The sequence below is a fragment of the Piscibacillus sp. B03 genome, from assembly GCF_052246295.1.
In the GTDB taxonomy this organism is placed as follows: Bacteria; Bacillota; Bacilli; order Bacillales; family Alkalibacillaceae; genus Piscibacillus.
Genome location: NZ_JBQQCO010000022.1, coordinates 1 through 53,386, shown reverse-complemented (window position 1 = coordinate 53,386; position 53,386 = coordinate 1). Strand labels below are relative to the sequence as shown.

Annotated in this window: 50 protein-coding genes and 2 pseudogenes; 9 read left to right on the top strand and 43 right to left on the bottom strand. The window is 35.6% G+C overall.

Annotated features, from left to right (window positions below):
- Positions 1-155: 155 nt before the first annotated feature.
- The 10 genes and pseudogenes from ACTWQB_RS13870 to ACTWQB_RS13825 all read right to left on the bottom strand — a co-directional run bounded on the left by ACTWQB_RS13870 (position 156) and on the right by ACTWQB_RS13825 (position 8,802).
- Complete coding sequence (locus ACTWQB_RS13870; RefSeq protein ID WP_443139794.1) at positions 156-917, bottom strand: M15 family metallopeptidase; 762 nt, start codon at positions 915-917, stop codon at positions 156-158.
- A gap of 125 nt (positions 918-1,042) precedes the next feature.
- Positions 1,043-1,279, bottom strand: coding sequence for an IDEAL domain-containing protein (locus ACTWQB_RS13865; RefSeq protein ID WP_443139793.1), 237 nt, complete (start codon positions 1,277-1,279; stop codon positions 1,043-1,045).
- Between the two features lie 210 nt (positions 1,280-1,489).
- Positions 1,490-2,551 carry a hypothetical protein gene (locus ACTWQB_RS13860; protein ID WP_443139792.1) on the bottom strand — a complete coding sequence of 354 codons (1,062 nt, stop codon included), beginning with the start codon at positions 2,549-2,551 and terminating at the stop codon, positions 1,490-1,492.
- Between the two features lie 140 nt (positions 2,552-2,691).
- Positions 2,692-3,288 (bottom strand): annotated as a pseudogene (wrbA, locus tag ACTWQB_RS13855) (NAD(P)H:quinone oxidoreductase).
- Positions 3,289-3,384: 96 nt separating this feature from the next.
- The gene (locus ACTWQB_RS13850; RefSeq protein ID WP_443139791.1) at positions 3,385-3,930 is read right to left on the bottom strand and encodes a GNAT family N-acetyltransferase; all 546 of its coding nucleotides are present in this window, start codon (positions 3,928-3,930) and stop codon (positions 3,385-3,387) included.
- 16 nt (positions 3,931-3,946) lie between these two features.
- Positions 3,947-4,240 carry an AzlD domain-containing protein gene (locus ACTWQB_RS13845; protein WP_443139790.1) on the bottom strand — a complete coding sequence of 98 codons (294 nt, stop codon included), beginning with the start codon at positions 4,238-4,240 and terminating at the stop codon, positions 3,947-3,949.
- Positions 4,237-4,977 (bottom strand): AzlC family ABC transporter permease, encoded by a 741-nt coding sequence (locus ACTWQB_RS13840; protein ID WP_443139789.1) that lies wholly within the window; start codon positions 4,975-4,977, stop codon positions 4,237-4,239. The genes ACTWQB_RS13845 and ACTWQB_RS13840 overlap by 4 nt, the downstream gene beginning before the upstream one ends.
- A 20-nt stretch (positions 4,978-4,997) precedes the next feature.
- Positions 4,998-5,777 carry a cobalamin-binding protein gene (locus tag ACTWQB_RS13835; protein ID WP_443139788.1) on the bottom strand — a complete coding sequence of 260 codons (780 nt, stop codon included), beginning with the start codon at positions 5,775-5,777 and terminating at the stop codon, positions 4,998-5,000.
- Between the two features lie 12 nt (positions 5,778-5,789).
- On the bottom strand, positions 5,790-6,968 hold the full coding sequence (gene chrA / locus ACTWQB_RS13830; RefSeq protein WP_443139787.1) for a chromate efflux transporter: 1,179 nt from the start codon (positions 6,966-6,968) through the stop codon (positions 5,790-5,792).
- A 70-nt stretch (positions 6,969-7,038) separates the two neighbouring features.
- Positions 7,039-8,802, bottom strand: a complete 1,764-nt coding sequence (locus ACTWQB_RS13825) for a methyl-accepting chemotaxis protein (RefSeq protein WP_443139786.1) — start codon at positions 8,800-8,802, stop codon at positions 7,039-7,041.
- A gap of 192 nt (positions 8,803-8,994) precedes the next feature.
- Between ACTWQB_RS13825 and ACTWQB_RS13820 the strand changes: the two genes are divergently transcribed.
- Entirely contained in the window at positions 8,995-9,219 is a 225-nt protein-coding gene (locus ACTWQB_RS13820) for an aspartyl-phosphate phosphatase Spo0E family protein (protein ID WP_443139785.1), read from the top strand.
- A gap of 68 nt (positions 9,220-9,287) precedes the next feature.
- On the opposite strand, the gene ACTWQB_RS13815 is transcribed toward ACTWQB_RS13820, so the two are convergent.
- The 6 genes and pseudogenes from ACTWQB_RS13815 to ACTWQB_RS13790 all read right to left on the bottom strand — a co-directional run bounded on the left by ACTWQB_RS13815 (position 9,288) and on the right by ACTWQB_RS13790 (position 11,783).
- Positions 9,288-9,806: an AAA family ATPase gene (locus ACTWQB_RS13815; protein ID WP_443139784.1), complete on the bottom strand. Its 519-nt coding sequence runs from the start codon at positions 9,804-9,806 to the stop codon at positions 9,288-9,290.
- Positions 9,803-9,946, bottom strand: a complete 144-nt coding sequence (locus ACTWQB_RS13810) for a hypothetical protein (RefSeq protein WP_443139783.1) — start codon at positions 9,944-9,946, stop codon at positions 9,803-9,805. Before ACTWQB_RS13810 ends, ACTWQB_RS13815 begins: the two co-directional genes overlap by 4 nt.
- Positions 9,947-9,958: 12 nt before the next feature.
- Positions 9,959-10,427: pseudogene (locus ACTWQB_RS13805) on the bottom strand (DinB family protein).
- A gap of 16 nt (positions 10,428-10,443) precedes the next feature.
- Positions 10,444-10,872, bottom strand: a complete 429-nt coding sequence (locus ACTWQB_RS13800) for a GNAT family N-acetyltransferase (RefSeq protein WP_443139782.1) — start codon at positions 10,870-10,872, stop codon at positions 10,444-10,446.
- On the bottom strand, positions 10,869-11,630 hold the full coding sequence (locus ACTWQB_RS13795; protein ID WP_443139781.1) for an aminoglycoside phosphotransferase family protein: 762 nt from the start codon (positions 11,628-11,630) through the stop codon (positions 10,869-10,871). The genes ACTWQB_RS13800 and ACTWQB_RS13795 overlap by 4 nt, the downstream gene beginning before the upstream one ends.
- Positions 11,631-11,648: 18 nt before the next feature.
- Positions 11,649-11,783, bottom strand: a complete 135-nt coding sequence (locus ACTWQB_RS13790) for a hypothetical protein (RefSeq protein WP_443139780.1) — start codon at positions 11,781-11,783, stop codon at positions 11,649-11,651.
- A gap of 154 nt (positions 11,784-11,937) precedes the next feature.
- Here ACTWQB_RS13790 and ACTWQB_RS13785 point away from each other — a divergent pair, with 154 nt between their 5' ends.
- Positions 11,938-12,327 carry an LAGLIDADG family homing endonuclease gene (locus ACTWQB_RS13785; RefSeq protein ID WP_443139779.1) on the top strand — a complete coding sequence of 130 codons (390 nt, stop codon included), beginning with the start codon at positions 11,938-11,940 and terminating at the stop codon, positions 12,325-12,327.
- On the opposite strand, the gene ACTWQB_RS13780 is transcribed toward ACTWQB_RS13785, so the two are convergent.
- The 14 genes from ACTWQB_RS13780 to ACTWQB_RS13715 all read right to left on the bottom strand — a co-directional run bounded on the left by ACTWQB_RS13780 (position 12,313) and on the right by ACTWQB_RS13715 (position 28,867).
- The gene (locus tag ACTWQB_RS13780; protein ID WP_443139778.1) at positions 12,313-13,302 is read right to left on the bottom strand and encodes a SpoVR family protein; all 990 of its coding nucleotides are present in this window, start codon (positions 13,300-13,302) and stop codon (positions 12,313-12,315) included. The two genes, ACTWQB_RS13785 and ACTWQB_RS13780, sit on opposite strands and share 15 nt — an antisense overlap.
- 92 nt (positions 13,303-13,394) lie before the next feature.
- Positions 13,395-14,021, bottom strand: a complete 627-nt coding sequence (locus ACTWQB_RS13775; RefSeq protein ID WP_443139777.1) for a YhcN/YlaJ family sporulation lipoprotein — start codon at positions 14,019-14,021, stop codon at positions 13,395-13,397.
- A gap of 86 nt (positions 14,022-14,107) precedes the next feature.
- Entirely contained in the window at positions 14,108-14,752 is a 645-nt protein-coding gene (locus tag ACTWQB_RS13770) for a response regulator (protein WP_443139776.1), read from the bottom strand.
- 10 nt (positions 14,753-14,762) lie between these two features.
- A complete protein-coding gene (locus ACTWQB_RS13765; protein WP_443139775.1) occupies positions 14,763-16,193 on the bottom strand; it encodes a GAF domain-containing sensor histidine kinase in 1,431 nt (476 codons plus the stop codon).
- A 5-nt stretch (positions 16,194-16,198) separates the two neighbouring features.
- Positions 16,199-16,897, bottom strand: a complete 699-nt coding sequence (locus ACTWQB_RS13760) for an ABC transporter ATP-binding protein (protein WP_443139774.1) — start codon at positions 16,895-16,897, stop codon at positions 16,199-16,201.
- 10 nt (positions 16,898-16,907) lie between these two features.
- Positions 16,908-17,912 carry an ABC transporter permease gene (locus ACTWQB_RS13755; protein WP_443139773.1) on the bottom strand — a complete coding sequence of 335 codons (1,005 nt, stop codon included), beginning with the start codon at positions 17,910-17,912 and terminating at the stop codon, positions 16,908-16,910.
- Positions 17,909-19,084, bottom strand: coding sequence for an ABC transporter permease (locus ACTWQB_RS13750; protein ID WP_443139772.1), 1,176 nt, complete (start codon positions 19,082-19,084; stop codon positions 17,909-17,911). The genes ACTWQB_RS13755 and ACTWQB_RS13750 overlap by 4 nt, the downstream gene beginning before the upstream one ends.
- A gap of 84 nt (positions 19,085-19,168) precedes the next feature.
- Positions 19,169-20,566, bottom strand: coding sequence for a hypothetical protein (locus tag ACTWQB_RS13745; protein ID WP_443139771.1), 1,398 nt, complete (start codon positions 20,564-20,566; stop codon positions 19,169-19,171).
- Positions 20,567-20,722: 156 nt separating this feature from the next.
- Positions 20,723-21,955: an anti-sigma-I factor RsgI family protein gene (locus ACTWQB_RS13740; protein WP_443139770.1), complete on the bottom strand. Its 1,233-nt coding sequence runs from the start codon at positions 21,953-21,955 to the stop codon at positions 20,723-20,725.
- Between the two features lie 2 nt (positions 21,956-21,957).
- Entirely contained in the window at positions 21,958-22,689 is a 732-nt protein-coding gene (gene sigI / locus ACTWQB_RS13735; protein ID WP_443139769.1) for an RNA polymerase sigma-I factor, read from the bottom strand.
- Between the two features lie 63 nt (positions 22,690-22,752).
- Positions 22,753-23,556, bottom strand: a complete 804-nt coding sequence (locus tag ACTWQB_RS13730; RefSeq protein WP_443139768.1) for a S1C family serine protease — start codon at positions 23,554-23,556, stop codon at positions 22,753-22,755.
- A gap of 13 nt (positions 23,557-23,569) precedes the next feature.
- Positions 23,570-25,591: an ABC transporter ATP-binding protein gene (locus tag ACTWQB_RS13725; RefSeq protein WP_443139767.1), complete on the bottom strand. Its 2,022-nt coding sequence runs from the start codon at positions 25,589-25,591 to the stop codon at positions 23,570-23,572.
- 1 nt (position 25,592) lies between these two features.
- Positions 25,593-27,335, bottom strand: a complete 1,743-nt coding sequence (locus ACTWQB_RS13720) for an ABC transporter ATP-binding protein (RefSeq protein ID WP_443139766.1) — start codon at positions 27,333-27,335, stop codon at positions 25,593-25,595.
- Between the two features lie 509 nt (positions 27,336-27,844).
- Complete coding sequence (locus ACTWQB_RS13715; RefSeq protein WP_443139765.1) at positions 27,845-28,867, bottom strand: TIGR00341 family protein; 1,023 nt, start codon at positions 28,865-28,867, stop codon at positions 27,845-27,847.
- 103 nt (positions 28,868-28,970) lie between these two features.
- Between ACTWQB_RS13715 and ACTWQB_RS13710 the strand changes: the two genes are divergently transcribed.
- From ACTWQB_RS13710 to ACTWQB_RS13700, 3 genes are read left to right on the top strand one after another with little or no spacing between them, the layout of a single operon-like run.
- On the top strand, positions 28,971-30,485 hold the full coding sequence (locus tag ACTWQB_RS13710) for a spore germination protein (RefSeq protein ID WP_443139764.1): 1,515 nt from the start codon (positions 28,971-28,973) through the stop codon (positions 30,483-30,485).
- Between the two features lie 13 nt (positions 30,486-30,498).
- Positions 30,499-31,599 (top strand): GerAB/ArcD/ProY family transporter, encoded by a 1,101-nt coding sequence (locus ACTWQB_RS13705; RefSeq protein WP_443139763.1) that lies wholly within the window; start codon positions 30,499-30,501, stop codon positions 31,597-31,599.
- Positions 31,596-32,738, top strand: coding sequence for a Ger(x)C family spore germination protein (locus ACTWQB_RS13700; protein WP_443139762.1), 1,143 nt, complete (start codon positions 31,596-31,598; stop codon positions 32,736-32,738). Before ACTWQB_RS13705 ends, ACTWQB_RS13700 begins: the two co-directional genes overlap by 4 nt.
- Positions 32,739-33,131: 393 nt before the next feature.
- Here ACTWQB_RS13700 and ACTWQB_RS13695 read toward each other — a convergent pair whose 3' ends face one another.
- On the bottom strand, positions 33,132-34,202 hold the full coding sequence (locus tag ACTWQB_RS13695) for an undecaprenyldiphospho-muramoylpentapeptide beta-N-acetylglucosaminyltransferase (protein ID WP_443139761.1): 1,071 nt from the start codon (positions 34,200-34,202) through the stop codon (positions 33,132-33,134).
- 92 nt (positions 34,203-34,294) lie between these two features.
- On the opposite strand from ACTWQB_RS13695, the gene ACTWQB_RS13690 reads away from it, so the two are divergent.
- The 3 genes from ACTWQB_RS13690 to ACTWQB_RS13680 all read left to right on the top strand — a co-directional run bounded on the left by ACTWQB_RS13690 (position 34,295) and on the right by ACTWQB_RS13680 (position 36,246).
- A complete protein-coding gene (locus ACTWQB_RS13690; RefSeq protein ID WP_443139760.1) occupies positions 34,295-35,638 on the top strand; it encodes an MATE family efflux transporter in 1,344 nt (447 codons plus the stop codon).
- 76 nt (positions 35,639-35,714) lie between these two features.
- A complete protein-coding gene (locus ACTWQB_RS13685) occupies positions 35,715-35,933 on the top strand; it encodes a hypothetical protein (RefSeq protein WP_443139759.1) in 219 nt (72 codons plus the stop codon).
- Complete coding sequence (locus ACTWQB_RS13680; protein WP_443139758.1) at positions 35,893-36,246, top strand: hypothetical protein; 354 nt, start codon at positions 35,893-35,895, stop codon at positions 36,244-36,246. The genes ACTWQB_RS13685 and ACTWQB_RS13680 overlap by 41 nt, the downstream gene beginning before the upstream one ends.
- 155 nt (positions 36,247-36,401) lie before the next feature.
- On the opposite strand, the gene ACTWQB_RS13675 is transcribed toward ACTWQB_RS13680, so the two are convergent.
- From ACTWQB_RS13675 to ACTWQB_RS13620, 12 genes are all read right to left on the bottom strand, one after another.
- Positions 36,402-37,157, bottom strand: coding sequence for an SAM-dependent methyltransferase (locus tag ACTWQB_RS13675; protein ID WP_443139757.1), 756 nt, complete (start codon positions 37,155-37,157; stop codon positions 36,402-36,404).
- A gap of 271 nt (positions 37,158-37,428) precedes the next feature.
- Complete coding sequence (locus ACTWQB_RS13670) at positions 37,429-38,850, bottom strand: aldehyde dehydrogenase family protein (RefSeq protein ID WP_443139756.1); 1,422 nt, start codon at positions 38,848-38,850, stop codon at positions 37,429-37,431.
- Positions 38,851-38,951: 101 nt separating this feature from the next.
- Entirely contained in the window at positions 38,952-40,142 is a 1,191-nt protein-coding gene (locus ACTWQB_RS13665; protein WP_443139795.1) for a NupC/NupG family nucleoside CNT transporter, read from the bottom strand.
- Between the two features lie 188 nt (positions 40,143-40,330).
- Positions 40,331-40,927, bottom strand: a complete 597-nt coding sequence (locus tag ACTWQB_RS13660; RefSeq protein WP_443139755.1) for a hypothetical protein — start codon at positions 40,925-40,927, stop codon at positions 40,331-40,333.
- Between the two features lie 105 nt (positions 40,928-41,032).
- A complete protein-coding gene (gene odhB, locus ACTWQB_RS13655; protein WP_443139754.1) occupies positions 41,033-42,313 on the bottom strand; it encodes a 2-oxoglutarate dehydrogenase complex dihydrolipoyllysine-residue succinyltransferase in 1,281 nt (426 codons plus the stop codon).
- Between the two features lie 15 nt (positions 42,314-42,328).
- The gene (locus ACTWQB_RS13650) at positions 42,329-45,160 is read right to left on the bottom strand and encodes a 2-oxoglutarate dehydrogenase E1 component (RefSeq protein ID WP_443139753.1); all 2,832 of its coding nucleotides are present in this window, start codon (positions 45,158-45,160) and stop codon (positions 42,329-42,331) included.
- A gap of 223 nt (positions 45,161-45,383) precedes the next feature.
- Positions 45,384-47,018, bottom strand: a complete 1,635-nt coding sequence (locus ACTWQB_RS13645; protein WP_443139752.1) for a hypothetical protein — start codon at positions 47,016-47,018, stop codon at positions 45,384-45,386.
- Between the two features lie 484 nt (positions 47,019-47,502).
- The gene (gene trmL, locus ACTWQB_RS13640; RefSeq protein WP_443139751.1) at positions 47,503-47,976 is read right to left on the bottom strand and encodes a tRNA (uridine(34)/cytosine(34)/5-carboxymethylaminomethyluridine(34)-2'-O)-methyltransferase TrmL; all 474 of its coding nucleotides are present in this window, start codon (positions 47,974-47,976) and stop codon (positions 47,503-47,505) included.
- Positions 47,977-48,025: 49 nt separating this feature from the next.
- Complete coding sequence (locus tag ACTWQB_RS13635) at positions 48,026-48,556, bottom strand: methylated-DNA--[protein]-cysteine S-methyltransferase (RefSeq protein WP_443139750.1); 531 nt, start codon at positions 48,554-48,556, stop codon at positions 48,026-48,028.
- 8 nt (positions 48,557-48,564) lie between these two features.
- Positions 48,565-49,704 (bottom strand): tRNA epoxyqueuosine(34) reductase QueG, encoded by a 1,140-nt coding sequence (gene queG, locus ACTWQB_RS13630; protein WP_443139749.1) that lies wholly within the window; start codon positions 49,702-49,704, stop codon positions 48,565-48,567.
- A 52-nt stretch (positions 49,705-49,756) separates the two neighbouring features.
- Complete coding sequence (locus tag ACTWQB_RS13625; RefSeq protein WP_443139748.1) at positions 49,757-51,454, bottom strand: ABC-ATPase domain-containing protein; 1,698 nt, start codon at positions 51,452-51,454, stop codon at positions 49,757-49,759.
- Complete coding sequence (locus ACTWQB_RS13620) at positions 51,455-52,126, bottom strand: TVP38/TMEM64 family protein (RefSeq protein ID WP_443139747.1); 672 nt, start codon at positions 52,124-52,126, stop codon at positions 51,455-51,457.
- Positions 52,127-52,253: 127 nt separating this feature from the next.
- Between ACTWQB_RS13620 and ACTWQB_RS13615 the strand changes: the two genes are divergently transcribed.
- Positions 52,254-53,165 (top strand): DUF4349 domain-containing protein, encoded by a 912-nt coding sequence (locus tag ACTWQB_RS13615; protein WP_443139746.1) that lies wholly within the window; start codon positions 52,254-52,256, stop codon positions 53,163-53,165.
- The last annotated feature ends 221 nt before the right edge of the window (positions 53,166-53,386 follow it).

Below are 53,386 nucleotides of genomic sequence, written 5' to 3'. Positions count from 1 at the left end.
GATTTGCCTAGAGCTTCCTTCAGATTCCGCGTCACCACGGACACCCTTGCCTTCAGCTATGTGCTTACCGCTACTTGGTCACACTCGGGACTTTCACCCGTTAGAGCTCACCCATGACGGGCAAACAAAAAAAGATGTAGCATAGAAACTACATCTTAATCTACGTACCCAAAATACTCTTCGACGGTTAAGCCTGATTCATAAATATTTGTCGCTAATTCAACGCCAAAATATCTTAAATGCCATGGTTCGTAATTATAGCCAGTAATATCGCTTTTCCCTTCTGGGTATCTTATGACAAACCCAAATTCATGAGCATGATCTGCAACCCATTGGCCCGGCTCAGTTTCACCTAGAGCTTCTTCTAAGCCTAAGAAACCACCTGTTTCTAGAGGTATTGTAATATCCATCGCGAGACCTGTATTATGCTCACTATGTCCAGGTGCTGCAGAATATTGATCCGTCCACTCCTGACCTTTAGTTGCTATATTATTATTGTAAATAACAGATTGTCTTTCAACGGACCTATATCCTGATTGAGCAACTAATGTATAACCCGCGTCTTCTGCTGCTTCAAATAGCTCTTCTAAAGCTTTTGCAGCTTCTTCTCTCATTTGTCGTTTTTGATCTCCAGCTGGAGCATTAATAGGAACATTTGGTTCAACTAAATTTTTCGGTTCATAACCTTCAGGCAAACGTCGCTCTTTATTCACTACAACATCAATCGCATGAGGGTTATTCACAATCACTTTACCATCCTCTGTTACTTCTTCTTCTTTAAGTTCTAATGGTGCTTTTGTTTGAATACCAAATTCAACACCTTTAGAATTTTTTGCATGTAAAGATTCAGTCTCTTGTTCCTGAGTACAACCTGCCAATATTAAAATAGCCAATACAATCAATAATACTTTTCTCATATTATCCCCTATCTTATCTTGTTGTCTTATATTATATTAACACGACACATTCTATTTCGACAAAAGAGTTTTTTATGACAAAACAAAAAAAGCCACCTCCCTTATGAGGCAGCTTATTGCTCATATTATAAATACTTAGCATATTTTTTACTTAGTTCATCAAAAGCACGTTGATCGTTTTGATCAATGGCCATGTTAATTTGCTCCTCTAGAGCATTCTTATTCCACATAAAAACTAATTCGTCTAAAACTAATCGTGCAGCCAGTTTGATTTCGTATGGAACTTCTCGTTTAGCTTTTATGGCTACCCGTTTTGGAAATTGGTATCTAATGAGCACATAAGAGGTCACTTGTTTTTTCATCTTTTCTCCCCCTTACTCCCTTTTTTCTATTATAATAAAAAACACCGAAAAATTGCAACAATATTCAGAAAATATGTGTTTTTTTTAATGATTGGGCTAACCTAATGAACCTAAAAAAAATCCCTGACCATATGTCAGGGAAAAGCCTCTGTTGGGAGAGAGGTGTATATATGAACCTCGCTAATTAGCGAAGAGTTCAACAAAAATTAATTAGTTATTTGGGCCTTTGCCATTACCTTTGCCCTTGTTCTTATCTTTAGGTCCTTTATCATTTGACTTGCCTTTATTTCCTTTTGGACCTTTATCCTTAGCTTTTTCTTTACCAGCTTTTGCTTTGTCTTTGTTTGACTTAGCTTTTGATTTTTTATCTGAAGATTTAACATCAAAGTTTTCGTCACGATCTTCTTCAACCTTAACTTCCTCAACTTCCTCAACTTCTTCTACCTCTTCAGAAGTTTCTTCTGTTTCTTCTTGAGATTCTTCAGTCTCTTCTACTGATTCCTCAGTTTCCTCTGTAGAATCTTCTTCAGTTGACTCCTCATCAGTTGTATCTTCTTCAACAAATTCATCAGTAATATCATTTAAACGCTCGTAAAGAGCTGCTAATACATCTTCATCATATTTTGCTTCTAAACGATCTAATGATCTTTCAATATTACGTTTCAATGCAGATTGAGCTACTGGATTCTTCACTTTTTCCATAGCTGACGCTAAAGAAATAACGTTTTGACCAATAACTTTTTCTTCATTTTCTTCTTCTTCATCCTCTGCAGATTCTTCTTCGTTAGTTTCATCCTCTTCTGCAGAATCTTCCTCGTTAGTTTCATCTTCTTCTGTATTTTCTTCTTCATTATTTTCATCTTGCTCTTGCTCTTCTTGCTGCTCTTCATCTTCTGAGGATTCTTCTTCATCTTCTGATTCAGCTTTCTCTAGTATGTATAGAGCTTCCTCTAGAAGAATTGTAGCCTCTTCTTCATTTCCTTCTTCATATAATAGTTCTGCTTCTTCAATTTGTTGTAATGACCAATCTAAAATAAGACCAAGGCGCTCATTATCCTCATCTTCCAAAGCCAATGACAACTGGTTTGTAACTTTACCATAATAACTAAATAGCGATTCTTCTAAAGTTACATCTTCTTTAACAACAATTCCTTGATCCTTGTCCTCATCTGTTCCCTCATGATTATCTGCTGAAATGCTTAGTGGTGCTAGTATCATTGATGCTGTTAATGTTGCTGCAGATAATGAATGAATCATTTTGCGATGTTTCATGTGATCACCTCTTCTGTTATTTTCTATCATAACTTACGAAAAAGAGGTTAGTATTTTTGGGGGTTATATAAAATTTTTTTGATAATTAAGTATAAATAAATAACACCAACCCTATTAAGGTCGGTGTTTTAAAATGTATTCTATCCAGATATTTTTTGGGTAATATCGTACGTTCGTTTAGCTTGGTGTTCAACTGCTTTTTGAATGTCGTCCTGAAGATTCCCTTCACCGTCAACAGTTGCACTTGTACCGTATGGATTACCACCAGTACTAAAGATAACTTCGTCTGTGTAACCAGGGCCAGCGATAATAACTCCCCAATGGAACATTGATACATAAAAACTTGTTAATGTCTATTCTTGTCCACCATGTGGATTTTGTGCTGAAGTCATCGCGCTACATACTTTGTTAACTAGTTTACCTTCAGCCCAAAGGCCACCACATAGATCCATGAACTGTTTAACTTGTGATGGAACATTCCCAAATCTAGTTGGAATACTAAATATAAATCCGTCTGCCCAATCTAGATCTTCAGGGGAAGCTTCTGGAACATTCTTTGTTGCTTCATAGTGCTTTAGCCAGGCAGGGTTTTGTGAGATTGCACTTTCTGGTGCTGTTTCAGGTATTTTTAATAATTTAACTTCTGCTCCAGATTCTTTAAGTGCCGATTCAGCCCACTGTGCCATTTGGTAGTTGGCACCAGTAGAACTATAATAAAATATAGCCATTTTAGTCATCCAATCACTCCTCAAAAGTTTATACATATTAAAGTTTCCCCTTGAGAAGTAAAAATATGAATATAAGAAAAGCGCTGATTGAATCAGCGCTTAAACCTACAATGAAGTTTCCATTAATTCAAGTTCTAATTTTTTTAAGTCTTCCCAACCAAAAGCCGTCTCTTCATATGTACCGGAACCAATGGTTGTATTTTCCGCTTCAACTTTTTTCGCACCGTAACGAACATAAAACCGACCATAAGGATTGGCTGTTAAAATCCACACGGAAAGTGAATGATAACCCTCTTCTAAACATTTCTGCACAAAATGTTTTAATAGTTCATGCCCTACCCTTTGACCTTGTGCTTCTTGTAATACATAGATATCATATATTTCTGCATCAAATTTAATTTGTGCTGCTCTTTGTCTTCCACCAGAGATAAAACCTAAAAGTTTACCATCTTTTTCAGCCACATAAACATATTGTTGTACTTTTTTTGATGCTAAAGTTGTTTCCCACATTATTTTTCTACGTTCAAAAGACATAACTTGCTTTAAATCTTCATCCGCAATGATTGGTCCATATGTTAACTTCCACGTTTCATCGTGAATCTTAGCGATTTGCTCTGCATCATTTGGTCTTGCTTCTCTAACGGTTAACACAGTTACCCCTACTTTCCTACATAGTTAATAAAAAGACCGTAACAATCGCACCAATTACTGCAAATATAACATTCACGTTAAATAATGCAATGATTGCAGCAATCACACCACCGGCAATTCCAACAAGTGGACGATCTTCTATTACAGTCATAATACCTGGGAAAATCAATGCCCCCAAAGCAGCAAAAGGAATTGCATTTAACCAACGATTAACCCAAGGCTTAAATGTCGTTTGACCAACAAAAAAAGCAGGTATAAACCTTGGAACAGCTGTAACAATAGCCATCCCAATAATCGTCATCATAATCATGAGGCATCATCCTCCTTCAATAAAAACACACCTAAGAAGCTTCCTATAACTGTTGCTAAAACTATGGACCAACCACTTGAGATCGATAAGATAACATTAAAAACATAGTTTAATCCCATACTAAAGACAGCTATTAAACCAATTCGCCATTCTTTTTTTATGGAAGGAACTAATAGTCCAATGAACATAGCGTATAATGCAATACCCATACTGGTACTCAAGGTTTGAGGTAGTATATCACCCAACAAAGCTCCACCCAAACTTCCGAATACCCATCCAAAGTAAGCTACAATAATCAAACTCGCATAAAAATAGGTTCCGTTAGATTTTTGAGCTTCTTCTTTATGTAATGATGAGACTGCAAATGTTTCATCTGTTAACCCTAGCGACAGAGGAAACTTCCATTTTAAAGAAAAATTTTTAGTTGTGTTCATAAATGACATACTCATAATAAAATGTCTAAAGTTAAGCACAAATGTGGCAATGACTATTTCTATAAACATCGTCCCTGCAGCAAACATACCAGCTGCCATTAACTGAGCAGCACCAGCAAAAACAAGAACACTCATCATGGTCGTTTCAAAAGTCGTTAGACCTGATTCTTTCGCTAAGACACCGTATGCAATAGCAATAGGTAAATACCCTAAAAATATAGGAAAACCAGCAAGAGCACCTTGTTTAATCACAGCTTTTTTACTTAATCCGTTAGTTAATTGATTAGAATGAACTTGCTCCATAATTAGCCTTCTTTCAAATGTTATTGATAAATATCTGGATGGAGTTTAAGAGCTAACTTTTCTAATCCTTCTAATAATCTTGGTGAAGGACGACAATAAAGGTATTCTTCCAAAACGTGGATTTTACCCTGTTGAATTGCCCTGATCTTTTCTGAGTTTGGACGCTTTTTTATCAAATCAGGGTTCATTTTCTTCTCTTGAACCCCAACCCAAACCATACATATTTCATCTGGATTGCGTTTAACAACTTCTTCCCATTCCGTTTGAACACTAGCATGATCATGATCACTATAAACGTTTATAGCGCCTGCTAGTTCACTTATATAACTAAGCCAGTTTTTCTTACCTGGTGTAAAGATTGGTTTTGGCCACCATTCCCAATATATTCGTTTAGGATTGGAAACTTTCTTAGAAAGTTCCTTATACTGCTTTAATTTTTCATAATACCAAGTATAGACCTCTTGAGCTTTTACCTTAAAACCAGTATGCTCACCAACTGTTATAATATCATCAGCTATTTCATCAAGTGAATTAGGGTTTAGAATAATGTAGTCCAAACCTTCACTGTCCAATTTTTCAATATTTTTCTCCATACCAGGAACACTTAGTGAGGCTAATATTAAGTCTGGCTTTAATTCTTTAACACGTTGGACATCGATATTAAGATCTCGCCCAACTTTAGGTAGGTCTCTCACTTCTTTTGGCCAATCAGAATCATTGTCTACACCTACTACATGTTCCATTAAATCTAAATAAGCTAAGATTTCAGTATTACTTGGACAAAGCGAAACGATTCTCATTAAAGCACTCCCTTATAAAAGAGCTCGAATTAATACATATATTATAACTATTAAAATCACCACTAACCAAGCTGGCTTTTTCCAAAAGTGTAATAAACTAAATCCTACTAACGCCACCGCAAAATCTACACCATCAGCAATTGCGCTTGTGAAAATGGGGTCATAAAAGGCTGCTAATAAAATGCCTACTACTGCTGCATTCACACCAATTAATGCAGCTCTTACTGCTTTGAATTGACTAATAGTTTTCCAAAAAGGCAAAATGCCGATTAATAGTAAGAATGAAGGTAAGAAGATCCCAGCTGTCGCCACAATGGCTCCTAGTAAGCCTGAAGCGACCTGCCCCAAATAGCTTGAGAATGTAAATAAAGGACCTGGTACGGCCTGGGCAGCACCATAACCTGCTAAGAACATTTCTTCTGATAGAAGTCCGTTTGGTACTAGTTCACGTTCTAGTAAAGGTAGTACAACGTGTCCGCCACCAAATACTAATGAACCTACGCGATAAAATATATCAAATAACTGTATATATATATTATTTGCTGCTTGACTTATAAATGGTAACAAGATTAGTAAAGCAAAAAATAACGATAAACTAATAACACCTAATTTTTTTGGTAAGTTAATATTTAAGCTCGTTTGCGTATCTAATTCTTTGTTTCGAAACAATGCATAACCAACTAATGCTGCAATTCCGATAATAATTAATTGCATTGAAGCTAGAGGGAATAACAGAAGCATTGCAGCTGCAATTATAGCAAAAGCAATTCGCGGTAAGTCTGGTGTTAGCTTTTTGCCCATATTGATAATAGCATGCGCCACAACAGCTACGGCAACGACTTTTAATGCCGCAATAAATGTTGAGTCCATCAAATCAAACTGGACAACATAAATAGCAAATAAAATTAATGCAACAACTGATGGGATAGTAAATCCGATCCATGCTAATATCCCACCTAGGACGCCTCCCCTAATCATGCCAATGGATATTCCAACCTGTGAACTTGCAGGACCAGGTAAGAACTGACAAAGCGCTATCAAATCAGCATATGTCTTATCGTCTAGCCATTTTCTTCTCTTAATATATTCTTCTTGAAAGTAAGCTAGATGTGCAATTGGTCCACCGAAAGAGGTAAATCCTAACCGTATTGCCACGAGTAATATTTCTAAGTAGTGTTTAAATGAATACAACAAGTACACCCCTTATTAATTATAAATATAAGGAACCACTTATATAAGTAGTCCCTTATATTTTAGCATATTACATTTTGAAATGGTTGACTTGTTTATTCAATCTTTCAGCTAATTGATTTAATTCTTTTGCTGATCGTGACACTTCCTCCATAGAACTATTTGCCTCTTCAACTGTCGCAGCAGTCTCTTCAACACCTGCAGCGGATTCTTCGGATACGGATGCAATCTCTTCAACAGCTTGGTTCATTTGTACACTATCATCTAAAACATCCTTCAGGCTGGATGAGATCTCTTGTACTTTACCGGTCACTTGGTTGATTGATTGATTTATATTTTCAAATGTTCTTTGAGTATGCTCCATTTGCTTGGTGCCTTGTTCTACTTCAGAATAACCAGTCTCTAATTGCTCTGTAACGTTAGTAGATTCTTCTTGAATATTATGCACAATCTTCGTAATATCCCCTACTGAGTCAGCCACTTGTTCGGCTAATTTCCTAACTTCATCAGCCACCACAGCGAAACCTTTACCATGTTCGCCTGCACGTGCCGCTTCAATGGCTGCATTCAACGCTAACAGGTTTGTTTGTTCAGCAATAGATTGAATGACCTCTACTAGTTTTGAAATCTCTTGAGACTGTTCATCTAACCCTTTAACTTTCTTAACTGCTTCTTCAACAATTTGATGGATACGTTTCATTTGTTCAGAAGATGACATCATCTGATTTCTTCCTTCTTCAGCCAATGATAAGACAGCATCTGACTCTTCAGCTACATTTTCTCCGTTCTGATACGAATATTGTACTTTCTTTAAGTACGACTCCATCATTTCATTAATACTAGCAGCACTTTGAGCTTGATTTTCAGCGCCAGATGATAATTGCTGCATAGTAGAAGCAATTTGTTCACTACCCTCTTGTACTTCATTAGAAGCTTGAGTTAATTGATGGCTCTGAGCAGAAACTGATTCAGAAGCCTCTGATACATTAGATAAGATTGTTGTAAGATTATGTTTCATTGTGTTTAATGAAGAAGATAGTTGACCTATCTCGTCATTACCATGATAATCAAGCGCTTCTACTTCTAAATTACCTTTCGAAACCTCATCTGCCATTTCAACTGCGTGATTTATACTTTTACGTATTGAGCGACTAATAAAGAACAATAAAACCATAGAAATAATTACCACGATTGCTAAACCAATCACTAATGAAGATATAACAGATGTGAAAGCTAATTTAGTATTTTGATAGGCTTGATTATAATCGTTTACGACGGATTGTCTTAGCTCAGTAGATAACTCTTGAGTTTCCGCTCTTAAAGCTGCAAATTGTGAACGTGCTGAAGCTGCTTCATTCTCACTTCTTGAAGAAACGGCTGGTACGACCTCTTCAAAAAATATTGAATCCATTTGTTCATTGTTAGCTTCTATTTGAGTCATGATTTCTGTTTGATTACTTCCAAGACGTGGTTTCACAGAATTGACTAACTGATTATATCGATCCATTAAACTTTCGTACTCTTCCCGATATGTATTCGACTTATATTCAACGAAATCAACTACCATTAAATCTTTTTCTAACAGAATCGCATTGATCTCGTCTATTAAAATTGCCCTTTCACTTCTACGGTCCTGTGCATCTAACTGGCCATTTGCAGCTTGTAAACTTAAAAAAACGACTCCAGATGCAATCAAAAATAATAAAATTGATAAAAATGATACTAGTCCATATTTTTTGCCGATGCTAAGATTTCGCCATATTGATGATTTTCTCTTTTTCTTTTTTTCAATTGGTACATCTAACTTAGATTTTCGTCGAAAAAGCCTTTTCACATTTTCCCCCACCTTTTTCCAAACCTTATAGATAAAAAGTATCACTATTTCACATAATTCGCAATACGAATAATTTAAATTTTGTCACAATTTTAGTTAAATTTTAAATAACGTGTTGAGTTTTGTCGAGTTATTAGAACCTTTGTCTAATCTATTAACAACTATAGAATTATGATTTAAGATAATCTTTGTGTGTTAAAGATAAATAATAAAAAGGAAGGACAACTTAAGATGGAGAAAGAGGAGTTACTACTAAATACAAGAAAGCTAGAGATCAGAATTAAAGCCTTAAAACAGTACATGATTTCATCCGCATACGCGAAAGGATTTAACCACCCTCAAACAGTAAAGATTAGTCAAGAGTTAGATGAAGTACTTAATAAGTATCAATCTATAAATTCTAAACTTTGTTCATAATATATAGATAAATAGTTATTACATAATATTTAAAGTGTCTTAATAATCAAAAATAACAACAAATCTCTTCAATGAGATCTGTTGTTATTTTTTTCCATAAGTTTATATGCTTGATTAAAATTGTTAACAATAAAAATTTTATATTTGTATTTACTATAATTATTCAGAAAGGCTTCTTTTCCTCTATTTTCAAAAATCCGATTCCATTTAAACATTTTAAAGAAAATATCAAAGGTTGGTTTATAGTTAGCTTTTTCAAATCCTAACTTTTGTTTAATAAAGCGTTTGGTAATCCTGATGGTTCTAATATGATAATTCGTATCAAGAAAAATAATGACATCTGCTTGCTTGAAACTATCAAAGACCCATTCTTCATTATGAACCCCTTCAATAATCCAAGAGCTGGTCCTTACGATAGAGGATAAATAATCAATTCGTTCATCTTCACTCCTTCTAATATCACCTGTCTGTTCCCTTTTCCACACAACATTATCTAGTTCATAGTGTGGTATATCGTATTTCTTTGATAAACTTTTAGCTAGTGTCGTTTTCCCACTTCCTACAGAACCAATAATATGGACTTTCATTTATCGCCACCATATTTTTCTATTTCATACTTCATCAAATTTTTTATAAACTCCTTACTATAACCCCAATAAGCCCTTGATTTAATTGTTATTTTAGTGAGCATCTTGGCATCCTGTGGAATGGCACTTCTTAAATACATACATTTCCCCCACTATTTCACTAAATTTCTTCCAATAACATTAGCTTGAACTGGATCTCGGCCTATTTCTCTAGCCCAAATAGACAACTGACCGACATGATGAATTTCATGAGCAATAACGTGGTGTAATATGTCATCTACAGTAAAAGCCTTATCTTCCCACGGCACTTTAACTGTTTGACTATTTTCCATACTTTCCAATTGTCTTAATAAGGACTTTACTTCCTTTCTAAGTTCAGTTGATAATCTGTATAATTCATCTAAATTACTATAATCTTTAAAATCATAATAAACATCTTTCTTCTCATTTACAGCTCTTAACCAACTATATTCAACATCGATTATATGAAATAAAGTAAATAAAATACTATTTACTCCTCCAATGCGTTCTTTTAACAACTCTTCAGTAGGTACACTATTACACCAATTAAACCATTCATCTCTGACTTGCCTGCCAGTTATATTTGAAAAATTTTAGCAATATATAAACCACCTAACTACTCAAAATTTTTATGTAAGGTTAGAACATCATCAATTTTATAATAATTTTTCTGATACACTTTTTTTGCAGAAAGATTTTGATCACCCGCCAATACTTTAACGGTTTCTACCCCTACTTCTTTAAACTCTTCTTCTAGGTATTTCAATAAAGCAGTAGCTACACCATTTCGTCGAGCTTCTTCAACTACAAAAAGTTCTGTTATTTCAGCTTGTTTTTCTTTATAACAAAAAGAACTAAATACTTGGCCACATATGAAACCAACTAATCGATTGTTTAAAGAAGCAACAACCACTAACTCATTCGAGGATCTTAAATGATCAATAACAAAATCTCGAGTTAAGTTCTCTACACCATTGAATGCATAATTAAGACTTAGAAGCTCATCAACGTCTGCCTCATTTGCGTGTCTCACTTTGATACTCATTCTAAATCACCTTTAAATAATTCTTCATTTATAATCTCAAGTAAATCTTCTTGCTTTTCATTCTGGACATTCTCAGCCAATCTTGCAGCAGCTAAAATGGGGGCCCACTCTAAGATCTCTTCTTTTGTATTACCACTTTTTTCACAATAAATATTAATATACTGCTCCGCTAGCTCTATCGAGAAAAAATAATATAACAAATAACTACGACACACATCTGCTAGTGGATGACCAGCGCTTGAATCAACCCAATCGATTACCGCCACTCCCGCATCTGTTTGAATTAAATTAAAAAGGTGAAAATCACCATGGCACATTCTGTTATCAAAAGACTGTCTATCTAATCTATCTAAGATATTACCCTTTGTGGCTTGACCCAAAATTTCAACAGAGGAAATCTGGCGCTTCAATTTATCCCTCATTGATTCAAGTCGGTTGACTTGAATCGAATGAATTGACATCTGTATATCTATAGATTCAGCTATAAAATATTCCACCTTTTCAGGGTGTTTTGTTAGCAAATCACCAAAAGTTGATCCTTTAATATACTCCATGACCAATGCCGGCTTACCATTGATTTTTCTAACATCAAAAACTTTAGGCACATTAATTCCAAACTTAAGAGCCAACACCTGTCTTTCAGCTTCAAACTCCACTTCTTTAAGTGGCATATCATTCTTATAAATCTTCACTGCTAGTTCATCCCACAAATATACATCTGCCGTGTTTCCCGTTGCAATAGGTTTAGTGAGTTTCATAATATCTCCCTTTAAATACTACTTGTTATTTAAATCCTCTAATAAAGCAATAATTTTTTCATTTTGTTCAATCAGCTGATTGTTTTGTTGTCTAAACTTTGTAAAGTCAAATAAAAACACAATTAGAATAACGATAATAAATATTAATAGCATGTTTACACCTCTGTGGACTATATATTTTACCTTGCCTATTTCGACAATATCTTCCTTTTACCCTTTTTATTAAAAAAATTAATGTCGAACACTTGTTCTATTTATTGGTTTTGTGTATACTAAGTTTAGAAATCACAAAAGGGAGACGATTCTAATGTTAAAATCTTGGGAAGCTGCATATATCGCTGGAATGATCGATAGCGAGGGCACAATTTCACTTAAAAAGATAACCAATAACCAGGGTAACCAACCTGTAATTACGATCACTTCTTCTGACTTGAACATGCTTGTGTTTATTCAATCCATCTTACCTGGAAGTTTGTATAGTAAAAAGGTTTCCATCTCGAATAAAGAGATTTATCGTTACACTATTGAGATTAAACATAAAGAAAATGTTTATTATGCGCTAAATCAAATTAAGCCGTATCTTAGAGTTGAAAAAAAGAAGAAACAGGTCAATCAAGTTCTAGATACATTAAAATCAAATACTTTATACGGTCCGAAAAAAGCTCGAGATTACCTTTATGTTTTAGAAAGAGCTTAATGGCTTAATATAAACTTTTCTATTCAGAAGTTTCTCGAGGTTATTTTTTAAAATAGTAATTTGACTATTGTTCATAGTATAAGGACTATTTTGATAGCGAAGTGTTAAATAACCTGATTCTTCCGTAATAATTTGATCTACAAAGATATTATTAGTCCTCTGACTTATATATTCTACCAGTTGTTTCTTAACATTTTGATAATCATTATAAATTTGTCGATTATGAACAAAAGAAAGCTTAGTTTTTTCGTGGACGGTTTCTGTATAATATTTCTGAATAAACATATTGTCGTCAAAATTATGTATTACTGCATCATATTCATTTTTAGAGACCGTTTGCCACAAAATTTTTCCTAACGAATATATATTTAAACCATGCTCGGGTTTATAATGTAATTGAGCATTTAACTGACATATCTCAAGCTTTGCAGAAGTGGTACTGGTTTGCTTCAGAACTTGATCCTGTTTATGAACTGCAAAGCCCTCATTTAAAATGATTGTTTTTTTTATTCCATCAAAGTATCTTGCCTCTTCATCAATCATTTTAAGTAAGACTACTTGCCAACCTTCAAACCATTCTTTTTTTGACTGAAAAAATTTCATCGGTGCGATGAAACGTGAACTTAAATTATGTTGAGTAGTAGCAAGGTTCCTCATCACATTTAAAAATAGGTTAAAGTGTTCGTATTCCATATATGGTATTAATTCATTCACTGTTAGCCGTGGCACTTTCAATTCCTTTAAGTAAACGTTTTGTTTAGCGAAATAAATATGTCCCATACAATGCGCCATAACAAAATCATTTTCGATTTTTGTATTTTCCACGTTAAGGTATATCGTCGGTGGTTGATTTACTTCAAACACTTCTAATACGTTTTGTTTAGATTGTTCAAGCGAAATGTAACGATTGCGATACCCTTTAAAATGAACGTCTAACAATTCTTTTTCTGAAACTTGTATTATTTGGTATTCCAATAAAACCCCCTCCTTAATAAATGTTATGTAGAAAACAATATAAAAAAACTCAGATAAGGAAAGACCTTACCTGAGTTATTATATAAAGTACATTACCTTTCTAAATTAGGGAAGATACGCTCAATCATTGCGTTAAATTCTTCGAAAAACCCTTCAACAGGATCACCGTTACGCACGTCATCAGCATAGTTGTTTACCATATCAAAGAATTGAGGGTTAGCTGAAACGTAAACATTATCAATGTCTTCATTAGTTTCTTTTACCTTATTTGCTACTTCTTCTTTAATTCGATCACTGACCTCGTTATCTGTGTTGTCACCTGCTAAAGTAACTGCAACATATGCATTGTTTTCACCTGCTAACACATATGCATTATCAATTTCATCTAGATCATTTGATATCTTATCAGCAGCTTCATTTGCTACTTCATAATTGTTCTGTCCATTACGATTATTTGGGCTTTGGTCACGGTCTTCTTCTAAGTCAATCATGTCTAAACGATTATTTCTTTCTTGCATATTGTCATTAGTGTTATTGGTATTTTGACGGTATAATTCTCTGTATTGCCTTTGATTACCGTCACCATCATCATTAACATCAATCATATCTACATTGTCACCATTGTTATCCATACCATCGTTTAGTCCCTCATCTAAGCCTTGACAAGCTCCTAAAATTGTAATCATCGAAGCTAATGCGATCCATAATAAAAAACGCACATTCGACGCCTCCTTTCTTCGTTAATTTATCCTTAGTATGAAAAAAGAAGGCTCTGAATATGCTTGATATAAAATGGAAAAATGAACTAATCGTTATTCAAGTGTTTAAAAGCTAACAATGCGGCTTGTGTCCGATCATGTACATCTAATTTTGACAAGATATTTGATATATGGGTTTTAACCGTTTTTTCAGTAATAAACAAATTGTGTGCAATTTCTTTATTAGAATGTCCTTTCACAATCTCTTTTAATACATCTGTCTCACGTTTAGTTAAACTGTTCAACTTCTCTTGTTCCAATGTTGCAGAAGGTTGCTTTTTAATATGTTTTAACAAGTGTATTGCTGCTTTCTCATCAATCATTTCTTCTTTTTGATAAACTTTTCTTATTGCTAAATGTAACTTTTCTGGATCAGAATCTTTAAGCAAATAACCATTTGCACCATGTTGAATGGCTGTAATAACATATTCATCATTTGAGAAACTAGTCAGAACTAAGATTTGGATATCGGGATATTTATGTTTGATTTCTTTTATTGTATCTATACCATCTAACATTGGCATTTGAATATCTAACACACATACATCAACTTTGTTTTCTTCTAATAAAGACAAAGCTTCAAGTCCATTAGAAGCTTCACCAACAATATCAATATCATTCTTTGTACTTAAAAAATAAATCAATCCTTTGCGGACGACTTCGTGATCATCGACTAAAAATACTTTAATCATGTTACTCCCCTCAACTTTGTAACGGAATTGTTATGTTTATTTTTGTTCCTTTAGATGGCTGAGATGTAATATGACAAGTACCACCTAATAAATATATACGCTCTTTAATTCCTTTTAAACCGTATGAAGTATGAACATTATTCATATTAAACCCACAACCTGAGTCAAAAATTGTTAATTCAATTCCTTTTATAGTTGCATTTAAAGTAATATGAATTTCTGCAACTTTTGCATGCTTATGTACGTTATGAATGGCCTCTCGACAGACTTTATATAAATTTTCTTGAATATATGTCTGGATATAATTTAGACCTTCAACATTCCAAAGGATTTTTATTCCTAGTTGTGAGGCGTAATCGTTTAATGACGAAATAACACCTTCATTAATTAAATTGGATTGTTTGTCTTCAATTAATTGTCTCATTTCTTTCAGTGCTTGTTTTGATATTTGTTGTAGATGTTCAATTGGTTCAACTAAAGCTTGCTCTTGATTCATACTTTTAAGAGCACTAGTTGTAGCGTTAATTGAATAGAGCAATTGATTAACCGTATCATGTAAGTCTTGAGCAAGTGCACCACGTTCCTGCAATTGTATAATTTTGCGCTCATGTTCTTTTAGTTGCAAAGTCTTGATTGTTAATTTAATATTCTGTGTTAATAATCGAATAAATTCAGATTCTCGCTCATCTATTTTCTTGCTCATAAAGAACTCCAATTCACCGTCCAACTCTGGCATGCTGATAGAATAAGCCTGTGGTGTTTTCTCGCCAAAATCATATGTAAAATCATTTATATTAATAGTACACCCTAAGATTAAATCATTAATGACATTATTAGTTATTACTTGGTGTAGTTCATGATAACTAATAACTTCACGTAGACTACTAGCAATATTATTAAGTTTTTCATATAACTTAACACGTTTCTCTTCTGCCTCAAATAATTCAATTCGTTTAAGTGCATGAGTTATTTGCTTTGCAATAGATTGTAACAAATCCAATTCATCTGGATTAAATGTTTCCCTGTTTGGAGCTGTAACGTTTAATACACCGTACTTATGACGTTCATCTTGTAGAGGTGCCGTTGCATGGTGACTAAATCCATTGGTGTCATAAATACCCTCTGCATTTGCTTTTTCTAACCTTTTACAAGTTAGAATACTAATTGCTCCATCTAAATGATTTTTCTCAAACGATGATAAACAATAACACGATTCAGATCCACACATTGGTTGCTTATGATTTACTTTTAAAGCTTCAGGTAAACCAGCGTCAGCTACTAGCTTCATCTCTTGCTGTCCTAAAAATATCCACCCAGCTTCAAAATGTGTAATATCTAAGAACGATTCTAAAACCGATTGAAGCATGGGTTTTCTTTCATATGAACGATTTAATACTTCTGCTATCGTTTTTAATGTAAATATTTTGTTATAATCTTCCATGGAAATCACCTTACTCCACTTAATTTGACATCAAACATTTTTTGTAGAGCTTGTGACTGGCGGTTCAAATTTAGATACGGTACAGATTCCCAATCTACTTGGTCCACCATTTGCCCTTGATCTAAAATCCACATAGTTGGTTCTAGGTGCTGTATTACATACCAATCATGGGTGATAAATACAATGGTCGTGCCTTGTTTATTTAATTGACGCAACCAAGTGAGCATGTCATGTTTTGCCGCAAGATCAACCCCAACAAACGCTTCATCTAAAAGTAACATTTCAGGTTGGTGAATCATGCCAATTGCGAGATTCACTTTTCGTTGCAAACCACCACTTAATTGATCAATTCTTTTATTCAAAATGGAACTTAGCCCTAAAGAAAGTATCATTTCGTCTATAAACTCATTCGACTTTGGTTTGGTTAGCTTTTGATAATACTTTAATTGATCTCTTACAGTCAATCCTTTAAACAAGGCGATTTGTTGAGGAACGTAACCAATTGGTTGTTTTCTATTATAATGAATTTTCCTAATTCCTTTAGAGGGTTTGATTAGTCCTGCCATAATTTTTATCAATGTTGATTTACCAGCTCCATTGGGTCCAAATAACGCTATACAATCTCCATTTTGGATATGTCCACTAATTTCATTAAGAATCGTCTGTCTTCTTTTCTTATAGGTAATATTTTCAAGGTTTAACATGAAATCGCCCCTAATAAATTAAAATCCATACTGGTAGGAATATCGTCATCCAATAATTCATTGAAAGAAATTTGAAGTATATTAAGAAAAATATGATTGATGCAGTTACACCATAGCTTAACGTAAACACCCATAGTGATTCCATTTTTCGAACGGTTAAAGCAACTACAAAATATAAAAACAATGATGTTACAGCGATTGCAGTGTCGATCAGTAAGTTAATCCAGTCTAATTCACCGTACATTAACTGGATTCCAAAAGATGTGAATAAGGTTAGAACTGATAAAGCTATTAGAAAGGTCATAAACCATATGTAATAAAGTGTGTTTGAATGACCTAATGTCTCCATCCGTTCAAAGATTTTTAATTCTTTCCACGTTAAGATTAACTTAACTAACGACGCTAACATAACCCAGATAAAGACCCAGTATAGCCAGCGATATAACAAGCCACCATCGGATTTACTACGATCTGTTTGTAATTGTTGTTGAATAGATTCAAACTGTATTTGAAAAATAGGTTCTGGTTCTAGATACCTTAAGCCGTATTCGTAGATTTCACTCCAATTAGCTTGTTCATCATATCTTTTAACGATATTAGCAGACTCTGCACGAACAGCACGTGTCATGATGGCTGAAGCTAATTGTTCTTTAAACAAACCGTCAAATAAGCTTCGTTCATGCCGATACCATTTTATTTCACCTTCTAGGTCACCTGAGTTAATCTTTTCTTCTAAATCACCTGGCAAAACAAAGATTGCTTCTACCTCACCACGTTTAATAAGATGTTCTGGGATTGTGTCTTTAACCATTACATCAAATGAATCTTCGGTGGTCATATCTGATAATAATTGCTCAGTTATGGCTTGATTAGATTCATCTACAAGTACAATAGGCACTTCTAATTCATCTGTTTGTTGATCTGTCATAAAAAAACTAGTTAAAACAAAGATCATAGGTGCCAAAAACAAAATAAGAATTGACCATTTTTTCTGAAGTAAAATTTTTAACATCATTTAGCCATCACCCCTATCTTTCGGATGATGATTATTGCTAATAAGGTCAATAAAAACATAATTCCAACCCCAGTCCAAAAATTGACTGGAATTTCGGAATGCAACCATACTTTAACAAAAGCATCATATATAAACGTTAAAAAACCTAACGTGCCTAAATAAACAGGCGGGATGATTAGCCCACTCATGAAAATTAAACATAAGCCACTAATCGTAAAAATCAAAAGGCTTAGAATAAAGTTAGAAATGATTATCCGTATAATAACGTGAAGCATTGAAATCAATATGGCAATTGACACCCACTGTACCAACAACAAAGGATCTAATTGTACTGAATTAAATAAGATGTACGATAATCCATAAGCGATTGCGATGGAATAACCAACTATAAACGTTAATTGACAAAGCCAATTAGCTAATAATTGATCTATTCGAGTGACGTTTATTAAACGTAGACGCGCTTGCATAATTGGTTGGTGCTTTGGTTGAAAAAGAATTAATTGCAACCAGTAAGTTAAAAAAATTAAAGATACAACTAAAACAATAAAAATATGCCTTAGCCAACTTAAGATTTGCTCAGTTGTTTCAACTTGTTCAAAGAAAGAATTCCTTCCTAGTGAATATGTTGTAAAATGAATAATTGATTGTTGTAGGAATTGCTGTCGTTCACTTGAGTCATCTATGTTTCGCGTGTGAAAGTGATTTACTGTATTAACTCCTGTCTGAGCAGAGGAAATGTAAGCCTGGCCACTTTCAAGTAGCAAATATGATAAATTCGAAGCTAACGGCAATTTTTCGTTTAAATAAACATTAATCGTTTCATTTACTCCACTTCTTAATTGCTCAGTAAAGCCTTCTGGAATTTGGACAATCGCGGCATATGATCCCGGTTTTTCTATATAGTAAGACAAGTCATATTGCCCTTCACTCAGTTTGACATCGCCTTCAATCGTATCATCGTCTTGTAATTGATTAATTAGAGCTTTTGTTTCAAATGTTTGATCATCATCCAAAACTAATATATTTACTGTTTCCAGTTCGTCACTAGAAACACTGTACAAAAATACGGCTAATAATCCAACAAATATGATTGGAAACAGGATTGTAAATAAAAAGAGAGCAGGCTGTTTTAACATACGTTTCCACTCATACTTCCAAAGATGATAAATCATCGCTCTGCCCCCTTTTTTCTCTCTCATGATAAATTTTACGTCAAAACGATTTTATTAGATTTGATATTCTTTTTTCTCCTCTAGCTAAAAAGGATTAAATTTTCTTATAATCTGATTAATATAATCTTTAAAGTTTAATTGAAAGCGATTAAACCATTGCTCGTATTCATCTCTTGTGAGTTGATCTAAAAACCTAACATCTTGAGCATTAATTTTTTCGATTTGTGGATCATCAGTAAATTTAATATCACGAGTAACATCAACTGAAGTTTTAACACGACCTAATGTTAAATTACCACGATAAGACTTATAGCCTTCACCTTTGTTAATATTCGTTTTTATGTTTAGATTTCCTTCTACTCTAGGAAAATACATAGGCAGATTTAAATTAAACGTGATATCTTTAGACCCTTGGCGATACTCTGTTACCCAATCAATTGTTGATTGTTGATTATGATGTATCGTTATCTGTCTATTAACTTTATAGCGTTCAGTCTCTGGAAGACCAAGTGATTGGTAGACGACTTGAATAGGTTTTTTGTCATTTTCTAGGTGCGCATCTAAGTTTACTTGATATTGTTCACCATTTATTTTACTATCAACGTCAACTGCAAAATCGTATTCTTTACCTTCATATTCGTACTTGCCTCGAAATTCTCTATATCTTACAAACTCTTTATTATAATAGGCATCATAAGTAATTCCCTCCGGAAAGCGAATTTGATTGATGTAACTCCTTAATCTTTCATTTACTTGACTTTCCACTTGCTCCAGTTGATCAGTAAGATACGCCTTAAGAATTTCAGTCTGTTCAGGAGAGATGTTCATCGTTACTTTTTGATAAACATTATCTTTATAAGAAACACCTGACTCTTTTTTTGTATCTATTTCTTGTAAGATTTGAAATAATTTAACATAGTCAAACACATTCAAATCCATAGCACCATTGATTTGTCTAGGTACTTCACTGATAACTTCTTGGTCATAATGTGAAGACATCCATTCTCCCAATCTGTCGTTTTTGATTCCAACAGGCTTAGGATCCAAAGGTAGTTTGACTGCTGTATAAAGTGGATCTTGATAGACCTTAGCTTTCATAAGATTGGTTCTTTGTAGTTGGAAATTGATATCCGCTGACATTTCACCCTTTTTCGAATCATGCTGAGAATTTACAACCACCCTTGAATTAGCGAGGAGAGCACGAGCCAAGACAGATGTTTGACTAAACTCACCAAGATTGACGTTTCCCGATAAAATAATTTCCTGTTCATATGTATTGTTCGAAAGACGCTTCGATAACTCACGTTCATCTTCAGTATAGTCTACAGTCTGACCTAAGATTGTTTGGATTGTGTTACCTTCGACTTCTATATAATCAATTGCTGAGTTTATAAATAATCTATATAAAATAAAAGCCAATATTATAACGAGAACAGCCATTACAATTATGACATTTTTATGCTTCTTCAAAAACTCGCTCATGTTATGACCTCTTTTATAAAAAATATTACTATATCTTATGATACAGGTTGTCCAATAAGAAGACCAATATCAAAAATCAAATTCAACTATAATACGGCACTCTTTCATAACTAAAAACTCCCGAAAAAGTCCAACGACTTATTCGGGAGTTAGATTTTAATTTGGCTTACCTTGCCCACGGTCTCCATTACCCTTGTTTTGACTCGGGTGGTTTTCATCTTTCTTATCTAGGCCAGGCGGCTTATTAGATTGACTTTTCTGCTTTTCATCTTTATTTTTTCCACTGTTAGGTTTGTCCCTTTTTTCGTGACCAGGAGGAGTCCAGTCACTATCTTTATTTTTTGAGTTACCTCGATTTTCGTTTTTACCTTGTTTCCCTTTTCCAGGATTATCTTTTTGTGAAGGATGATTAGAGTCTTTTTCTTTACCTTTACCATTACTCTTTTCTTTACTTTGATTATTACGCTGGTCTTTTCCTTCATTGCTTGCTGGGTCTTTACTCTTATCTTTATTCTCGCTCTTCTTCTCAGATGCATTTTCTATAGGTCTTTGTCTTTTTTGTAAATCTTCTACCTTCTTCTTTAACCCAGGTGGAATTTGATCTGATTTAGATTTTTCTACAAATTTTTCAATAACTTTAATATTCTTTTTATTGTGAGAGGATTCCTCAGAGCTATCTTCATTTTTGTTTTTTTCATTTCCTGCTGTTTCAGTTAGTTCCTCTTCTTCATATGAGTCCATAAGGTTTGAGGCATAGACTAAATTCATTGATGTTTTTGCGTTATGAGCCTGTTCTCTTGTTTCTATTGGCACTTCAAATGAAGCAACATCAATTGTTTGAAAGGAAGCCTCCATTTCATGAGTAACTTCCTGCAAAATATCGTTATTTACATAATCACTTACGAAACTTATCCCGAGTAATACTTGATGTTCTTCCTCTAAATAACCAAGTTGATCACTCACTGCAATTATATTTGATGACACTTGATTAACAGGTTCGCCTTTCCAATCATTCAACTGATTAATCAAGACATCACCATCTTCATTTAAGCCCATAATATCTATTACTTCATAATGGTCATTCAACGATAATTCTACACTTGGGTTTATATCGATGTTCATATAAGCATGAACATCTTCTTCACCTAACCATGAATAAAACGGAATAATTAATAAAAATGCTATGATTGCTGCAAAAGCTGGTTTCGCAAAGGTTAATGATTGAAACCATTGCATAACCCGACTAAGAATTCCAGTATTTTCAAGCGGTTCGAATGTCGTTTCTTCTCCAACAGAGCCACTTATTTTCCTAGATTGATAAAATGATCCATCAGACGTCATGAATAAAGTACTTCGTCTTTTTTGTTCTACGATTAGACCTTTTTTCATCCTTACACCCCCTTTATATAATCTTTTAAGTAAGTGAAGTCTTCATTTATTAATACAAAAATCGCTAATATATATTTACGATTTCGTTCTAACGTTTTCTTACTGACTTCTACCATTGGTAAAATCTTCTTTATTGGTAATCTCTTTTTCTTTAAGATATAATCTCTTACTTCTTCATCCTCGTGAATAACTCTTGCAATATGTTGTGACGTTTCTTTAGCATCTTGGTGTTTAGGAGAAACTTGTGCTAACTCTGAAAAAGAAAGCTTAAATTCCTTTAGCTTTTGATTGTATTCAGCAATCTCCAATTGACGATACCAGGCTAGCTCTTCTTCTTGATACGCTTTTTTTGATGCAACTGCAATTTGGCGGTCTTTAGAATGGCCATCTTCTTCCTCATGCTCTTGGTCCAACGAAATGGTTAACCAATCATGTTTCTCTGAACGTATGTAATCAATGACCTTTCTCGTAATCACAAGGTTCGCAAAGGACAAAAAAGAGCTTCCCTTCTCTTGTGAATATGCATCAATTGCTTCATTGAAAGCCATCAAACCAATGCTAAACTCATCATCTTTTTCAGGATCTATATACCTTTTACAAACCTTTGACACACATTTCGCAATGAAAGGTTTATAATCAGTTAATAGATGATGACGGGCTTGCTCATCCCCTAACTGTACGGCCAAAACGTGCTCCTCGAGGGATACGTCCTCTTTTTCTTGACGTTTCAACACCCCTCATCACCCCCAACGTTATATAAGATTCGATTTAGACGCCTCATTTATGGGTGTCCTTCGTTATTTATTTAACTGATGAAAGGCTTCAATCGGTATAGCTAAACCAATCTTACCATGCTCATCACTTTGTCTTGTGGCGTAAATGACTCCAATCACTTCACCTGAATGATTAATGACAGGGCTACCGCTATTCCCACGATATACTGGTGCTTGTAACATCATGACTTCAGTATCCAATGAAGCGTCAGACCACCCAATAATTTCTCCTTCATTCGCAATACCGCTAAAACTTAATGGGTTTCCAATAAAGTAAAAATGTTCGCCTCTTTCAAAAACAGCTTCATTGGCTAGTTTTAAATGTGGTAAATTATTGCCGTCAATTTTTAAAATCGCTAAGTCTATATCGGGAAATGTTTTTTCGATGGTTGCCGAATAAGGTCCATCATCAGGAAGATAGACAATAATTTGACCTGGTCGATCAATGACATGATAATTTGTTAATATGTATCCATCAGCTGTGTAAGTAAATCCTGTTCCTTTGCTATCACCATTATCAATCAAGGCAATCGATTCACGATATTCTTGTACATCATCATTGACTAATAATTGAGCTGAAGTTTTTAGAAAATCAATGGCTGCCAATGAAAAGAAGTTAGGAATTGCGGCGCTAATATTGATAACCATAAAAATAGCAATAAGCCAAAATACCCATTTAGGAAATGGGCGTTTTGGCTTTTGCTCTTCATAATTTTGACGTTCACGTAATTCTCTTTTCTTCTCTTGAAGAATTTCATACATTTCTTCTTCATCTATATCTTCGTAAAGATCCTCGTCTATTATGTCACGATGCTTATCATCCGTCACCTAGATCACCTACTTAAGAGACATTCACTCGTTTTCGTCCTAGTTGCATTTCATACATATTAAAATATTCTCCGTGTTCTTTCAAGAGGCTTTCGTGGGTTCCTCTTTCAATCATTTTACCATGTTTTAAGACGAAAATTTGATCTGCTTGTTGAATAGTAGATAATCGGTGAGCGATTACTAATGTCGTTCTACCTTCTTTGAGTACTTGTAATGCTTCTTGAATCAATCCTTCAGTTTCTGTATCAATATTGGCAGTAGCTTCATCCAATATTAAAATGGCTGGATTAAACGCAAGAGCACGCGCAAAAGATAGTAATTGCCTTTGCCCCGTAGAGAATTCATTTCCTTTTTCTTTTACGGGTTCATCGTATTGATTTGGTAGCTGTTCAATAAACTTGTCAGCTCCAACAGCCTTTAATGCAGCAATGGCTTGGTCTTTAGAAATTGCTGGGTCATTCATTGTGATATTCGAAATAATGGTTCCTGTGAAAATAAATGGATCTTGTAAAACGATTCCGATATGACTTCTGACTTGTTGTTTGGATAACTCAGATGTATCTTGACCATCAATCAGAATTTTCCCGTGAGATGGGTCGTAAAATCTGAATAAAAGATTCATAATCGTACTTTTACCAGACCCTGTATGCCCAACAAATGCCGCTGTCTCACCAGGTTTAATTTCAAAATTAATATCTTTTAAAACATAGTCATCTTTCTCATACGCAAATGACACTTTGTCAAATGCCACTAGACCCTCGTAGCGTTTTATTGGGCTATGATTTACCTCTTCCCCTGTTTCATCCATTAATTCAAACACTCGACTACCTGATACACGGGCCTGTTCTAATTGCGCTAACTGGCTAACAATCTGGTTCACAGGCTCAAATAGTCTTGTTAATAGATCAACTAAAGCATATAACAATCCCGCTGATGCTAGTGTTGTTCCATTTAATGCTGCACCACCAAAATATAAGATAAAAACGACAAATGCAACATTACGTAAAACATCAACTAGATTAAATGACGTCCATGCTGTGAAGGTGTTCATTTTAGTTTGAAAGACTCTATGCTTTTCATTGAGTTCTTCAAATTCATCTGCCATTCGGTCTGTTTGTTTGTACGCTTGTATGATTGACATTCCTTGAATAGATTCATTAATGTTGGCATTAATTTGACTATTTGTTTCGCGGATAATTTTATTGTAACGACCACCAATTGCTTTATATGCTTTCATCCAGATGAACATAATTGGAACTAGAACTAAACAAATCGTTGCTAATCTTGCATCCAAAATAAACAATGCAATGAAAATACCAATAATGTATATGATCCCTGAAGCAAATACTTCAAGCACTTTAACATATAATTCTCGAATGGCTTCCGTATCATTTGTGACTCTTGCAACAATTTTACCAGCTGGTTGATCGACAAAATATTTAATTGGAAGTCTTTGAATGTGTTCAAAAACATCGCGACGCATTTTTTGGATAATTCGATTCGATGCAAACTGAAGCAAATAAGTTTTGTAATATAAAAAGTAGGACGCAACTAAAATTAATCCAATATATAACGCTAATAACCACATAATTGAACTAATTTCACCTTTAAAGAAAGCATAAATTTCAGAAGTTGATAATTCACGTCCACTCGTTTGAATCGTTTCACCCTGGTAAGATAATGTGAACCCCTCAGCGCCAGTTTCTTCAAGCGCGCTATTTAGGGGGACTTTTTCATCAAATAGGTAAAAGTTCAATCCATCTTGAAATAACGTAACCTGTTCTCCGGATACATTTTCTGTACGGTCAATGCGTTTGTAAACCATACCTTCAAATTCTACTCCATCACCATTTTCACTAATGACATAGTGATTAGCAACTCCGACAATGTGTTGGTCAATAAGATGTTTGGCGATAAATGGCCCAGATAATTCTAGCGCTACTGAAATGATTAAACAAATCAGGCCGATCAAAATGCTTTTCTTAAAAAACCAAGCATATTGGAATAATCGCTTTTCAGTTGTGGGTTGATTCATATTAGTTCCCCCCTTCCATTTGTTGAATGACAAATTGATTGTAATACCAACCTTGTCGCTTCATTAGTTCATTATGTGTTCCGTGTTCAACCATTTCACCATCTTCTAGCACAATAATTTGATCAGCATGTTGAACAGCTGATAATCTGTGTGCCGCAATAAATGTTGTTTTATTTGAACGTACTTTTTTCAGGTGTTCAATAATTTTAGATTCTGTCTTACCATCTACGGCTGATAATGAATCATCTAAGATTAAAATTTCTGGGTCTTTAATGAGCGCTCTAGCTAGTGAGACACGTTGCTTTTGACCTCCTGATAACGTGACACCACTTTCACCGACTAACGTATCAAGCCCTTCTGGTAAATTGTCTATGTCTTCACGTAGTGATGCCGTTTCAAGAATTTCATATACTAATTCATCTGATGCTTCTACGTTGCCAAATAAGATATTGTCTCTTACTGTTTTTGAAAATAAAATATGATCTTGCGGCACATGACCGACCCAATCACGTGTTTGGTCTAAAGTTAAATCTTGAATTTTTGTATCGTTAATTAATAGTTCACCAACCTCTGCAGGTGGATATTCTCTAAGCAGCTGTCTAAATAATGTTGTTTTCCCAGAACCAGTCATTCCAACAATTCCAATGGTTTCGCCACGAGTCACTTCTAAGTTAATGTCTTTTAAGTCAAAACGATCAACGTCAGGATATTTAAACGATAATTGATTAAACGTTATCGTCTCAGGACGAGAAATGGACTTAGGGTTCTCCGGGTCCGATACATCAGGTCGATGAGATAGAATCTGATCAATACGGTCAAGTGATGCATTACCACGTTGCATGACATTGATCAATTCACCAACTGCAAACATCGGCCAAATAAGCATCCCTAAGTAAACATTAAATGTAACGAGTTTACCAATGGTGATGTCTCCAGTGATGACTAAATAAGAACCATACCCTAACCCAATCGTATATGCCAAGCCTACTAACACTTTAATCGTCGGTTCGAATAAAGCATCTAGTTTAGCAACAGCAATATTCTTTTGAAAAACTTCTTCAGTTTTATTATTAAAGCGTTTTTCATCTTGCTTCTCCTGAACAAATGCTCGAATCACTCGAACACCTTGTATCGATTCAAGAGTGTCATTGTTTAACTCACTAAATGATGCTTGTGCTTTCATAAAGCGTTCATGAATCGCTTTTCCATATTTCTGCATGACGAATGCCATAATTGGTAATGGGATTAACGCAGCTAACGTTAATTTAACATCAATCGTAAACAGCATAATCGCGATAATAAACGCCATAAATACAGTTGAATCGACTAATGTCAATATACCGAAGCCTGCCGTCATCATAATGGCTTTTAAGTCATTTGTAGCACGGGCCATCAAATCACCCGTACGATATTTACCGAAAAACGATGGTGACATTTTCATGAAATGCCCCATTAAAATTGAGCGCATCTTTTTCTCTAACAGAATTGCTCTTCCAAATAGTGTATAATCCCAAAAGAAGGAAATTAAATACCCAATTACAATTAGAGCAACAAACAATGTCACAAGTTGTGTGAAGCGTTCTGTTGTTAATTGGTTTCTCTGTATAGAGTCAATTATTTCCCCTAGAATAGTTGGTGGGATGACCACTAATACGTTAACAATAATTAAAGCTGAAATGGCCAACGTATATCTAATCCATTGTTCTTTAAAATACCAAGATAATTTTCTAAACACACTAATCATTTCTATTCCCCCTTATCTCTATTAGTTGTGTTTGGCTAACCGTCGTCTAGCCTATGCATTTTACTGAATAAATGAAATTCGATGTTGATTCGTTTACGAGTTCCATTGCGATGAAATTCAAATGAAATCTTAAACATGTTTTTCAACTCCCTTGTAAATTTTGGTATATAAATAAAGCACACCTGACCGTGGCCAAATGTGCTTTAAAAACAACAAAAAGCGCCGCGATCTTAAATCTAAAATAGATCAATCGCGACGCTACCATACCTGTTTTGTTAACAATAAAATTAAAGACAACGATATATGCCTATATAGAGCTACTACAGGTATCTATAGGTTTGGTCACGATTTTCGAATATTGAACTGTTAATACACCTACTGGTTGAACGTTGATATGAACTTTAATCATCTTCGTGACCTCCTTTACCTGATTTTTCTAATTACTTTTTAGATTATATACGCTACATTTCAAAAAAGCAACACTATTTTAAAAAATATTCAAAATAGTATCAAAAGCCTATTAAAATAATAACTAAAATAATTGCTGCAATGATTGAAATAAAAAATATTGATACTAAACGTGACACACTAATCATCGATTCATCTTTCCACCTAACTGGTCTAACCCCACTTAAAAAGAATATGATCACTGCACTCAAAACTATGCATGTAATATTTGTCATAATTAATAAAAATGAACCGTAAGTATCATCCCATAATGCTTGCCCAATTGACATACCGAATGTGATTACTGGAGGGAGTAAGGCGACAGCCACCATAACACCGACCAAGTTGCTAGATAATCGGTTCAAAATAGACATAGCACCTGCAGCACCTGCAGCCAATGCTAAGAAAAAATCTGCAAGCGTAACGGATGTACGATTTGTGTACTGAGATGAGGATGTCCCTTCTATAAAAAAATAACCAAATAAGGCTGAGATTGCTACAATTGCAAAAATACCCGCAAATAAGGTTAGAGCGGCCTTACCCAAATGTGGTACATCACCTAATACTGTCGCAAACCCCATAGAAATTGCTGGGCCAATTAATGGTGCAATAGCCATTGCCCCTATGACAACAGCGGTATCATCTTTCATGAAACCCGCTGTCGCAACAATTGCCGAAAACACGACTAACAATGAATAATTCAGAGTGAGTGAGCTCTTGTCTTCAATTGTATGCATTAATTCTTGTCGGCTAGCTCTTAGAAAACGTCTTTTCTCCTGTTCACTGTCTTCTTCATCAGGTTCTTCTTCTACATTCTGATCCTCTTCTTGAATTGTTTCATGTGAGAAATACGTATGAACGGGAAATAAAATGGTTTCAAACCCTTTTGATGACCTGGACACGGTTTCTAAATAGTTTAAAACCTCTTCCACATAATCGCTAGATACAATCATTCTAATTAATATTCGTTCATTATGAGTTTCTTCTTCTTTCCACGTACCTTCTCTTGAATAACTTCGAAGTCTTTCAACGACAAAGTGATAGTTACTCTTAGGCACATATACTTCCACTAATTGTAATCCCACGTGTTCTCACCTACTGCTATTCATAATTTGTATCCCTGTTAGTATTTACATATTTTCCATTAACAATCACATACTATTCATAAATAAAATTGAGGAGATTGTCATGAGACGGAGAAGCAGAAATAAGACATCCAAAAATAGTTATTTTCCATGTGAACTTGAAAAGCTAGAGAAAGATTTAAAGGATGGCTTTTTTAATTCATCACCTGATTTCTCTACCAAAAAGTTTGAACATGAAGATCAAAGAATATTAGTCATGTTCATCAACTATATGGTTGAAAAAGAACAAATATATAGACATATTATTGAATTAATTCAACAGTCGAATGAACAATGGGACCCTATTATGCTTAAAAATAGAATTCCAATATCAGATGGAGAATTGAGAACAGCTGTTAAAGATATTGGTGGGGACCTATTAGGTGGTTCTGTCGCAATTTACATAGAAGGACAGGATCAATGTGTTACCTATGGGGTCCCTCAATTAAAAGAAAGAAATCCAGAACGGGCTGAAACAGAGTCCTTAATATTTGGACCTCAAATATCATTTACTGAGTCCATGCAAACCAATTTAAACATTGTTCATTGGCGGTTAGATAATCCAAGCTTAGTTACTGAAAAGTTCGTGATAGGAAATGAAATCCCTAGTGAGGTTCGTTTAATTTATTTAAAAGATATTGCCGATGAAGAAAACATTGACGAAATGAGAAGAAGGCTTAATAAGCTTCAAACAGACGATGTTCTAGAAAGTTCTGTTTTGACGCAATATATTGAAGATAATTCATACTCAATATTCCCTCAATTCTATGTGACAGAATTACCTGATCGATTTTGTTATGAAATTAAAGAAGGAAAACTTGGTGTACTAGTCGATAAAAGCTCTAGTGGTGTAATTGCACCAACCAATTTCTTTAGTTTTTTTGAATCAACAGAGGACTTATATACGCGTTGGAATATGGGGTCATTTATACGGATTATGCGTTTAATCGCTATGTTTTTATCAGTAACCTTAACTCCATTTTATGTTGCAGCATTAACGTTTCACTATGAAATTATTCCAACTGCTCTCATGGTGTCGTTAGGACACTCGCGTTCTAGGGTGCCATTCCCTCCACTATTGGAAGCCTTAATATTAGAATTCCTAATAGAACTCATTCGTGAGGCTGGGGCTCGACTACCAACAAAAGTCGGTCAGACAATGGGTATCGTGGGTGGAATTGTAATTGGGCAAGCAGTTGTACAAGCGGGTTTTACAAGCAATATTTTAATTATCATTGTTGCTCTCAGTGCGCTTGCATCTTTTACTGTCCCAAGTTATTTAATGGGATCCGCTATACGAATCATGCGTTTTCCGTTAATCATTATGGCAGGATTATGGGGGTTCATTGGGATTTTTTATAGCTATTCTTTTATTTTAATTCATGTATTAAGACAACAATCTTTAAAACGTCCTTACTTTGCACCAATTTACCCGATGAGACCTAAAGATTTTGATAACTCAATTATCCGTATTCCGTTTTTGAAGAGTAATTATCGTGCATATACGAACATTCCTAAGGATAAAAAGCGTTTTGAAGAACCGCCAAAGAAAAAGAAATATGATATTGAAGACTTTTAAATGGAGCTAACTTATGAAGAGTCTATCGATTCCAAAAGACAATCAAATAAAAGCAGCTTATTTGTTCATTGTGCTTCACACCATGCAAGTGGGTGTCGGTATTGCTGGATATCCACGTCTCGTATTTATGGAGTCGAAACAAGATAGTTGGTTAGCCATTATATTGACTGGTTTAATTTTGCACCTTGTAATAGCGTGTATAGTTTTTATCCTAAATACCTATAAAACAGAGGATTTACCAGGTGTACTAACCAAAATGCTGGGAAACATATTAGGCAAAATCATTAGTTCAATATTTGTGATTTACTTTTTATTAATGTTCCTTAGTGTTATTACGAACTATATTGAATTCGTTCAAGTGTTTATTTTCCCTAAAATGTCCTCTTGGTTTATAGGATTATTACTATTAACTCTAGTATGGTATGCCGTATACGGAGGAATAAGAGTAGCTGTAGGAGCCAGTGTTGTATTTTTCTTATCAGCAATATGGATGGTTGGATTATTATCTACACCTATTTCTTTTATTGAAACAAGAAATTTTTTCCCCCTTTTCACAGTTGGATGGGAAGGTTTATTAAATGGGGTATTAATTTCATCATATACATTTCTAGGATTTGAGCTTTTGTGGCTGATTTACCCTTTTATTAACGACAAAAAGAAGGTATCAAGGTACAGTCAATTAGCAATTGTGTTTACAGTTGTAATGTATTTAACCATTACAATGGTTTCCATAGGTTATTTTGCACCAAGACAATTGGAAGAAAAAGTATGGCCTCTTCTAACAATGTTTAAGGTTATATCATTTCCAATGTTTGAACGATTTGATATATTAGCTGTTTCACTGTGGATGCTCGTTATTTTACCTAATTTGATTTTACTAGGTTGGATGGTCACATTCACCTGTAAACGAGTTCATGGTTTAAAACAGAAACATTGTCTAGTTGTATTAATTATATTTTCATTACTGTTCGTTACAATTTTTTCTGATCGACAATTTGTTAATACGCTAACAGATTTTACAGGAAGAGTCGGTCTTATATTGGGATTTGGATTTCCTTTTCTACTATTACCTTTTGCTATAAGACATCGAATGAAAGGGAAGAAAAAATCATGAAAAAAGTCCATCAATTAATTATTGTTTGCTGTATATCTTTGGTGTTGCTAACCGGTTGTTTAGAAACGCACATCCTTGAAGAATTGGGAATTGCGACAGTATATGGTTTTGATAAATCAGAAGAAGGAGATTATTTAGAATCTACAACAGTATTGTTTCAATTTAACCCTGATGTAACAGATGCGTCTCAAATCATTCACAGCGAAGGAGAAACATTTAGAGAGCTTAGAAATAACGCAAATAAAAAGTCCGGGTATAAAATAGTTTCGGGTCAACTTAGGTCTATAATTTTTGGACCACGGCTTTCAAAAGAAGGCATTTTTCCTTACATTGATACACTTGAACGTGATGCCTCTTTATCAGATATGGTTTATATTGCAATATCAAACCAACAAACTGAACACTTACTAACTGCTTCTAACTATGAACAGGCTCCGAATATTGGAACTTATATACAGGATTTAATTGAGACTGCTGTTAGGGATGAGCGTATAACCAGCAATACATTACATGAATTTATTCGCAAATATTTTACTGTTGGTTACGATCCATTAGTGCCTATTGTAGAAAATCACGATAATAAAGCTCAACTTACTGGCTTGGCTATTTTTCAAGACGATAAATATGTTGGAGATATACCGATTGATGATATCTTTTACGCAAGATTAGTTTCCGACAAATTTAGACAAGGGCAGGTTGATATTAAATTCCCTATTGAACCGTTTAAAAACTTAATGGAAGATTATGAAGAACCAAATTCTGACCAGGTAATTGTTGTATTGGATCAACTTCATAACCGAACGGATGTAGAAATCACGAACCCTGCAGCACTTAATTTCAAGGTAGATGTCGATATCAAAGGAAGAATTGTTGAACTAACTGAAAGAATCGATCTTCAGAATAAAGAAGCTTTAAAGAAATTAGAAGAACATATTAGTGAAGAAATAAAAACAAATATTGAGAGATTAATTCAAAAATCTAAAGAAACGAACTCTGATTTCTTTGGATTTGGTAAGACGTATATATCCGAAAACCGTAATCAGCAATTAACGAAAGATGAATGGCGAGACATGTACCCAAACATTAATGTAACGGTAAACGTTAAAACATCAATTAGAAATTATGGAATTATTGAGTAACCATAAAAGAGGCTGGGACAAAAGAAAAGTAGCTTAACAAAAAACGAATATTGAGTTTTATTAGCGTAGTCAAAATGCGCAGACTCCTGGTCGGCTAAAAACGGCCACGTCCTATGGCCAACGCCGACACTAGACCGTCCAGGTCGTCGCAGAACAGCACGAGCTGAGGGGCCACAGGATGTGAGTCAGTTCGGCGTTGCAACATGGATGTTGCGTATTTAGCCGAACATCCTTAAACTCCGAACGAAAGTGAGTTTGGGGAAGTTGAAGCCGTGCCTGCGGAAAGCGAAGCATTTTGACGCAGCTAAAAATTGAAGACGAATATTAGGAGTAACTTGACTCCTAATATTCGTCTTCTCTAAGGATAAGATATCTTTTGTCCCAGCCTCTTTCTTACTTCATCGTATCTTTAATGAGCTGAACAACATCACTTTTCACTTCTCGTGCTTGATAAGTCTTCATTTTATCTTGGAATCGATCACGTTGATCGTTTAATTCTTTTACTTTTTGAACTAAGTATTCTCTTGTTAGTTCTTCTTCTTCAATCACTTCAGCATAACCTTGCTTCTTAAACGACTCAGCATTTAAAATTTGATCGCCCCTACTTTGCTGACGAGATAGTGGGATTAATAGCATTGGAATTCTGAGTGCTAGAAACTCAAAAATTGAGTTTGACCCAGCACGTGATATAATCACATCAGTAATAGCGAATAGATTTTTTAACTCATCTGTCACATACTCATACTGAACATATCCAGGCTGTTCAATCGAAGGATCAATTTTTCCCTTTCCACATAAATGAACCACTTGGAATTCTTTCAATAAAGTTGGTAATGCATTGCGAACTGATTCATTGATTTTCTGTGCTCCGGAGCTTCCTCCCATAACTAATATGACTGGTCGGTCATCGTTTAGTCCTGTGAACTCATAGGCTTTTCTTACATCCCCTTCAAATAATTCTTCACGAATAATCGCTCCCATATGTTTCGCTTTCTCACTTGGTAAGTGTTGGTCCGTTTCAGGAAAAGTAGTTAAAATATAAGAACTGAATTTCGTGGCAATCTTATTCGCTAATCCAGGTGTGTAATCTGATTCATGGATAATTGATGGTACGCCTACCATTTTAGACGCCATGACAACTGGAACAGATACAAACCCACCTTTCGAGAATACGATAGAAGGGTTCACTTTCTTGATTATTTTCCTCGCTTGAAAAATGCCTTGTAGCACACGGAACGGATCTTTAATATTTTCAATAGATAAATATCTTCTTAACTTACCAGTCGCGATTCCGTGATATGTAACACCCTCTAAATCACTGATTAAATCTTTTTCAATTCCCTTATATGAACCGATGTAGTGAACATCATACCCCTCTTGTAGAAATTCAGGGATTAATGCCAAGTTCACAACGACATGGCCGGCAGTTCCTCCACCGGTAAAGACGATCGACTTTTTACTCATGTATGTCTTCCCTTCTATTCTTATCATGTAAAATCAAGTATAATGTCATATTAGCAAATGTCGTTCGTTTTGAATAGGAGCGCGATTGAATAATGTATGAAACTAGAAGTATTTCAGAAAAATTATCTTTATTTATAAAAATATTAATTCCAATCTTGGTGACGCAAGTTGGTCTATACTTAATGAACTTCTTCGACACCATCATGGCGGGTCAGGCAGGTGCCAATGACCTTGCGGGTGTCGCCATCGGTTCGTCTGTATGGGTTCCTATTCTCACTGGTGTAACGGGAATTCTAATGGCAATTCCCCCAATCGTCTCTCAGCTATTAGGAGCACAACAATCAGAACGGATTACACATGTTATCAGACAAGGGATCTATTTATCTATTGCAATAGCAGGAGCTATTTTTATAATAGGCGCACTCGTATTAACGCCTATTTTAAACGCACTATCATTAGAAACTGAGGTTCGTCATATCGCAAAATACTACTTAGTGAGTCTTGGGCTTGGGATGGTGCCTCTTTTCCTATTTAATCTACTTAGATCTTTTATTGATTCTCTAGGACAGACGAAAACATCCATGACCATTATATTATTAGCCTTACCTATTAATGTTTTCTTTAACTATTTATTTATCTTTGGAAAATTTGGAGTTCCTGCATTGGGTGGGATAGGTGCTGGTATTGCGTCAGCGGTCACTTATTTTATATCGGCATGTATTGCTATTTATATCATTCATCAAAAAGTTCCCTTTAGTTCATATCAAGTCTTTTCTAGTATTGAAAAGCCATCATTTAGAGCTTGGGGAGAACAGTTAAAAATTGGAGTACCAATTGGTATCACTATCTTTTTTGAAACAAGTATTTTTGCCGCAATCACGTTATTGATGAGTGTCTATAACACTGAAACGATTGCCGCCCACCAAGCGGCAATTAACTTTGCAACGTTATTTTATATGTTGCCACTAGCAATTGCGATGGCACTGACAATTGCTGTCGGGTTTGAAGTTGGTGCAAATCGACTGAGTGAGGCCACATTGTATTCTAAAATCGGGATTAGTTCTGGAGTTATATTCTCTATTGTAAGTGGCGGATTGATTTTCATCTTTCGTGAACCTGTCGCCATGCTATACAGTAACGATCCAAAGGTAATTGATTTAATGAAAACTTTCTTAATTTACGCGATCTTTTTCCAAATTTCAGATGGAATTGGAACACCGATTCAAGGTGCTTTACGCGGATACAAAGACGTAAACGCTGCTTCAATTATTGCGCTCATATCATTCTGGATCTTAGGACTGCCAACTGGTTACATAGTCGCTAATTTTACAGACCTCGGCCCTTATGGATATTGGGTAGGCTTAATTACAGGTCTTGGGTTCGGTGCATTGGCATTATCAGTTAGATTAATTTTTATAAGTAAAAGAAGCATCTAAAAAGAGCTTACTAATTGCTTAACGGGTTCTGTTCAGAGGTGTACAATAGATAAAGGTAGGTTTGGGAGGGATACGTATGAAACAAATGATAATGTCGTTAACCTTATTGCTATTTATTTTATTTTTGACTGCTTGTAATCAGAATTCGGAACACCCATACGCCAAAAACATAGAGGGTATTGATGATTTTCCATATGAGTTCAAGCTTCCAACCCATATGCCATATGAAGTAGAACGAGTGAAGTTATTCCATTATGATCAAAGAACTGAAGAGTTACCTGAAAAAATTAAATGAATTAAAACCATTGGATTTCAACCTAGAAGTTTCACTTCGTGGTACATCGGGAGAAGAAATAGTTATAACTCATATAGAGCCAAAACAAGAGCTTAGAAATAGAACAGGTGCGAACGAACAACAATTAGAATTGAGTAATGGCACAGAAGCAAAATATTTCTATAATGGTAGTTCCCAAATTTTAACTTGGAATGATTCAGGTTTCAGTTACGACATTATAGTTTATCTTCCTGAACAGGATCAAGAACTTTATTCTGTAGAAGAACTAATAAAAATCGCTAATTCTTTTGCTCCATATTATAAACCTGAGTAACTTCTTCAAATAAAGTTGAGAGTTTGTTGAAGAACAAAAATCCATGTTAAAGGGCTTAGAATTTTTCTAAGCCCCTGTTTTGATGTGATTGTCAATTGTATTATAATTTTAACCGTTATTAACGTTTTGTACCTCTGAACGGAACCCGTTACTAGTTACGAGCTCTTTTTTATAGTTGCTAGAAAAGTCATTGCTTGATGTAGTGGGACTTCTTTATGATATTCCCATTTTTCATAATCCATTGCTCCACCTGGGCTAACATTAATGAGTTTTAATTCAGTGTGTCTTAACAGTAATTTCAAATCTGCAGGTGAATAACATCTTAAATATTGTGTTATCTTTTCTTTTGGCTGACCATTTAACCACCATGTATCAGTCATCCGGCAATCCTCTGCCTCAAATCCGTATTGACGTTCAATTCCGCCGATTTTCATTTGTTTCCCCGAAACTTTCGCCCAATACCATGGGGTATAAAGGTCGATAAAAACTGTGCCGTCATCCTTTAGCCATTTCGAGATTCGTTTTAGTAATCTTTCCTGCTCTTCATCTGTACCAATGCCAAATCCATCCCAATAACATACAAAATCGAATGTTTGACCCAATTCGACTTCATAAAAATCGCCTTGAATGACCGTTATTTTATCCTCAACACCATACCTCTTAGCCATCTCTTTGGTAAAAGCGACCCCTTCGCCTGTTAACTCTAGGGCCGTGACGTAGAACCCTTCTTTTGCCACTGTTATGGCAAACTGACCAAGACCACTACCCAGATCCAAAATGGTACTGTCGCCGTTAGGGTTTTGTGCTAAAACTTTATCCAATAAATCATACCTTAAATCACCCGAGTTAAGAACATCATGCTCTGTAGACCATTTGTATTGTTTACTATAAAAATCATTTAACCAATTCATTGAAAAAGCCTCCTTATTTTTAATTAAAAGAAGACTTTTGATTAGAAGTTCAATATACCCATTTAGATCCTCCTTGCCTTAATGCTAACCATTGTATAATAGTTTTTTAAATAATACAAAATTAAATTTCCGAGTGAAACTATGGTTGGATCCGAATTCTATCGCTATGGATGTTATTTTGAATTCTATGGGTGTTTCCGCAACTCATTGATGTAGCCCCATTTAACAATAAATAAGCTGTGATGTTTTGGCACCACAGCTAGCGTTCTTTCTATTTTAAATTCATAACAACTAATCTTTCTTCGGTCATTTCCTTAATACTATATTTAGGACCTTCTTTGCCCCAACCACTATCCTTCATACCTCCATAAGGCATAAGGTCGACTCTGTATTGGGAAGCATCGTTAATCATAATCCCGCCAACCTCCATCTTACGAGCAGCTTTCATAGCTTTATTGATGTTGTTTGTAAAAATACCGCCTTGTAGGCCATAATCAGACTGATTTACTTCATTAAGGCATTCATCTAAATCACTGTAAGAGATTAATGACATAATGGGTGCGAATACTTCTTCACAAACAACTTTCATTTCCTGAGTAACATTCGTAACAACTGTTGGCTCTAGGAAGTTTTCATTACGTGTACCACCGACTAAGATTTTGGCTCCTTTATCCTTCGCTTCCTGTATCCATTCTTCAGCACGTTTTGCTTCTTCAACTGTAATCATTGGTCCTACGTCTGTTTGGTCATCAAATGGATCTCCGACATTCAACTCTTTAATAGCTGATAATAACTCGCTCTCAAAATCGTCTCTTATTTTTTCATCAACGTAAACTCGTTGTACAGAAATACATACTTGTCCAGCATACGCATAGCTTTTAGCCGCAATATTCTGTGCTGCTTCTTTTATATCCGTCTCGTGATCAACAATGACTGGTGAGTTATTGCCTAGTTCCATAACTAACTTCTTCATGCCGGTATTTTGCTTAATATTTAAACCGACTTCTGCACTACCGGTAAAGGTGAATAATTGTATGCGTTCGTCTTTAGTTAACCATTTACCAATTTCAGAACCTTTACCTGTAACAACATTTAATACACCAGCAGGCAATCCTGCTTCTTCAAAAAGTTTGGCAAGAATTAAGGCTGTCGTAGGAGTTGCACTAGCTGGTTTTAGAACTACCGTATTTCCCGCAGCAAGAGCTGGGCCGATTTTATGCATAACTAAATTTAACGGAAAGTTAAAGGGACTAATGGCTGCGACCACCCCTACTGGTACGCGAATTGTAAATGCCATACGGTTTTCGCTACCTGGTGCTGCTTCTACAGGGACCCCTTCACCAGATAGTCTTTTGGCTTCTTCTGCGGATAATAAAGTTGTCTCCACAGAACGATCAACCTCCGAACGTGCTTGTTTAATTGGCTTTCCTGCTTCATGTGTAATATTCTTAGCAATTTCCTCTTTTCGTTCTTTGAGTAAATTTGCCACATTCATTAAAATTTCATAACGTTCATAAGGTGTTGTTAAATCATAGCGAAAAGCACATTCTGCTGCATCTACTGCTGATGTAACATCGTTTTCATTTGCTTTGGATACTTTAGCATAGACATCTTGATTTGTTTTATCTACTACTTCCATCATTTCATTGGTTTCTTGCCATTTCCCATTAATAAACAATCCAAATGTTTGCATTGTAACACCCTTTCTTAGTCTATATTATCCATATTACACAATAGATGGAGTATTAAACAAAAAAAGGCTTGGACCATTAAGATCCAAACCTTTGATGATTATTAGATGAATAGACCTGCAATTGTTGCAGATAGGATTGATGCTAAAGTCGCACCAATTAATAATTTCATTCCGAAACGAGAAACAACTTTACCTTTTTCATTACTAATACCTGCAACCGTACCTGCGATAATACCGATTGAAGAGAAGTTAGCAAAGCTTGTTAAGAATACGGATAGAACACCAACTGCTTTTTCAGACATGCCGTCCATTGCAGCTTGTAGTTCTAACATCGCTACGAACTCGTTGGTAATTACCTTAAGACCCATAATTCCACCAGCTTGTGCAATTTCTGCAGCTGGAACACCCATTAAGAATGCTATTGGTGATAGGATCCAACCTAGAACTTCTTGTAACGTTAATCCGCCAGCTAATGCGCCTAACACATAGTTGACTAATTCTAATGAAGCTAAGAAAGCGATTAACATTGTTGCTACGATTAAAGCAATTTTACCACCATCTAGTGCACCGTTCGCCATTGCTTCAAAAACACTTCTGGATTCTGTTACGTCTTTAATATCAACTTCATCATCTTCATCTGGCACACTTACTGGAGCAATGATTGAAGCTAGAATTAACGCACTGAACATGTTTAATGGAATTGCCACTAAAACGTATTGTTCAGGTAACATTTGTAGGTAAGCACCAACGATTGATGCTGATACTGACCCCATTGCAGAAGCGCTTACAATGTATAATCTATTCTCGGTCACGCGATGGAATTGTGATTTAATCGCAAGTAACGCCTCAGATTGTCCAAAAAACATACTGTTTACTGCGTTGAATGATTCGATTTTTGGTAAACCAGTAATTTTTGAAATAACTCCACCAAGAATTTTAATTAACCAAGGTAGAATCTTTAAATAAGTTAATACAGATAGGATTGTTGCAAAAAATACAATAATTAATAATACGTCAAAGAAGAATACGCTTGCCTCATCTTCTATAGCTAGTCCACCTAAAACAAAGTCAACTCCGACTTTACCGAACTCGATTAATTTATTAAACGCCGCTGATATGGACGTTATAATCATTTTACCGATCGGTGTGTTAAACATGAACCAAGTAATTAATAGCTGAGCAATCAGCATGAAAGCGATTCCTTTAAAAGGTATGTTCTTTTTATCGTTTGACATAAACCATGCAATCGCTAACACAATTGCTACTGCAGCTATTGCAAAGATAATATCCATTATAATACCCAAGATGTTGTCCTCCCTTTAAGTCTTAAGAATCATATCACAATTGTAGATTGTAGCAATTTTTTCTTACTCTAACAATACTTCTAGCCTATAAAAATACTGGTAAATAAAAGTTTAATAATTGTTAATTTTGTAATAAAGGCTCTACTTCAGTCATGTATATCATAACCGAATTAGCTCTAATTTATGTCCACCCGGTAATACCCTTTACCACTTACTATCATTTTTCTAACTAATTCCTCCGTTTTCATTCGATCATGGGGAGAGCATTCTTCGTCTGTTAAATGATAAATGGTCATAGGCTCATTGATTTGCTCGAGACGTTTAATCGGTCGATACAAAGATGTTCCTCCACTAAAGGGCGGAAAATCTTGTTTTTTTGATTGATATTCAAAAATATCACAATCATGATATAAAACCAAATCAATGCTTAGTTGTTCTATTTTATCAAGTAGTGATTTGGAATGACGTTTCATTGAATATGACGTATCAATCAGCATAATATCGATTGGTTCTTCTCGTGTTGACTCAAAAAGGTTATATTTCATACTTTCCTCAAAATTTTGATTATAAGCTAAATGTGTTAGTAAAGTTTGTTTAAGATTCAGTTTTCTAATGTAACGGTATCGAGTGCTTTTATGTTTGTCAATTAATGATTTTAATTTTTCATCACTTAATGGCTTTCGAATTGAGGTAGGCTGTTGAAATTTCTCTTCTTTTTGCGGGATAACAGGTGTTCTGTTATGAAAAAATATTGGCTTTTTGTCGTCTTTCAAATTCCCTCACCTATTTCTAGCTTTTTAGTTTATTACTATGAAGTAGGGAGCAATGCTTATTCCACATAAAAAGCCCGCTCAATTAAGAACGGGCTTGATTTCATATTAACCTTCTAATAATAGGTCATATGGATCTTCAATCATTTGTTTCACTCGATCTAGGAATTGCACTGCTTCACGGCCATCGATGATTCTGTGGTCATAAGACAATGCGATGTACATCATCGGACGAACTTCGATTGAATCATCAGGCATTACTTTAGGGCGTTTTTCGATCTTATGCATTCCTAAGATACCTACTTGAGGAGTGTTTAGGATTGGTGTTGAAAGTAATGAACCGAAAATACCACCGTTAGTAATCGTGAATGATCCGCCTTGAAGGTCGTTTAAGCCTAATTTACCCTCGCGTGCTTTCTTAGCTAGGTTACCGATTTCTTCTTCGATACCAGCGAACGTTAGACGATCTGCATCGCGTACGACTGGCACTACTAGACCTTCTTCTGTTGAAACAGCTACACCAATGTCATAGAACTGCTTCTTCACGATTTCATCGCCTTGGATCTCAGCGTTCACTAATGGGAATTCTTTAAGTGCGCCAACAACCGCTTTTGTAAAGAATGACATGAAACCAAGTTTAACACCATGTTTTTCTTGGAATGAATCTTTACGTTCAGAACGAACTTTCATCATTTCTGTCATATCAACTTCATTGAACGTTGTTAACATTGCCGCTGTATGCTGTGCTTCTACTAAACGCTTAGCAATTGTTTGACGACGGCGTGACATTTTTTCACGAACTACCGGTTTGTCAAATTCAGTTTTCTCAGCTGATTTTTCTTCTTTCTTAGAAGACTTCTTGCCTGAGTCTGATTTAGCTTTAGCAGCCGCTTCTACATCTTCTTTAGAAATACGTCCTACTGGATCTTTAGGCTTAATCTCGCTTAGGTCGATTCCTAATTCACGCGCACGTTTACGTGTTGCAGGTGATGCTACAGGTTGATCAGCTTTGTTGTCGCTTTCGCCTTCTTCGTCAGTTTGAGGTGATTCTTCTTTAGCCTCAGACTTTTCTTCTTTCTTAGGCTCTTCTTTTTTCTCTTCTTTTTGTTCAGCGTCACTTGAGTCACCTGAATCATCAGATCCAGCTGCTTCGCCACTTTCATCTACTTTAGCGATCACATCTCCAACTTCAACGTCGTCGCCTTCTTCTACTAAAATTTCAGCAATGACACCAGAGAAATCTGAGTTAACTTCTACGTTAACTTTATCTGTTTCTAGTTCTACTACTGGGTCACCTTTTTCCACTTTGTCACCTTTTGAAACAAGCCACTCAGCGACCGTACCTTCTGTAATCGATTCGGCTAATTCAGGAACAACAATTTCCTTCACTTTTAATTTCCTCCTTTAATCGAGCGTTAATGCTTCATTGATAATACGATTTTGTTCTGACTTATGAATGTTCGGACTACCAACTGCTGGTGAAGAACGATAAGGGCGTCCTACATACTCAAGCTTCTGCTTAACTTTCTTGATGGACTGGATACGTTCCTTAACGAAATCCCAACTACCCATGTTCTTCGGTTCTTCTTGCACCCAAACAATCTCTTCTACATTTTTATATTTCTTCAATATTTTTTGTAGCTCTTTTTCAGGGAAAGGATAAATTTGCTCTAAACGAACAATATGAATTTCATCATTCGGGTCTTTATCCTCAAGTTCTTCTTCAATATCAACCATAATCTTACCACTACCGATTACAAGTCGCTTAACGCTTTCTTCTTTTTCACCTGTACCATCTTGTTCTAAGATAGTTTGGAATTTACCGTCAGCTAACTTGTCAGCTTCAACCGCTACACGTTGGTTACGGATTAGACTTTTAGGTGTCATAAGTACTAATGGTCTAGCCGCTTCTGTTCCAACAATCGCTGCTTGACGGCGTAATAAGTGGAAGTATTGTGCTGCAGTTGTTACATTGGCAACTGTCCAGTTATTTTCTGCAGATAGTTGTAAGAAACGCTCAAGACGTGCACTAGAGTGCTCTGGCCCTTGGCCTTCATAACCGTGAGGAAGAAGCATCACCATACTTGCAATTTGTCCCCACTTCGCACGACCAGCCGCAATAAACTGATCAAAAATGACTTGAGCTGCGTTTGCGAAGTCACCGTACTGTGCTTCCCAAACAACTAATGTATCATCAGATTGAACACTATAACCATATTCAAATCCTAATACACCCGCTTCAGATAATGGGCTATTGTAAATACTAAATGATGAATTAACATCTTCTAACCCGTGGAATGGGCTGTATTTTTCCTGTGTATTAACATCATTTAATACAGCGTGACGGTGAGCAAACGTACCACGTTCAGAATCCTGTCCTGTCATACGAATTGGTGTACCATCTTTTAGAATGGACGCAAATGCTAACGCCTCACCTAATGCCCAGTCAATCTTCTCACCATCATCGAATGCTTTACCACGTCGCTTCAAGATTTTTTCAAGCTTCTTAAAAACTTCGAAACCTTCTGGACGCTTAAGCATATCTTCGTTTAGTTTTTGTAAAGCATCTAATTCTACTGCTGTTTCTATTTTATCTAATCCATTAACAACTTCCTTAGGTAAATCAGGAACAGAAGGATCCTTAAATTCACTTTCTTTCATGTTGTCATAGATTTCTCTTAATTTCTTCTTAACGTCTTCTTTAAATGTTTTAGATTCTTCCTCGCTTAAGACGTTTTCTTCAACCAGACGATTTGCATAGACTTCATAAGCAGTCGGATGGTTATCAATATCTTTATATAACTTAGGTTGAGTACCTCTTGGTTCATCCATTTCGTTATGTCCGTATCTTCTATAACCGACTAAGTCAATTAACACGTCTTTGTTAAATTTCTTACGATACTGATAAGATAATTCAACTGCTGTTAAGCAAGCAATCGGATCATCTGCATTCACATGAATAACTGGAATTTCAAACCCCTTGGCTAAATCACTTGCATACTTAGTTGAACGACCGTCCTGATGGTTAGTTGTAAACCCAACTAGGTTATTTGCGATAATATGGATTGATCCACCAGTTTCGTATCCTTTTAACTGAGATAAGTTTAATGTCTCAGCAACTACACCTTCACCAATGAAAGCCGCATCCCCATGGATTTGGATATTGAAGGCTTTATTGACATCATTTTTAGCATAACCACTCTCATCACGCTTATCTTGAACAGCGCGTGTATACCCACCAACTACTGGGTTCACGAATTCAAGGTGTGAAGGGTTATGTGCTAATGTAATTCTAGTTTTACTCTCATTGTCATCAACATACTCACGATTAGCACCAAAGTGATACTTTACATCACCTGTCCAACCGTAGTTAATGCCTGTTGAACCTTCAGACGGTACTAATGTTTTATCAGGTGCATGAGCAAACTCAGAGAAAATCATTTCATAAGGTTTACCCAGTACATGAGCTAAAACGTTTAAACGACCACGGTGAGCCATGCCCATCATAATATGGTCAACATCGTCATTATGAGCGTTCATAACCATACGATCTAACATAGGCACCATGACATCTAAACCTTCTATTGAGAAACGTTTCTGTGCTACGAACGTTTTGGCTAAGAATTGTTCAAAGCCCTCCACATCACCTAAACGCTTAAGAATTTGTTTCTTCTCTTCATTATTTACTGAAACATCAAAAGCGCCAGTTTCTACTTTGTTGTAGAGCCACTCGCGTTCATCATCGTCAGGAATATGATTGAATTCGTATGAAATCGTCCCTGAATATCTCTTTTTTAAATGTTGTACTAAATCCCATGCATTTCGCACATTGTTTGGTACTTCAGAAGTTAAAAGCTTCGCATCAAGCTGCTTTAAATCACTTTCTGAAAGCCCGTATTTTTTAGGATCAACTAAAGGTGAATAACGTTCATCCTGCTTTCCAACTGGAAAGATATCCGCTTCTAAATGCCCATGTCTGCGGATTGCATCGACTAACTTCATTGCAGATGTTAATTTCTGCAAGTCAGCTGTTGATGTCGTTGACTGACTAGCTGATGATTCACCAGTTGTTTTAGACACCCAAGTAGGTGCACCATGTTCGTCAAACATATGACGCAGTGTTTCATCAACTGCATCAGGGTCATCTAAGTATAGATCATACTGCTCTTCTACATAGCCCATATTCGGACCATGAAAAGCATCCCAAACATTGTCATTAGACCCTTTGATTGCCACTGTTTACTACCCCCATCAGTTTTCGAAATAAGTAACATTTGCTACTTGTTTTATTAACAGTTTCTCAAATCATTTCTATCAAGCCGTTACCCTTTTTAAAGTATTCGTAAACAACTTGAAAAAAATAACTTAAAAAACATCATAATCATCACAATTAGTATATATGAAAATTTTCTAATAGAAAAGGTAAACACAACAAAAATTGTCGGATTAAAGCACAAAATTAAAAATAACTTGCGATATGATTCTCTAATACTCTTAATAAATGCTTTTTCAAATGATTATTGACTGTGTAACCAAAAGTTTGAATTGTTGGTACAAGTGACTGGCTAACCCATTGTTCAAGTCGTTCTTGTTTACTCGCTATATACCAATCGATAACAAAGTACTTACCTTCATTTGGTAAATCATTAAAAGTAATCTGAGTCATATTAATTGATAAATCCTTTATAGTTGACTGTAATTCTAGCTGGTTAAAATCATCGATTCCCAGTGCTCTATGTATCAATTGCTGCTCATCTTCGTAAGAATGCATGAAATCATTTAACTCATTAGTCTCTGTCTTCTCTATTATGGTTCGAATGAGTTTAAGCCATTCATAATCATAATACTTAGTTGCTAATTGAATGTGATATAAATATAACTTCTTATGTTCTTGTGCAATCCGATAATCGTGTTCCATAACCCTCTTCAATTCATCTAGTAAATCATTTGCATAAATATGTTTCAAGTTTTTTGCACAAATAACCGATAAAACTTGAAATGCATACCTTGGGTCAAGTCCTGACATTGATTCTTTTTGTTGGCCTTCACTATTAAACTCCTCCAACATTTCTAACCTAGTAAAGCCGTCTTTTGGTTTGTTCATTCTCGTTAAAATTAAAGCAGCTGCCAATGTTTCAAGAGCTCTAAATCCTAAACGTTTAAGATCTTTTTTCTGTAATTTTTGCTTGTAGATGCTGACTTCTTGTTTAATTGATAATGTATAACCGACTTTAATAAATACCATACGATTTAATAATGGAGATTGCTCGTTTTTTATCATTTGTTGTAGCTCGGCTTCATTTGTATGTCCGATGACGACCTCATCTGCTGAAATTAATGACTGACGAGAGATCTTATATTGCTTTTCTTCAGCCAATGATAAAAATGGATACAACATTTTCTGGTCACTTTTAAATACTTCTTGAAGCTCTAACAACCCCCGATTAGCTGCTTGAAACTCACCATCATATCTATATGCACGTGGATCTGCCGGTGACCCATATTTGGTAATATTAGCATAATCAATTGAACCTATTAAATCTGATGTATCCTGTGTGAATGAATCGGCTGGAAAGAAGGTCCCTATGCCTTGTCGGTCTATTTCGGATATTAAAAATCGTTCAACAGGAATGTCACGCCAATCTTGCCATTCGTGTTTTAAACGATATAAATTGTAGGGAGAAAGCTTACCAGATATATAAACAGGTAGCTTTTGTCGTTCTTCGTCAGGCAGCGCTAACAATGGGTCCTCTTGCATTGGACAGCCACCGATTTTGTAAACGGCGCCTTCTTCTGTTTTTGAAAAGTTTTCTATCGCTTTTTTCATAAAACGAACGATACTTGACTTACCACTTCCAGGTGGACCGACTAAAATTAGCATTCGCTTTTGAATATCATAACCTTGACTAGCGGGTAATAAATATAAGGCATTTATTTTCTGGATTAGTCTTGAATCCACATCTTTTGGTACCTGATTATTTTTAATAGCATATTGAACGGCTTCATATAATAACTCATGAGCCGACTTTGGGCGAAAGATACCTTCTTTTATATATTCGACATACTGATCTAGCGACAAGTTGTGCTCAATCATTGCGAACACCTCCTGTCTAATATGTATTCATCACAATATGAGACTTTGATTTAATTTTATTTGAACAGATTATGACAATAGTTCACATTGAATAATTTTTTGGTTATAATAACAAGTAATGATGTTGAATAGAGGTGGATCTTCATGAAACTAGCAGTTATTTTAGGAGTTTGTATTACATTCTTAATTTCGATCTTTACAGCTGGTTACGATGCAAAACCAGGACAACCTAAAAAGTAATTAAGAAAAGCGCAAGCGTCCGTTTCACCACGCAGTGGTTGGGCGTCTTGCGCTAGACATGACTACATTTTAGACAAAAATGTTATTAATAAAGGAGCTTGGACGAATCCAAGCTCCTTTTTCTATTTAAAACCTACTAACATTATTACGTGAAAAAGCGTCAGATGATTCGCCAAAGCGACCCTTCCTTGTGCCAATCCAGAAAGAATTCCAATAAAAAGGTCACTCATAAGTTGAGTAACCATTAATCTAAATTAGGAAATCCTTGTTGTCTTAATGCTTCATACACGATAATAGCTGCTGTGTTCGACAGGTTTAAGGATCTAACCTTATCCGTCATATGAATTCTTAGACAACGGTCTTCTTTTCCTTCAAGTTTTGACTTTGGAATCCCGTCAGTTTCACGACCAAACACGAAGAAAATATCTTCCTCAGGATTACTATAATCGTAATCCGTATAATATTTGGTCCCGAAGTTTTCTATATAATAGAAACTTGCTTCTGGATATTTTTCATATAATTCCTCTAATGAATCATGATAAATAATATTAACATCATGCCAGTAATCAAGTCCTGCACGGCGTAACATTTTATCCTCAGTTGAAAATCCTAATGGACGGATTAAATGCAACGTTGAATCTGTTGCTAGAGCAGTTCTTGCAATGTTCCCGGTATTAGCTGGTATTTCTGGCTGATATAATACGACATGTATTCCCATGTTGACACCTCTTCAATTCGTTTCTAACCGAGATGTATTATAGCATATCTTAACTCGTTTGGTGTAACCAATGTTTTGAATCTGTTTCAAGATGTAGTAAAAAACGCTTGTGATCTAGTCCACTAGCATACCCTGTCAACGAACCATCACTTCCAATCACTCTGTGACACGGAACAGCAATTGATATTGGATTTTTGTTAATTGCTCCTCCAACTGCTCTGATCGCCTTAACATTCCCAATTGATTCTGCAATATTTTTATAAGTCCACTGCTCTCCGTATGGAATCCCTATTAGAGCATGCCATACTTGTTGTTGGAAATCAGTACCTAATAATTCGTACTCAAACGTAAACTTATTTAAGTCACCTTTAAAATATCGGTGAAATTCTTCTTTTACATTTGAAAAAGCGTCTTCTTGATATTTTGGCTCATCAACTTGGTTCTTCTTTCTCCATTTTTCTAACCACTCATCACGAGCTTCAAAGGTTCCTATCTTGACAAAATAGACCTTATTGTTGTGTCCACCGATAATAATATTGCCTACTGGAGAATCAAAATTTGATAATGTTAAAGGCCTCATAACTACACCTACACCCTTTCAGTTAAGAATTCTAATCCTTTATCCATTTCAAAAAGCACATCTTCATCCTGTTCTTTGGCTTTCGCTTTTTCAATCATATCACGAGCATCATGACGTCCAATTTTTCCAATTGCCCAAGCTGCAGTTCCACGAATTACTGGACGTGGGTCTTTATGCATGAGCTCTTCCAACGTTTCGATCGCGGTTTCCTCTTTATAATGAGCCAACGCGACAATCGCGTTACGTTGGATCGGTTTTTTGCCACGCCATGATCCTGACATGTATCCAAACTTTTCTTTAAACTCGCGATTAGAAATTTTCAATAATGGAATAAGCTTCGGCTTTGCCAATTCTGGATCTGGCTCCATTTCTGGGTGTAAGTGATAATCAACGCCTTTGTTTTTCGGACAGACAATCTGGCAGGTGTCACAGCCGTATATACGATTACCTAGTTTTTCACGAAACTCATCTGGTAAAAACCCTTTTGTTAATGTTTGATATGCGACACAACGCTGGGCATTAAGCTGCCCACCTTGAACTATAGCACCAGTCGGACAAGCATCAACACATTTGTTACAGTCGCCGCATCCTTCTTCTAAAGGCTCGTCTGGCTCAAACGGAATGTTCGTAATCAGCTCACCAAGATAAACCCAAGAACCGTATTCTTCTGTAATCAGATTACAGTTTTTACCGACGAATCCAACACCAGCACGTTCCGCTACAGCTCGGTCAGACAGTTCTCCAGTGTCTACCATCGCTTTATAAGCGACACCATCCATCTTTTCTTGCAAAAATTCTCCTAGTAAATTAAGTTTCTCTCTTAAAACATCATGGTAGTCTTTTCCCCAAGATGCTCTAGCAAAAATACCTCTGCGCTCACCTTTTCGGCTTTTCGGTGCATCTTTCATACGTGATGGATAAGCAAGCGCAATGGAAATGATTGATTGCGCCTTAGGCATTAACTGAGTCGGGGTCGTGCGCTCCTCGATAGAACCTTTTTCAAAACCCGATTGGAACTTCAACGACTGCTGAACGATTAAACGCTGCTTTAACGTATCGAATGTATCTGTCGTCGTGAAGCCAATTTTTTGAATGCCAATTTCCTGACTATATTCGATTAGTTCTTTTTTTAATTCTTCGATGTTCATGCACGACCCTCCTTTCTTTATTAAAACTTTTTCACGTGCACCTTCATAAATTTTAATCTATTTTTATTTGTCTCAAACGATTAATTGCTGCGGCAACCTCAAATCGGCGAGGCATTGCTAAATCGCCTGGATGTTGTTCTTGATCTTTTTGAGTAAAACTTAAGCCTTTTCCCTTAATCTCTTTTTCGAAATGATCAAGCCACTCTGTTAAGGTCAAGTTTTCTCTAAATGGTGCGTGCATCGCCATATATTTTAACATATTTGCGACCATTCTTGTTTGGGAATCATCGACAATTTGTTCAACTAATGATAGGTCAATTGCATCGCGTCCTACCATAACGGTATGGCGTCCTTTTGCTTGGACTTTAGCTTTTTTGCCTAGCTTCGATTTAATAGACTGAGTAATGACGGTTCGGTCTGTCCATGTTCCAAAACTTCTTGAAGCGTTCGGCCATTCGACTGGATGTTGCTCAGCGATTTGTCTAGCACGGTCCGTGGCATTCACTGGCACATAACGATCCATCATGATGACGTTGTCAGCAATATCGAAGTAGTCTCCGGAACCACCCATCACTAAAACGGTTGAGACGTCTAATTCATCTCTCAATTGTTTCACTTTCTGAACAAATGGCGTAATTGGTTCTTTATCCTTGGCCACCAATTGCTGCATCCGTTCATCACGAATCATAAAATTTGTCGCACTCGTATCTTCATCAATTAATAACGTAGACGCACCAGCTTCTAATGCCTCCATAACATTTGCGGCTTGAGATGTACTACCACTCGCATTTTCTGTTGTAAATGTACTTGTTTCAGAACCGTTCGGTAGGTTATTAATAAATGGTGAGATATTTACTTTACTAATGCTCCGGCCATCCTCAGCGCGAACTTTTACCGAATGAGGATCTGTCAGAACATATTCACGTCCATCACCTGCAATATGTTCATACACTCCTAGTTCAAGTGCTTCTAATAAGGTACTTTTACCATGGAATCCGCCACCTACAATTAACGTAATCCCCTTATGAATCGCCATCCCCGAAATAGGTTCATCGCGATGTGGGATACTGAACGTAACTTCATTTTCGTTCGGGCTCTGAAATGGAACTGCGCCTTCTAAAGGTTTCGTGCTAATACCACTTTTTCTTGGTAAAACAGATCCGTTTGCGATAAACGCAATCCAGCCCTCTTCTTTCATCTTCTGACGAATGGCATCATGCTGATCGGCTAAATGCAAGGCACTAGTCAGTTCAGTTTGTTTTAAGTCAAAAATGGAATGCTGCAAAATCGACGGAAGTGCTTTAAAAAACAACTTGTCCGCTTCTTTCCCATTAATTCTACGACCATTTGCTGGAAGTCCTACCGACATACAAATCGTTACAGCTTCATCAGTCAACTGTACAGCAGAACGTTTTAGAATAGCCTGATCCGGTCCATCGATTGCCATCATTCCGCTTTTCCCGCTACCTTTCACTAGTGTATTCTCTTTGAAAACTGCACGTTGAACGCGTCTAGCCATGTGATCTTCTATATATGTTTGACGTCGCTCTGTTTCTAACCACTCGGAATCAATCGTTTGATACTTCTTTGGGATGACCAGACGAATTTTTGAAGGAGCAGCAAACGGATCACCTTGTACATAATCAATGTGTAAATTGAAGTTTGAAAAATAATATTGACCCTGAATACTCTTGTAAGCTTTATAGCTTTTACCATCAACTTGTTTTAATTTTTGTTGTAAAAATTTCATCTACGATCCCTCCATCATTTTCTCATCCATTTGTTCAATTTTATTTATAATGTTCTTTCTCCATATAATTGGTGCGATGATTAAAATGACATAAACAATAATCACAAACGTGACTGTCCAACGATTTCCAACTACCAAACTAGCACCCAAGAAATTGTAAATCAAGGTACCAGGAATAATTCCGATCATCGTAGCTTTAAGAAAATGTCTGAACTTAACTTTTGATAAACCACAACCATAACTGATTAAATCAAAATTAACAATTGGTAGAAACCTCAACATTAAAATGTAGAAAAATCCCTTTTTCTCAAAATTTCGCTTCAATTCAAGAACTTTTTCATTCTTTAATTTTTTAAAAGCATCCTCTCCTACAAAACGCGCAACATAAAAGGCTAATACAGCTCCGGCAGTTGCACCTGTAAAGGCAAGAAGAGACCCCCACCAAGCTCCGAAAGCTAATCCTCCTACAATGGAAAATACGGATGCTGGAAATAAGACTAATGGCCTTAGCATAAACAATAATAAATAGAACGCTGGCGCAAACCAACCTGCCATATATATAAAGGTCCGAATATCCTCAGGAGATATATGCCATAACCTTTGATGAAAAGCATATAAAATTAAAATGAATGCAAATATAATGAGTCCTTTAATTACCGTTTTTAAGTGCATCTTGTTACTCCTTTTGAATACGTTTATATCTCAATATATTCCCTGACTAAGCTTTATTTAATCAATTTGTAACTTTAAACCATTTGAACCGACTATATAATCAAATAGATCTAGGGGGGCAATTTTAATGAAAAAATGGGTGGTATTGTTTAGTCTTTTTTTACTGATAGGGTTATACGCATGTAGTAACGACGCTGGCACGGAAGGTTCTGAAGACCAAGCTGATTATGAGATGGCTGAAGAGAAAGAAGGATTTGCACAAGCGAATAACAGTCAAAGTCGCGAACAATCAACGGAAGAATCAGCAGATGAAGAAGTCGCAACAGATGATGATGCTAATCTAGGTGAGTCCCAGCAGATGGTTATTTACACAGGTCATTTAGATGTAAGAGTTAATAGTTTTGATAATATGACAGAACGAGTCAAAGAACAGCTTAACGAAATGAACGGCTATATTGTTGAATCATCTGAACATACCCGTGGCGAAGATGAACTCCGGTCTGGTTATATGGTCGTACGAGTGCCACAGGAACATTTTGATTCATTTATGACAGGTTTAGAAACTGAAGACACTAAAATCGTAAGCCGTGACCAACAAAGTCAAGATGTCACAGAAGAATACGTTGATTTAGAATCAAGGCTTAAAGCAAAAGAAGCTGTAGAAGATCGACTACTGCAATTTATGGAAGGTGCTGAAAAAACGGAAGACTTACTTAAAATATCCGATGACCTTTCTAAAGTTCAAGAAGAAATTGAAAAAATCAAAGGTCGGATGAACTACATTGAAAACCACGTTTCTTACTCGACTGTCCATATCAATATAGAAGAACGCAATGTGAAAGTACCTGATGTTCAATCTAAAGATGATCTCAACACGTTTGCTAAAGCACAAAAGCTATTTATGGATACAATTAACTTTTTACTAACCATTGCATCGAATATTCTAGTACTAATTGTAGGGTTGTCACCAGTACTTATTCCATTATTACTTGTTGGTGGTTTTGTTCTTTTAAAAATGAGACGTAAAAAACAAGATTAATCATGCAAGCTCTCTTAGAATAAGGTGTACCAGCTAATTGGGAGCCAGGTATGCAAGGCATTCAGAGAAACTTCAATGATATTGGTAGATATTAATAAAGTAGGGAAACTACTTTCGTAGCTTCCCCCTTATCAAACCGTACGTGCCCTATTAAGGCATACGGCTTACCCTTATGTTCACAATGTATCAAGGTGATGCGTTCCAGGCATTTTGCATCTTTT

Coding starts and splice junctions, on each gene's coding strand:
- ACTWQB_RS13870 (WP_443139794.1), bottom strand. CDS start 917: ATGAGAAAAGTATTATTGATTGTATTGGCTATTTTAATATTGGCAGGT.
- ACTWQB_RS13865 (WP_443139793.1), bottom strand. CDS start 1,279: ATGAAAAAACAAGTGACCTCTTATGTGCTCATTAGATACCAATTTCCA.
- ACTWQB_RS13860 (WP_443139792.1), bottom strand. CDS start 2,551: ATGAAACATCGCAAAATGATTCATTCATTATCTGCAGCAACATTAACA.
- ACTWQB_RS13845 (WP_443139790.1), bottom strand. CDS start 4,240: ATGATTATGATGACGATTATTGGGATGGCTATTGTTACAGCTGTTCCA.
- ACTWQB_RS13840 (WP_443139789.1), bottom strand. CDS start 4,977: ATGGAGCAAGTTCATTCTAATCAATTAACTAACGGATTAAGTAAAAAA.
- ACTWQB_RS13835 (WP_443139788.1), bottom strand. CDS start 5,777: ATGAGAATCGTTTCGCTTTGTCCAAGTAATACTGAAATCTTAGCTTAT.
- ACTWQB_RS13815 (WP_443139784.1), bottom strand. CDS start 9,806: ATGAAAGTCCATATTATTGGTTCTGTAGGAAGTGGGAAAACGACACTA.
- ACTWQB_RS13810 (WP_443139783.1), bottom strand. CDS start 9,946: ATGTATTTAAGAAGTGCCATTCCACAGGATGCCAAGATGCTCACTAAA.
- ACTWQB_RS13800 (WP_443139782.1), bottom strand. CDS start 10,872: ATGAGTATCAAAGTGAGACACGCAAATGAGGCAGACGTTGATGAGCTT.
- ACTWQB_RS13795 (WP_443139781.1), bottom strand. CDS start 11,630: ATGAAACTCACTAAACCTATTGCAACGGGAAACACGGCAGATGTATAT.
- ACTWQB_RS13790 (WP_443139780.1), bottom strand. CDS start 11,783: ATGCTATTAATATTTATTATCGTTATTCTAATTGTGTTTTTATTTGAC.
- ACTWQB_RS13785 (WP_443139779.1), top strand. CDS start 11,938: ATGTTAAAATCTTGGGAAGCTGCATATATCGCTGGAATGATCGATAGC.
- ACTWQB_RS13770 (WP_443139776.1), bottom strand. CDS start 14,752: ATGATTAAAGTATTTTTAGTCGATGATCACGAAGTCGTCCGCAAAGGA.
- ACTWQB_RS13765 (WP_443139775.1), bottom strand. CDS start 16,193: ATGGAAGATTATAACAAAATATTTACATTAAAAACGATAGCAGAAGTA.
- ACTWQB_RS13760 (WP_443139774.1), bottom strand. CDS start 16,897: ATGTTAAACCTTGAAAATATTACCTATAAGAAAAGAAGACAGACGATT.
- ACTWQB_RS13755 (WP_443139773.1), bottom strand. CDS start 17,912: ATGATGTTAAAAATTTTACTTCAGAAAAAATGGTCAATTCTTATTTTG.
- ACTWQB_RS13750 (WP_443139772.1), bottom strand. CDS start 19,084: ATGATTTATCATCTTTGGAAGTATGAGTGGAAACGTATGTTAAAACAG.
- ACTWQB_RS13745 (WP_443139771.1), bottom strand. CDS start 20,566: ATGAGCGAGTTTTTGAAGAAGCATAAAAATGTCATAATTGTAATGGCT.
- ACTWQB_RS13740 (WP_443139770.1), bottom strand. CDS start 21,955: ATGAAAAAAGGTCTAATCGTAGAACAAAAAAGACGAAGTACTTTATTC.
- ACTWQB_RS13725 (WP_443139767.1), bottom strand. CDS start 25,591: ATGAATCAACCCACAACTGAAAAGCGATTATTCCAATATGCTTGGTTT.
- ACTWQB_RS13720 (WP_443139766.1), bottom strand. CDS start 27,335: ATGATTAGTGTGTTTAGAAAATTATCTTGGTATTTTAAAGAACAATGG.
- ACTWQB_RS13710 (WP_443139764.1), top strand. CDS start 28,971: ATGAGACGGAGAAGCAGAAATAAGACATCCAAAAATAGTTATTTTCCA.
- ACTWQB_RS13705 (WP_443139763.1), top strand. CDS start 30,499: ATGAAGAGTCTATCGATTCCAAAAGACAATCAAATAAAAGCAGCTTAT.
- ACTWQB_RS13700 (WP_443139762.1), top strand. CDS start 31,596: ATGAAAAAAGTCCATCAATTAATTATTGTTTGCTGTATATCTTTGGTG.
- ACTWQB_RS13695 (WP_443139761.1), bottom strand. CDS start 34,202: ATGAGTAAAAAGTCGATCGTCTTTACCGGTGGAGGAACTGCCGGCCAT.
- ACTWQB_RS13690 (WP_443139760.1), top strand. CDS start 34,295: ATGTATGAAACTAGAAGTATTTCAGAAAAATTATCTTTATTTATAAAA.
- ACTWQB_RS13685 (WP_443139759.1), top strand. CDS start 35,715: ATGAAACAAATGATAATGTCGTTAACCTTATTGCTATTTATTTTATTT.
- ACTWQB_RS13680 (WP_443139758.1), top strand. CDS start 35,893: ATGATCAAAGAACTGAAGAGTTACCTGAAAAAATTAAATGAATTAAAA.
- ACTWQB_RS13675 (WP_443139757.1), bottom strand. CDS start 37,157: ATGAATTGGTTAAATGATTTTTATAGTAAACAATACAAATGGTCTACA.
- ACTWQB_RS13670 (WP_443139756.1), bottom strand. CDS start 38,850: ATGCAAACATTTGGATTGTTTATTAATGGGAAATGGCAAGAAACCAAT.
- ACTWQB_RS13665 (WP_443139795.1), bottom strand. CDS start 40,142: ATGGATATTATCTTTGCAATAGCTGCAGTAGCAATTGTGTTAGCGATT.
- ACTWQB_RS13645 (WP_443139752.1), bottom strand. CDS start 47,018: ATGATTGAGCACAACTTGTCGCTAGATCAGTATGTCGAATATATAAAA.
- trmL (WP_443139751.1), bottom strand. CDS start 47,976: ATGGGAATACATGTCGTATTATATCAGCCAGAAATACCAGCTAATACC.
- ACTWQB_RS13635 (WP_443139750.1), bottom strand. CDS start 48,556: ATGAGGCCTTTAACATTATCAAATTTTGATTCTCCAGTAGGCAATATT.
- queG (WP_443139749.1), bottom strand. CDS start 49,704: ATGAACATCGAAGAATTAAAAAAAGAACTAATCGAATATAGTCAGGAA.
- ACTWQB_RS13625 (WP_443139748.1), bottom strand. CDS start 51,454: ATGAAATTTTTACAACAAAAATTAAAACAAGTTGATGGTAAAAGCTAT.
- ACTWQB_RS13620 (WP_443139747.1), bottom strand. CDS start 52,126: ATGCACTTAAAAACGGTAATTAAAGGACTCATTATATTTGCATTCATT.
- ACTWQB_RS13615 (WP_443139746.1), top strand. CDS start 52,254: ATGAAAAAATGGGTGGTATTGTTTAGTCTTTTTTTACTGATAGGGTTA.